At 36.4% G+C, this 57671-nt stretch carries 47 protein-coding genes and 6 pseudogenes (2 of these 53 running past the window's edge); all 53 read right to left on the bottom strand.

The genetic code is table 11. The annotated features are described in order from the left end of the window. Nucleotides 1-23, bottom strand: the beginning of a protein-coding gene (gene recA, locus H1D32_RS20970; RefSeq protein WP_261180149.1) for a recombinase RecA. It extends 1027 nt beyond the left edge of the window; 23 of the gene's 1050 nt are visible here — the first part of the coding sequence; it begins with the start codon at nt 21-23; its stop codon lies beyond the left edge, outside the window. A gap of 268 nt (nt 24-291) precedes the next feature. Next, nucleotides 292-1881, bottom strand: a complete 1590-nt coding sequence (locus H1D32_RS20965; protein ID WP_261180253.1) for a DEAD/DEAH box helicase — start codon at nt 1879-1881, stop codon at nt 292-294. Next, a complete protein-coding gene (locus H1D32_RS20960; protein ID WP_261180148.1) occupies nt 1868-3127 on the bottom strand; it encodes a competence/damage-inducible protein A in 1260 nt (419 codons plus the stop codon). The genes H1D32_RS20965 and H1D32_RS20960 overlap by 14 nt, the downstream gene beginning before the upstream one ends. 17 nt (nt 3128-3144) lie before the next feature. Then, a pseudogene (gene pgsA, locus H1D32_RS20955) lies at nt 3145-3721 on the bottom strand (CDP-diacylglycerol--glycerol-3-phosphate 3-phosphatidyltransferase). Nucleotides 3722-3829: 108 nt separating this feature from the next. Continuing rightward, entirely contained in the window at nt 3830-4324 is a 495-nt protein-coding gene (locus H1D32_RS20950) for a YajQ family cyclic di-GMP-binding protein (protein ID WP_261180147.1), read from the bottom strand. A 214-nt stretch (nt 4325-4538) separates the two neighbouring features. Continuing rightward, the gene (locus H1D32_RS20945; protein WP_261180146.1) at nt 4539-5408 is read right to left on the bottom strand and encodes a helix-turn-helix domain-containing protein; all 870 of its coding nucleotides are present in this window, start codon (nt 5406-5408) and stop codon (nt 4539-4541) included. Nucleotides 5409-5426: 18 nt separating this feature from the next. After that, nucleotides 5427-6200 (bottom strand): DUF3388 domain-containing protein, encoded by a 774-nt coding sequence (locus tag H1D32_RS20940; RefSeq protein WP_261180252.1) that lies wholly within the window; start codon nt 6198-6200, stop codon nt 5427-5429. Between the two features lie 203 nt (nt 6201-6403). After that, nucleotides 6404-6661 (bottom strand): DUF3243 domain-containing protein, encoded by a 258-nt coding sequence (locus tag H1D32_RS20935; protein ID WP_261180145.1) that lies wholly within the window; start codon nt 6659-6661, stop codon nt 6404-6406. Nucleotides 6662-6760: 99 nt separating this feature from the next. Next, the gene (gene ymfI, locus H1D32_RS20930; RefSeq protein WP_261180144.1) at nt 6761-7477 is read right to left on the bottom strand and encodes an elongation factor P 5-aminopentanone reductase; all 717 of its coding nucleotides are present in this window, start codon (nt 7475-7477) and stop codon (nt 6761-6763) included. 22 nt (nt 7478-7499) lie between these two features. After that, a complete protein-coding gene (gene yfmH / locus H1D32_RS20925; protein WP_261180143.1) occupies nt 7500-8783 on the bottom strand; it encodes an EF-P 5-aminopentanol modification-associated protein YfmH in 1284 nt (427 codons plus the stop codon). Then, nucleotides 8784-10070 (bottom strand): EF-P 5-aminopentanol modification-associated protein YfmF, encoded by a 1287-nt coding sequence (gene yfmF, locus H1D32_RS20920; RefSeq protein WP_261180142.1) that lies wholly within the window; start codon nt 10068-10070, stop codon nt 8784-8786. Between the two features lie 237 nt (nt 10071-10307). Further along, nucleotides 10308-11027 carry a GntR family transcriptional regulator gene (locus H1D32_RS20915; protein WP_261180141.1) on the bottom strand — a complete coding sequence of 240 codons (720 nt, stop codon included), beginning with the start codon at nt 11025-11027 and terminating at the stop codon, nt 10308-10310. An 88-nt stretch (nt 11028-11115) separates the two neighbouring features. Next, nucleotides 11116-13392, bottom strand: a complete 2277-nt coding sequence (locus H1D32_RS20910) for an FtsK/SpoIIIE family DNA translocase (RefSeq protein WP_261180251.1) — start codon at nt 13390-13392, stop codon at nt 11116-11118. 609 nt (nt 13393-14001) lie between these two features. Further along, complete coding sequence (locus H1D32_RS20905) at nt 14002-14211, bottom strand: YlzJ-like family protein (protein ID WP_261180140.1); 210 nt, start codon at nt 14209-14211, stop codon at nt 14002-14004. Continuing rightward, entirely contained in the window at nt 14208-14939 is a 732-nt protein-coding gene (locus H1D32_RS20900; RefSeq protein WP_261180139.1) for a ClpP family protease, read from the bottom strand. The genes H1D32_RS20905 and H1D32_RS20900 overlap by 4 nt, the downstream gene beginning before the upstream one ends. A gap of 247 nt (nt 14940-15186) precedes the next feature. Continuing rightward, nucleotides 15187-16848, bottom strand: coding sequence for a ribonuclease J (locus tag H1D32_RS20895; protein WP_314733476.1), 1662 nt, complete (start codon nt 16846-16848; stop codon nt 15187-15189). 372 nt (nt 16849-17220) lie between these two features. Then, nucleotides 17221-18084, bottom strand: a complete 864-nt coding sequence (dapA, locus tag H1D32_RS20890; protein WP_261180137.1) for a 4-hydroxy-tetrahydrodipicolinate synthase — start codon at nt 18082-18084, stop codon at nt 17221-17223. A 90-nt stretch (nt 18085-18174) separates the two neighbouring features. Further along, nucleotides 18175-19395: an aspartate kinase gene (gene dapG / locus H1D32_RS20885; protein ID WP_261180136.1), complete on the bottom strand. Its 1221-nt coding sequence runs from the start codon at nt 19393-19395 to the stop codon at nt 18175-18177. A 196-nt stretch (nt 19396-19591) separates the two neighbouring features. Beyond that, nucleotides 19592-20635, bottom strand: coding sequence for an aspartate-semialdehyde dehydrogenase (gene asd / locus H1D32_RS20880; RefSeq protein ID WP_396126276.1), 1044 nt, complete (start codon nt 20633-20635; stop codon nt 19592-19594). A gap of 356 nt (nt 20636-20991) precedes the next feature. Continuing rightward, the gene (locus tag H1D32_RS20875) at nt 20992-21585 is read right to left on the bottom strand and encodes a dipicolinate synthase subunit B (protein WP_261180134.1); all 594 of its coding nucleotides are present in this window, start codon (nt 21583-21585) and stop codon (nt 20992-20994) included. Next, the gene (gene dpaA / locus H1D32_RS20870; RefSeq protein ID WP_261180133.1) at nt 21582-22484 is read right to left on the bottom strand and encodes a dipicolinic acid synthetase subunit A; all 903 of its coding nucleotides are present in this window, start codon (nt 22482-22484) and stop codon (nt 21582-21584) included. The genes H1D32_RS20875 and dpaA overlap by 4 nt, the downstream gene beginning before the upstream one ends. Nucleotides 22485-22745: 261 nt before the next feature. Further along, the gene (locus H1D32_RS20865) at nt 22746-22985 is read right to left on the bottom strand and encodes a YlmC/YmxH family sporulation protein (RefSeq protein WP_261180132.1); all 240 of its coding nucleotides are present in this window, start codon (nt 22983-22985) and stop codon (nt 22746-22748) included. Between the two features lie 143 nt (nt 22986-23128). Continuing rightward, a pseudogene (locus H1D32_RS20860) lies at nt 23129-24366 on the bottom strand (M16 family metallopeptidase). A gap of 20 nt (nt 24367-24386) precedes the next feature. After that, nucleotides 24387-25373 (bottom strand): polysaccharide deacetylase family protein, encoded by a 987-nt coding sequence (locus H1D32_RS20855; protein WP_261180131.1) that lies wholly within the window; start codon nt 25371-25373, stop codon nt 24387-24389. A gap of 199 nt (nt 25374-25572) precedes the next feature. Then, the gene (locus tag H1D32_RS20850) at nt 25573-27675 is read right to left on the bottom strand and encodes a polyribonucleotide nucleotidyltransferase (protein ID WP_261180130.1); all 2103 of its coding nucleotides are present in this window, start codon (nt 27673-27675) and stop codon (nt 25573-25575) included. Between the two features lie 238 nt (nt 27676-27913). Further along, nucleotides 27914-28183, bottom strand: a complete 270-nt coding sequence (gene rpsO, locus H1D32_RS20845; protein ID WP_129079326.1) for a 30S ribosomal protein S15 — start codon at nt 28181-28183, stop codon at nt 27914-27916. Nucleotides 28184-28294: 111 nt separating this feature from the next. Beyond that, nucleotides 28295-29244: pseudogene (gene ribF, locus H1D32_RS20840) on the bottom strand (bifunctional riboflavin kinase/FAD synthetase). Nucleotides 29245-29302: 58 nt separating this feature from the next. Then, nucleotides 29303-30220 (bottom strand): tRNA pseudouridine(55) synthase TruB, encoded by a 918-nt coding sequence (gene truB, locus H1D32_RS20835; protein ID WP_261180250.1) that lies wholly within the window; start codon nt 30218-30220, stop codon nt 29303-29305. Between the two features lie 81 nt (nt 30221-30301). Continuing rightward, on the bottom strand, nt 30302-30649 hold the full coding sequence (rbfA, locus tag H1D32_RS20830; RefSeq protein ID WP_261180129.1) for a 30S ribosome-binding factor RbfA: 348 nt from the start codon (nt 30647-30649) through the stop codon (nt 30302-30304). Between the two features lie 66 nt (nt 30650-30715). After that, nucleotides 30716-30994 (bottom strand): DUF503 domain-containing protein, encoded by a 279-nt coding sequence (locus H1D32_RS20825; RefSeq protein ID WP_261180128.1) that lies wholly within the window; start codon nt 30992-30994, stop codon nt 30716-30718. Further along, a pseudogene (infB, locus tag H1D32_RS20820) lies at nt 30991-33116 on the bottom strand (translation initiation factor IF-2). Before infB ends, H1D32_RS20825 begins: the two are co-directional and overlap by 4 nt. Nucleotides 33117-33169: 53 nt before the next feature. Further along, the gene (locus H1D32_RS20815) at nt 33170-33469 is read right to left on the bottom strand and encodes a YlxQ family RNA-binding protein (protein ID WP_261180127.1); all 300 of its coding nucleotides are present in this window, start codon (nt 33467-33469) and stop codon (nt 33170-33172) included. Beyond that, nucleotides 33466-33741, bottom strand: a complete 276-nt coding sequence (gene rnpM / locus H1D32_RS20810; protein ID WP_261180126.1) for an RNase P modulator RnpM — start codon at nt 33739-33741, stop codon at nt 33466-33468. The genes H1D32_RS20815 and rnpM overlap by 4 nt, the downstream gene beginning before the upstream one ends. 18 nt (nt 33742-33759) lie before the next feature. Beyond that, nucleotides 33760-34890, bottom strand: coding sequence for a transcription termination factor NusA (gene nusA, locus H1D32_RS20805; protein WP_261180125.1), 1131 nt, complete (start codon nt 34888-34890; stop codon nt 33760-33762). A gap of 91 nt (nt 34891-34981) precedes the next feature. Then, on the bottom strand, nt 34982-35452 hold the full coding sequence (gene rimP / locus H1D32_RS20800; RefSeq protein ID WP_261180124.1) for a ribosome maturation factor RimP: 471 nt from the start codon (nt 35450-35452) through the stop codon (nt 34982-34984). Between the two features lie 325 nt (nt 35453-35777). Then, entirely contained in the window at nt 35778-39914 is a 4137-nt protein-coding gene (locus H1D32_RS20795) for a PolC-type DNA polymerase III (protein WP_396126275.1), read from the bottom strand. A gap of 361 nt (nt 39915-40275) precedes the next feature. Then, nucleotides 40276-41985 (bottom strand): proline--tRNA ligase, encoded by a 1710-nt coding sequence (locus tag H1D32_RS20790; protein ID WP_261180123.1) that lies wholly within the window; start codon nt 41983-41985, stop codon nt 40276-40278. Between the two features lie 232 nt (nt 41986-42217). Beyond that, nucleotides 42218-43473 (bottom strand): annotated as a pseudogene (gene rseP, locus H1D32_RS20785) (RIP metalloprotease RseP). Nucleotides 43474-43577: 104 nt separating this feature from the next. After that, nucleotides 43578-44730: pseudogene (locus tag H1D32_RS20780) on the bottom strand (1-deoxy-D-xylulose-5-phosphate reductoisomerase). 397 nt (nt 44731-45127) lie between these two features. After that, nucleotides 45128-45922, bottom strand: a complete 795-nt coding sequence (locus H1D32_RS20775) for a phosphatidate cytidylyltransferase (RefSeq protein ID WP_261180122.1) — start codon at nt 45920-45922, stop codon at nt 45128-45130. Nucleotides 45923-45935: 13 nt separating this feature from the next. Next, the gene (locus H1D32_RS20770; RefSeq protein ID WP_261180121.1) at nt 45936-46703 is read right to left on the bottom strand and encodes an undecaprenyl pyrophosphate synthase; all 768 of its coding nucleotides are present in this window, start codon (nt 46701-46703) and stop codon (nt 45936-45938) included. Nucleotides 46704-47382: 679 nt separating this feature from the next. Continuing rightward, the gene (frr, locus tag H1D32_RS20765; RefSeq protein ID WP_261180120.1) at nt 47383-47940 is read right to left on the bottom strand and encodes a ribosome recycling factor; all 558 of its coding nucleotides are present in this window, start codon (nt 47938-47940) and stop codon (nt 47383-47385) included. 1 nt (nt 47941) lies between these two features. Next, complete coding sequence (gene pyrH, locus H1D32_RS20760) at nt 47942-48664, bottom strand: UMP kinase (RefSeq protein ID WP_261180119.1); 723 nt, start codon at nt 48662-48664, stop codon at nt 47942-47944. 220 nt (nt 48665-48884) lie between these two features. Then, nucleotides 48885-49763 carry a translation elongation factor Ts gene (gene tsf, locus H1D32_RS20755; RefSeq protein WP_261180118.1) on the bottom strand — a complete coding sequence of 293 codons (879 nt, stop codon included), beginning with the start codon at nt 49761-49763 and terminating at the stop codon, nt 48885-48887. 199 nt (nt 49764-49962) lie between these two features. Further along, nucleotides 49963-50661 (bottom strand): 30S ribosomal protein S2, encoded by a 699-nt coding sequence (gene rpsB / locus H1D32_RS20750; RefSeq protein ID WP_261180117.1) that lies wholly within the window; start codon nt 50659-50661, stop codon nt 49963-49965. A gap of 162 nt (nt 50662-50823) precedes the next feature. Beyond that, nucleotides 50824-51321, bottom strand: a complete 498-nt coding sequence (locus H1D32_RS20745; RefSeq protein ID WP_261180116.1) for a DUF6115 domain-containing protein — start codon at nt 51319-51321, stop codon at nt 50824-50826. 431 nt (nt 51322-51752) lie between these two features. Then, entirely contained in the window at nt 51753-52076 is a 324-nt protein-coding gene (locus H1D32_RS20740) for a hypothetical protein (RefSeq protein ID WP_261180115.1), read from the bottom strand. Between the two features lie 30 nt (nt 52077-52106). Continuing rightward, entirely contained in the window at nt 52107-53483 is a 1377-nt protein-coding gene (locus H1D32_RS20735) for a flagellar assembly protein A (protein WP_261180114.1), read from the bottom strand. A 285-nt stretch (nt 53484-53768) separates the two neighbouring features. After that, nucleotides 53769-54539, bottom strand: coding sequence for a FliA/WhiG family RNA polymerase sigma factor (locus H1D32_RS20730; RefSeq protein ID WP_261180113.1), 771 nt, complete (start codon nt 54537-54539; stop codon nt 53769-53771). Between the two features lie 324 nt (nt 54540-54863). Continuing rightward, nucleotides 54864-55352 (bottom strand): chemotaxis protein CheD, encoded by a 489-nt coding sequence (locus H1D32_RS20725; RefSeq protein WP_261180112.1) that lies wholly within the window; start codon nt 55350-55352, stop codon nt 54864-54866. Next, complete coding sequence (locus H1D32_RS20720; protein ID WP_261180111.1) at nt 55345-55986, bottom strand: chemotaxis protein CheC; 642 nt, start codon at nt 55984-55986, stop codon at nt 55345-55347. The genes H1D32_RS20725 and H1D32_RS20720 overlap by 8 nt, the downstream gene beginning before the upstream one ends. After that, nucleotides 55987-56466 (bottom strand): chemotaxis protein CheW, encoded by a 480-nt coding sequence (locus tag H1D32_RS20715; RefSeq protein WP_261180110.1) that lies wholly within the window; start codon nt 56464-56466, stop codon nt 55987-55989. A 251-nt stretch (nt 56467-56717) separates the two neighbouring features. Beyond that, nucleotides 56718-57671, bottom strand: partial view of a chemotaxis protein CheA gene (locus H1D32_RS20710; protein WP_261180109.1) — the 3' portion only. It continues 1095 nt past the right edge of the window; only the last 954 of its 2049 coding nucleotides appear in the window; its start codon lies off the right edge, out of view — the gene reads right to left on this strand; it ends in the stop codon at nt 56718-56720.

Here is a 57671-nt window from a genome sequence, read left to right as displayed (position 1 = left end):
AATGCCGCCTTACGATCTCCCATTGTTTCATCTCTCCTTAAATATATATCTTGAATAATTTTTAATTTGTCTCAATTAAAACCGATATCAATATCATAACTTGTTTTTTGAGATTTGCCAATAGTTTTCCCGAACATTTATTCGTCTTTTTTTGGAAGTTATTCACTGAAAAAAAAAGAATAAGAGACTAACACCCTCTATGATCGTAAATTGTATGTAAAGCACAATCAATGTGTTATACAAACCAGTTACTTTTCTGAAGTAGTTAGTCTCATCTTGATTTAATTTTTCTTAAAATTTCTTTTCTCTTTTAGGTCTTGGTTTGGCTGGCTCAAGGTTTACACGAGCACCGTTTAGCCTAGAGTAACGTAGAGCCTCATAGACAAATGGTGCACTATCCTCTGGAACCTCAATAAAGGTAAAGTTTTCAAAAATATCAATTCGACCCATAGACTTTGAAGGAATCCCAACTAGCTCTGAGACCTCATCAATCACAATTTTTGGTGTTAATTGTACATTCCTACCGACATTGATGAAAAAGCGAACCATACCACTCGCAGCACCTGTATCACCAAAGTCATAGCTATCATCTTCCCCAGTAAATTCGCGATGGAAGGCTACCTTCATTAGCGCTGCAACTACTTTTTCAGATGGATATTCACCTAACATTTCGTTAACTAGTGGCTCAAAGAATGTAAGTTCCTCATCAGCTTCAATAATAGAAATTAACTGCTGTTTCCAAGATGCTTGTTGTTTTTCTACAACATCTTCAATCGATGGTATTTCTTCCGAAGGAATTGACATCTTGATTTCCGATTCAATTGAACGGAGGTGCTTCATTTCTCTTGGTGTTACTAAAGTTAACGCTAAACCTTTTCTACCTGCTCGACCCGTACGACCAATACGGTGCACATAACTCTCAGGGTCCTGTGGTATGTCATAGTTGATTACATGGGTTACATTATCAACATCAATTCCACGTGCTGCAACATCGGTAGCAATTAAGAATTCAATCGTCGAATCTCTGAATTTTTTCATGACACTATCTCGTTGCATTTGTGTTAAATCACCATGAAGGCCATCTGCCATGTAGCCTCGAGCTTGAAGAGCTTCCGTTAATTCAGCCACACCTTTTTTGGTTCGACAAAACAAAATTCCTAAATCAATTTCTTCACTATCAATGATTCTACATAGAGAATCTAATTTATTTCTTTCTAATACTTTATAATATACTTGATCGATAGACGGAGCTGTAACCTCGCCTTTATTAATAGAGATGACTTTTGGCTGCTTCATGTACCTTTTGGAAAGTTTCATAATCTCCTGTGGCATTGTCGCAGAAAAAAGCATCGTTTGACGGTCCTCATTTACTTCTTTAAGAATGGATTCAATATCCTCAACAAATCCCATATCTAACATTTCATCTGCTTCATCTAAGACAACGGTATGAACTCTATCTAATTTCAAGGTCTTACGACGAAGATGATCTAAAACACGCCCTGGCGTACCAATCACAACATGAACACCTTGCTTTAGGGCACGAATTTGATGACCAATCGATTGTCCACCGTAAATTGGTAACGTTCGTGTCCGTTTAAACTTCGATAATTTTTGTAACTCTCCTGCTACCTGGATTGCTAACTCTCTAGTCGGGGTTAATATAATCGATTGTACATACGGCGCACTAGAAACCTTATCTAACAAAGGAATTCCGAATGCAGCAGTTTTGCCTGTTCCGGTTTGCGCTTGTCCAATGACGTCACCACCTTCAAGAATAACAGGAATTACTTTTTCTTGAATTGGAGATGGTGCTTCAAAGCCCATTTCTTTTATCGCTTTTTTAATATCATTTGATATTTGAAAATCATCAAAATACATTATTTTTGCCACCTTTTTGAAATTGTTTCAACAAACAATACAAGCCATATTTCACTGACCTGCTCTGAATTTGTTCACGAGTTCCTGCTAGGCTGATTGGGTACACTTTAGTCTCTTTACCTACCTCTGAAACTCCTATAAAAACCGTCCCTATTTCTTTACCTTCGATTGGCATTGGTCCAGCTACTCCTGTAAAACTTATTCCTACATCAGTACTGAGCAAATCTCTTACGTTATCAGCAAGAGACTTAGCACACTCCCCGCTAACCGCACCAAATTGTTCAAGCACTTCATTTGGAACCTGAAGAAGCGTTTGTTTTAGTTCATTACTATAACAAACCACTCCACCTTTAAAGATTTCTGAAATTCCTGGCAGTGTAGTCAATTCACTTGAAAAGAGTCCACCGGTTATACTCTCAGCAGCTGCTATTGTGAGGTTTTGCTTCTTATAGAGAAGGGCAACTTCTTTTGTCAGAGTCGTTTCATCATAGCCATAAAAAAACGCGCCAACTCTTGACATAATCTTCGTTTCTAGTTCCTCAATCAATTTCATGCCTTCTGTTTTACTTTCATGTTTAACCGTTAATCGAATCGTCACTTCTCCATCTTTAGCTAAGGGGGCAATCGTAGGATTTGTTTGTGCCTCAATCAAATCAAGGAGTTCAGTTTCTAATTGCGATTCACCAATACCGTAAAAATTCAGTACTCTTGAGATGATTTGTTCTGATTTATCAAGCTGCGAAAAGAGAAACGGCAGGCCATAAGTTGTAAACATTGGTTGCATTTCTTTCGGCGGCCCTGGTAGAAGTAAATACTTAACCTCACCTTCCTGAAAAGCCATCCCTGGAGCCATCCCATGATCATTCGGAAGGACCATTGAGCCTTCAATCACAAGCGCTTGTTTTCGATTATTTTCAGTCATCACGCGATTTCGGCGTTTAAAATAAGCCTCAATATTTTCGAGTGCCTTATTGTCAATGACTAACGAACGCCCAACTGAATCTGCAATCGTTTCTTTCGTAAGATCATCTTTAGTTGGCCCTAATCCTCCAGTAAAAATAATTAAATTAGAGCGTTTTTGCGCATGTCCAATTGCTTCTGAAAGTCGTGCGCTATTGTCCCCAACAACTGTATGATAAAAAACATTGACACCGATATTAGCCAGCTGCCTTGAAATATATTGTGCATTTGTGTTCGTTATTTGTCCAAGTAAAAGCTCAGAACCTATAGCAATAATTTCAGCATTCAAAGGAAATATACCTCCAGTTACTTAGATTTCAGAATAATATGCTTATTTTTTACGAAATAATCCCATCCTGAAATAATCGTTAAAATTGTCGCAATCCAAAGGGTAATATCAGCAAAAGGAATTCCAATGATTTCAAAAGGAATATTATGTAACATTAATGCAGATACGGCAATAATTTGAAACACTGTTTTCCATTTCCCTAAATTACTAGCGGCTATTACTTGACCATCAGCTGCTGCTACTAGACGGATCCCTGTTACAGCAAATTCTCTACTAATAATGATAATGGCAATCCACGCAGGCAATAACATTAATTCTACAAGAGCAATCAGAGCTGCAGTCATTAATAGCTTATCGGCAAGTGGGTCTAAAAATTTCCCAAGGTTTGTAACTAAGTTATATTTTCTAGCATAAAAACCATCAAGCCAATCTGTACTTGCAGCAAGAATGAAAAGCAATGCACCGATAAAGTGCGCCCAAGGTAATCCATGCCCAAAGATTAATAATTCACCTAAATTAAATGGTGCTAGTAAAAAAGCATAAATAGGGGAATAAGAATAATTCTAGAAATGGTGATTTATTAGGTATGTTCACATGTACCCTCCCTATTAATAGAAGAGCATAAGCGCAAGTCTCAAGTGAAAACAGTTGCGCTTAACTCTTACTAAGTTATTAGTCGTAAACTAAACGATTATGTATTATTTATCTCATGTTGACAAATTGAACGGGAAACTCTAAATCCAATTGCTTTACTAACTGAATAACGGCTTGCAAATCGTCAATGTTTTTTGCAGTTACTCGAATTTGATCATTTTGGATTTGGGCCTTTACTTTTAGTTTTGAATCACGAATGGCTACTGTAACCTTTTTCGCTCGTTCTGAACTAATTCCAGCGACTAAAGAAATAACCTGTCTTACTGTTCCTCCAGAAGCCTTTTCAACCTTCCCAAAATCCATTACTTTTTGGGACAAACCACGCTTGATAAATTTCATTTGTAAGATGTCAATTACACTTTCTAATTTATAATCATCGTCTGAAATAATTGTAATTTGGTGTTCGCCAGTACGCTCAATACTACTTTTAGAACCTTTAAAATCATAACGTGTTTTTATTTCTTTCACTGCTTGCACAATTGCATTATCTACTTCCTGTAATTCTACTTCCGAAACAATGTCAAAAGAATGCTCTTTTGCCATATTCATCATCCTTTCATTAAGCATGAATATAATTTTACCATAATCCTTTGTCGATGTGTAATTTTAGCTTTTTTTGACGAATTCATTATAAAAGCTATTCCGTTCTATCTGAATTTGATGAAGGTAATTATGAACTTCACCCATTACACATCAATAGCATGTTCCTAGATCATACCATAAAAAGAGCCATCAAATGATGACTCGTTACTAATCGTTATTGTGTAGGATCTTGTTGAAAATGAAACGTTACCTTTTGATGAACGATGTCTTGAGGGAATTCAAAAGGTTCATCATTAATGAATAAGTTTACATTATTCGACGCTCCAAAATTAAACTGGATGGTCTCTTCTTCTGAAAAGTCAAAGTTTAACGATTTCCCACCATCTACATTAGCAGCATGGAAAGTCTTCCCCTTACGATTATCAATTCCTACATAGCTTTTTCCTTGGAGATCGATTTTGAACGTAAATTCAGTAGCATTTACCAAATTATAAATCGTTTCATTTCTTATTGTTTCTACTACAACTAGTTCTTGCTGCGGAACTTCTTCAACGGGGTCTTCTTCTACTTCTTCCTCGGTTACTGCTTCTTCGTCAGTTTCCTCTTCAACCGTTTTAAGGGCTTCTTCATCCCTACCACCCTCTACTGGAGATTGAAGTTGTTCCTTAGGAATCCCTTCATCGGCCGTGGAATTAGTCTGTAGAAAATACCAAACGCCAACTAAAATTGCCATGATAAAAACAACTGCGATTACAGAAGGCAACAAAGCTAAAAATCGTTGTGTTTTTTTTGTACCACCCGTTTTTCTTTTTTGAACTCGCGGTGGAATTTCCGCTTCCTTTTTATTTGAGGCTGGGAGTTCATTTGCATGCTCTTCAAATATTAAATCTGGATTAATTCCAACTGCTTCTGCGTAACTTTTCACAAAAGCACGAGCATAAAATTGCCCCGGGAGCATATCTAAATTACCCTCTTCAATCGCTAGTAAATAACGCTTTTGAATTTTTGTAATACTTTGAAGCTCCTCCAAGGTTAATTTTCTTTCTTCTCTTGCTTGCTTTAATCTACTTCCTAATTCTGACAACCTTACCACCTACCAACTTTAACTAATATCAAATGAAGAAAAACCGGAGTCGATTACTTCATAAGTAATGGTTTCATCATGATTGTTTCTTAGCTCTATTATGTAGTCAAAGTCATCTAACGTATACTCTGTTTCTCTAACAAAAATGTCAGGGTGTTCGATGACTTTTGTTGAGCTAAGCCGCATGACATCATTTACGAGCGTACGATGCTTCTCTGTTGCTCGCATCGTTGTTACAATTCCGTCTATTATATAGATGTTATTCTCAGATAACTCGTCATCTGCTAACTGACTGCGGATTGTTTGTCTAAGTAATGTTGACGAGATAAATGACCAACGCTTATTGGCACAAACACTTGCAGCTACAATTGATTCCGTTTTCCCAACTCGAGGCATACCACGAATCCCAATTAGTTTGTGGCCTTCCTTTTTAAATAACTCTGCCATAAAATCAACAAGAATACCTAATTCATCACGAACAAACCGAAAGATTTTTTTTTCATCACCATCTCGTTCAATAAAATGACCATGTCGAACAGCTAAACGGTCGCGAAGTTTCGGCTCCCTAACTTTTGTCACTGAAATATTGTCCATTGTGTTTAAAATCATCGTTAGGCGCTCGATTTGTTCATCATCTTCACTTAAAATTAGCATTCCCCGTCTCATGTGGTCAACACCATTAATCGTAATAATGTTTATTGATAACATACCAAGAAGGGATGCTATGTCACCTAATAAACCAGGTCTATTTTTATGTATTTGATATTCTAAATACCATTCCTTTTTCAGTATCGTTCAACTCCTTCTCACGATATACATTTATTACTACTTTACAAATACTCTTTTTTATATCATAATTCATTTTTTTCATGAATGAAAGTGATTTATACGATACTTGTGGACAATATACATTTTTTCTACCTTGAATGAAATGAAACATAGAGAACAACTCGAAAAAAAAACGGGTGTTGCCTATTGCAACACCCCAAACCCCACTACATACCTTGATTATTTTTAACTAATTTAACCATCATATTGGCTATAGCGTGTTGTTCCTCTTCAGAAGCAACTTTCCAAAGGTCTGCTAACACTCGTTCTTGTTCATTTTTAGGATCAACTTGTTGAGCTAAATACTCACCTACTTGATAAGCAACATCATTTACTACTTGTTGGTTCATACCTTCTTGCTCAGCTTGTTGTAGGCGATCACCTAGAAAGCCTTTCCATTGTTCCCAATTATCTAATACAGACATTGTTGTCCCTCCTTGAATTTTACTTCAAGGTTATTTTGTCAAAAGAAGATCAAAATTATTCATTCTTCACTAACTTGGTCCATGAAGAAACGTGCTCATTTAACAATACCAAGCACCATTGATGTTGATAATTTGACCATTAATATACGAAGCCTTGCTTGATATTAAAAACGACACGAGATCTGCAACTTCATGAGGCTTCCCTAACCTTCCCATCGGAATTTCTTCACATAGTGTATCGATATCCTCTGGTAAAAAATCTGCTAACATATTTGTCGCAATTGCTCCTGGGGCAACTGCGTTTACGTTAACACCACTAGGGGCAACTTCTTTAGCTAAAGCCTTCACGAAGGTATTAAGGCCACCTTTTAACGTTGAATATAAAACCTCACACGAAGCACCAGTTACTCCCCATATTGAAGATATTACCACAATTTTTCCTGATTTTTTTTTAATCATACCAGGTAATAACGATTTAGTTAATAAAAAGGTACTAGTCAAGTGAAGTTGAATCATATCTTCAACTTGATTTTCCTCCATATCAGTCATTAAACCGACATAACTACTCCCGCTATTTAGGATCAGCACATCAATTGGGGTTGTAATTTCAGCAATCAATTTAGATAAACCGTTTTTGGTGCTTAAGTCCGCTTGAACCTTCCAGGTACTGGTATTTGTCAATTGCTCTTGTAGAATGTCAACACTATTTTCATTTTGATGATAATGCAAGTAAAGACAATAGCCCTGACTAGCTAAGGCTTTGGCTATTTCACGTCCAATTCCGCCACTTGCACCTGTAATTAATGCATACTTCACGTTTCTCCTCAACCTTTTTGTTTTATTTAGGGAGCACTTGACAAACAGTAAACATTGTTGGATCAAAATGCTCTTTTGCTTTTTGTTCAAGTTCTTGCTTCGTTAATTCTTCTAGTGTTCCGACAACATCAAATAAGTTCATATCATTAAACTGATAACGGGTAAATTGATTGGCAATATACTCAGGCGAATTAACTGCCCTCATAAACGCTCCTATTTTCTTCTTAATCGCTCTCGCTACGGCTTTTTCATCTAGTGGCGTTTGAATGAATGAGCTAATCATTTGTTCAAGTGTTTCCACTAATCGATCAGGGTCTTTTGTATCGCCACCAATAATTGTGAAACCAAAACCTAATTCTGCTGAGTAATCAAAAGAAAATGAGTCATCAATTAATCCATCATTATACAGTTTTTCATAGTTTTTGGAACTTTGGCCAAGCATTAAATCTAACAGGACATTGATGCTTAACTCATGCTTCAATAGCTCTTTTCCCTGTTTCGTTTGTTGTTTTTCTTTAAATCCAACTAAACATTTCGGCGTGTGCACTGACATCCTTAGTACTTCTTTCTTTTTCGCTACAGCTGCTGGCTCTTCGTCAAATATCCGCTCAATCGTTCCCATTTCATTAAATGTTTTCTTGCTTTGATTTGCTTTTACGAGCTGCATAATTTCTTCAGGTTGTAGTGAGCCAATAATAAATAGAACCATATTTTTTGGATGGTAAAACGTTTCGTAACACTTATATAATAAGTCTTTTGTTATCTTATCGATTGAGGCAATCGTGCCCGCAATATCAATTTTTACAGGATGATTTTGATACATATTTTCAATTACACCAAAGTATACACGCCAGTCAGGATTATCATCATACATGGTAATTTCTTGACCAATAATCCCCTTTTCTTTTTCAACACTTTCTTCAGTGAAGTAAGGATGTTGAACAAAGTCTAGTAAGGTTTCTAGGTTTTTTTCAACTTCTGAGGTGCTTGAAAATAAGTAAGCAGTTCTCGTAAAGCTTGTAAATGCGTTTGCAGACGCACCTTGCTTACTAAAAAGTTGAAACACGTCACCCTCTTCGTCTTCAAACATTTTATGCTCTAAAAAGTGAGCAATCCCATCTGGAACTTTTAAAGATTCATTCTCTCCGATCGGGATAAAATGATTATCAACAGAGCCGTATTTAGTGGTAAACGTTGCATATGTTTTATTAAATCCTTGTTTTGGTAATATATATACTTCAAGTCCGTTTTCGAGAGTTTCATGATATAAAGTCTCGTTAAGCTGTTCAAATACAATTTGTTTCATTTACTTTTCCTCCTTTCCTTTTAAGAAATAGATGGTGTCTAACTGGATTTTTTGACCAACTTTAATAATGTCTTCCTTCGAAACCTTATCGATGCCCTCAAGCCAATCCTCGATTGTCAGAGATTTCGTTGCCACAGCATTATGATACAGTAATTCAACATATCCCTTAGCCACGTCAACAGTCTCTAATATTTGATTTTTTATGACTGCTCTTGTCTGTTCTATTTCACTGTCTGAAAAATCTCCGCTCTGCATACTTTTTAGTTGCTCTTTAATAATCGAAACTGCCTGATCATAGTTTTTAAACTCAATTCCTGACATGACCATTAATATGCCTTTATGACTTTCAAATCTTGATGAAGCATAGTAGGCTAAGCTAGCTTTTTCACGTACATTGATAAACAATTTAGAATGTGAAAATCCCCCAAATAAACCGTTGAACATTTGCATCGCAAAATAATCATCATCATTAAATGTTGTATGGGTTCTAAACCCAATATGGAGTTTCCCTTGTTTAATATCCTGTTCCTCGATTACTACATTTTCTTCGCTAATCGACTTCACTTCCTGTTTGTCTAAATTGTTCGTTGCTTGTTCTTTTCGTTGTTTTGGAAAAAGGAAGTATTTCTCAACTAACTGGAGAATATTTTTCGCAGAAACATCTCCAACAATGTATAAATCAATTTGATCATTTTCAAGCATCTTTTGGTACTGATTAAATAACTGATCGGTAGTCAATGAATCAATTTCCTTTTCATAGCCCCATACTGATAAACCATATGGCTCCTGTTTGCACATTTCTTCTGTTATACGCATATTCGCATAACGGATCTTATCATCAAAAATTGATTGAATACGTTGTTTTAAGTTTCTCTTTTCATTAGCAAGTGTTGCTGAGTGAAAAACACCAGCCTCTTTCACTGGGTTTAGTAAAATTTCTGCTAACAGCTTTAAGGCCTCTTCAAGTAATGGAGTCTTATCTTTGAGGAAATTTTCATTCGCAACATCCATTCGAAACGACAAAATTTGATGTTCACCTTTTTTGCTTACATCTACTGTAAGTGTTGACCCATATAATTCGTCTAAGTGGCTTCTTATTTCCAATCTTGTTGGATACGTCTGTGTACCACTTTGTAAGACGTAAGGCAGCAGAGCTCGTGCCGTTACTGTTTCTTTTTCAAGCGGTGCTTTAATATGTAATACAATTGTATTTGTTTTATATTTATTCGTTTCAATTGTATGAAGATTAATTCCGTTTACATTTACATCCTCTACTTTAATGCTCATTAGGTTCACTCCTTTTTTCCAATTTTGTGTAATCATACTTCTTATTATACCCTAACACATTTAATGAATTTCATAATTCAATTATTTTCGAATTATGTTCGATATGTAGGTGCGTAAAACCTTTCACAAGTACATATTCAATTGATATAGCTTAATTAAGGTAATTATGAAATTCACTCATATTAGAAAAACTTTACAAAAAAGAGACCCATTTAATTTGGATCTCTCTACTATAGTTTATACACGTTTTCGAAGTACATGAAACTTAAATTTGTCAGATCGGAAGTAATTTATGGAATAAAGAATTGGTCGTTCCCGATCATCATAATGCATTTGCTTTAATACTAATAATGAAGTTTCTGGATCACAGTGCAAAATATCCGATACTTTCTCATGATAGCCAATAGGTTCGATTTGGGTAATAGCATAGGAGATCGCTGCCCCTTCTTTCTCTAAGCTATCAAAAATAGATTGATCATTATGGGAGGTATAGTTTGGCAAATAAAGTTTTGGTATTTTATCCAAACAGTATACTACCGGTTCATCATCTGCAGTACGAACCCGTTCTACAACTATTAAATCATCAAATTCTTCTAGCTGAAACTTTTCCCAATCCTCACTCGTTGCCTCTTTGATATTAGAAGATAGAAAAATAGTCCCTGGCTTTTGATTTCCTCGTTTTATCATTTCAGTTACACTAAATAACTCCTCAATCCCTGATGAAAACAATGGTTTGCTACAAATAAATGTGCCAACTCCATGTCGTCTTGTTATGACACCTTCATCTTCAAGAATTCTAAGTGCTTCTCGAAGCGTTGCCCGACTAATTCCTAGTTGCTTTGAAAGTTCAAATTCTGAAGGCAGTCGCTCACCAGCTTCATAAATCCCCGTTTCAATATCCTGTTTTAATTTATCAATCACTTGTAAATATAGTGGTCGATGATCAGCTTTTATCACAACTTTTCCCCCTAAAACGTCATACACGTCAATATTTCTCTCGGCTTACTTATTGTTAGTGTAACAATTATTCATAAATATATGTTCATTATCCATTGGACACATCTTCTTCAACTTTCTTAGAAATGAGTACTTCTCTCGGTTTGCTCCCTTCATAAGGGCCAACAATTCCTCTTGCTTCCATTTCATCAATTAAACGAGCAGCTCTTGTATAGCCGATTCGAAATCTACGTTGGAGCATCGAAACAGATGCCGTATTCATTTCAATGACTAAATCAACAGCCGATTCGTACAACTCATCGGCTACTTCTCCAGTGACCTGTTCTTCATCTTTTGTCATCATTTCCTCTTGGTATTGAGCCTTTTGTTGTGCAATCACGTAGTTGACAACATTCTCTACTTCATCATCCGAAAGAAAAGCTCCTTGAACACGAACTGGTTTCGAAGCACCTACTGGCAGGAATAACATATCTCCTCGACCAAGTAATTTCTCCGCTCCACCCATGTCAAGAATTGTACGGGAGTCTGTTTGTGACGAAACACCAAAAGCAATCCTTGAAGGTATATTCGCTTTAATAACACCGGTAATTACATCTACTGACGGTCTTTGTGTAGCAATAATTAAATGAATTCCTGCTGCACGCGCCATTTGTGCTAGTCTTGTAATACTATCCTCAACATCGCTCGAGGCTACCATCATTAAATCTGCAAGCTCGTCCACGATGACTACAATATAAGGAAGTGTTGGTTGCTTCGCTTCATTTTTATCATTTTGATTTTTAATTAATGTATTATAACCCTCAATATTTCTTGTCCCAGTATGAGCAAAAAGCTCGTACCGTCGTTCCATTTCATTAACAACTTTTTTCAGTGCCTGTGAAGCTTTCTTCGGTTCAGTCACCACCGGAGCCAGCAAATGAGGGATGCCATTGTAAACATTAAGTTCAACCATTTTCGGGTCGATCATCATCAATTTAACTTCATGAGGTTTAGCTCTCATTAAGATACTAACAATAATTCCGTTGATACACACACTTTTTCCACTACCAGTTGCCCCTGCGACAAGTAAATGGGGCATTTTGTTTAATTCAGCTAAGATAGGATCTCCGGATATGTCTCTTCCAAGTCCAATTAACAGCTTTGAAGCATCAGGAAAGGAATTAGTTGCTTCTAATACCTCTTTTAACATAACAATCGCTACTTCTTGGTTTGGAACCTCGATACCAATCGCAGATTTACCAGGGATAGGCGCCTCGATGCGAATATCTTTGGCAGCTAATGCTAATGCTAAATCATCAGCTAAATTGACAATTTTACTGACCTTAACTCCAACATTTGGATATACTTCATATTTCGTTACCGCAGGGCCTAAATGAACCTTTGAAACTTTCGCTTTTACGCCAAAGCTTTCTAGAGTTTGTTCTAACTTTTTGGCATTTGCAGAGATATGTTGTCGTTCTTGAAATTGATTGTTCTTCTTTGGATTAGTTAATAGATCTAGCGTTGGTACTAGGTAGTTTTCATTCGCTTCAACTGCAACAATTCCAGCTGGCTCAATATTAATTTCAATAGTTTCTTCACTAATAACTTCTTGCTTTGGAGGTTGATTAGCCGTGCTGGGTTGATCATTCTCTTTTTCATATGCCTTACTTGTAAAGTCATAAATAATTGGTTCCGGGTGGTTCTTGGCCTCATTTTGAGTTGGGTCAACACCAGTTTCACCACCTACTATGACAACAGAACCCTTTTGTTTGCGATCTTGCTTTTTCTGTTCCCATTTAGTTCCAAATTGTTCTTTTACGCTAACAAAGTATTGAATCAAGCTATTATATAGGTTGCTAAAGAGATTTCCAATTTGAGTAATAAAACTTAAGATTAGATCTGTAAAAGACTTGCCTGTTATTAATATCATTGATGTAATAATTACAAATAAAGAAAAAACAACAGTACCACTAGAAGCAAATAGAAAGTGAGTAATGGCAAAGCCAACTGCACCAATCATCCCGCCTCCTAGATCATTAATCGCTGTATCTCCCTGAAGTTGAAGCCAGTACAACTCCCACGTATTTCGAATGACTGAACCGTCAATAAACTCTCCTTGTTTTGAAAATAAATCAAACAATCGAATATGACTCAATAAAACGATTGCAAATACGAGTAAATAAACCCCAATAAGTCTCCTCGAAAAAAAATCAGGAATTTGCCTTTTTATCATCAAATAAAGAGAAACAAAAAACAATCCAATGGTCAATGCAACATGCCATTCACCTAGAAAGAAGCGAAATAGATGCGTTAGACCTTGTCCAACGCTACCTAGTCTTGCAAAGGCGACCGAGGCTAGCACAATTAGAAAGAGACCGATCAGTTCAAAGCTAAGTTGTTTTTTCCATTCTACTTTTTTTGTTTTTTTCTTGTAGCCATTATTTCACCTCTACTACGCTTAGATTAAGTATAAATTTCATAAAAATTGTTGCTTTATGTACGGACAAAAAAATAAATACGATTAGCTTTTTCAGTTGTGCTGAGTGAAGCTTTTGAATTGAATGAATATGTCTATTATTGCTCACTTCTTCAAAAAGACGCCCAAAACCTGGATCCTGTATAAAAAATACTAAATAACTCTTATAAAATTAATCAAGAATGAAGAAGCAGCCGTAGAAGGAACGGCTGCTTCTATGTTTGTAATTTACTAGTCCTTCTTTGAGTATGCTTATTATACCATAATAGCAACTGCAAAAACTAGAAAAAACAAACCTATTGAAAAACTTATAAATCGTTTAAAATTAGAGGCTCTTTTCTAAAAGATTGTTGCTATTTGCTTTTAGGTCGCAACCAAGCGAATGCTAGGTTCTTCAAGCTTTGCGTGAAGCTTTTGAAATAAATAAAGCAATTGGGACAAATAAATTTGTCCCAAAAAGCTTATTTATTCTCAAAAGACGACCTAAAAGCAACAAGCCTTGAGAAAACAGCAGAATTAAAATAAAGAGATCATTCTTCCTGGTGAGTAATTTTCATTTAAATAAGCGTTCGGATCAGAACTAATTAAGCGCACTACTTTTAATTGTTGATTAGAAACTTGTTCTAAAATTAACTGTCCTTCCTTAATATCAACAACAATTTGATTTGTAGTGCTATTTTCGTGTGGAAAGATTAACTCCTCTGGGACAGTCGTATATAGGATCATTGCACTAGATTCCCACCTTTAGTAGATCTTCGCTCTTCAATCAATTCATTTAGTTTACTAATTGCTTTACCAATTCCACCAACTTCATTGATCATGCCATATTCAACAGCATCAGGGCCAACCACGTTTGTACCAATATCTCTTGTTAAATTCCCTTTTGAAAACATTAGTTCTTTGAATTTTTCTTCCGTAATAGCTGAATGTTTTGTTACAAATTTAATTACTCTTTCTTGCATCTTATCTAAATATTCAAATGTCTGTGGTACACCAATTACTAAGCCAGTTAAACGAACAGGATGGATCGTCATTGTTGCTGTTTCCGCTATGTAACTATAATCGGCGGCAACAGCTATTGGTACACCGATGGAATGCCCACCACCTAATACTAAGGTTACGGTCGGCTTTGACATTGAGGCAATCATCTCGGCGATCGCTAGACCTGCTTCGACATCTCCTCCTACTGTATTTAAAATAACAAGCATTCCTTCAAGCTTTTGGTTTTGTTCTGCCGCCACTAATTGCGGAATAATATGTTCATACTTTGTCGTTTTATTTTGTGGTGGCAATTGCATATGCCCTTCAATTTGTCCAATGATTGTAAATACATGTATATTCGATTGTTCCATTTGTGGTACATTCGTTTGACCTAATTGTTGTATTTTTTCAACAATGCTTGCTTGTTTCTCTTTTTGTTCTTCAGGGTGTGTCTCTGATTTTTGTAAATCCATAAATATCCTCCTCTTAATGTAAGCTATTAGTAGTATGAGGAGAGTTCATAGTAATTATGAATTTATCTTTGGCCTTTATTTGTAGAACACCATTTTTGGTTGATGGATCGGTGAGTTTAGCCCTGAGACTGAAGAATACATACTTCTACGCTACTAGATTTTACATTTATTTGGAAGCGTGGTCACATAACTGAAAACACGCTTATTAATATAAGCGTGTTTTCCATTACCTTTATTCGCTTGTCCATCACACTTCCATTATTATCGGCAAGATCATTGGTCTACGACGAGTTTTCTCAAAAAGGTATCGACTTAAGACATCTCGGATACTACTTTTTAGCGAAGACCATTCAATAACATTTTCTACCATACATTTTGTCAGTGTTTCTTTGACTAGAACACCAGCTTCCTCTAATAACTGTTCGCTCTCTCTAACATAAACAAATCCTCTTGAGATAATATCAGGACCTGAAACAATCGCATTGTTGGATTTGTTTAATGTTACGACGACAACTAAAATTCCATCTTTGGATAAAAGACGACGATCTCGAAGCACAATATTCCCAACATCTCCAACGCCAATTCCATCAATCAGAATATTGCCTGAATGAACCTTGCCACTTTGTTTACCTTCACCATTCGTGAATTCGATAACGTCACCCTTATCAATCATAAACAGGTGATCTTCCTTTACTCCGCAAGTTAAAGCAATTTTACTATGGACATGCTGCATCCGAAATTCTCCATGAATAGGGATGAAATATTTTGGTTTCATTAGGTTTAGCATCAACTTCAATTCTTCTTGACAACCATGCCCTGTCGTGTGAACATTCTTTTGTCCGAATATCACATCTGCACCAGTTCGGTAAAGTAAGTCAACAATTTTTGTCACTGACTTCTCATTACCAGGGATTGGTGTAGCTGAGATAATAATTGTATCTGTCGATTTAATTGTAATTTGCCTATGTGCTCCTTTTGCCATCCTTGAAAGGGCTGACATTGGTTCACCTTGACTACCAGTCGTTAAAATTGTAATTTCATTATCACTATATTTATCAATGTCTTCTACTCTAATTAACATTCCATCTTCAACATGTAAATAGCCTAATTCGATCGCAATTGATACAATCTTGACCATGCTACGTCCGGAAACGGTTACTTTACGATTCACTTCAGTAGCTGCATTAATCACTTGTTGAATACGGTGAATATTTGATGCAAATGTAGCCACGATTATTCTACCTTTTGCCTCATAGAATGCTTCCTTTATTCCTTGACCAACAACACTTTCCGACATCGAAACTCCAGGTCGCTCGGCATTGGTGCTATCGGATAATAAACATAAAACACCTTTCTCACCAATTGAAGCCATTTTTCCTATATCAGAAAAAATACCATCTACTGGATTTTGATCAAATTTAAAATCACCAGTATGAACAATTGAACCCTGTGAGGTTTCAATACATACGCCAACAGAATCTGGAATGCTGTGATTAGTCCTAAAGAAATTCACTGTTGTCGTACCAACGGTAATTTGTGATTTACAATCAATTAGTCTTAAATCGACACCTTCGATGGCACTTTCTGTTAACTTTGCTCTCACAATACCAAGCGTCAACTTCGTTCCATAAATCGGAACATTGAGCTTTCTAATTACATACGGAAGTGCCCCGATATGATCTTCATGACCGTGTGTTAGAATAATTCCCTTTACTCGCTCACGATTTTCCTCTAAATACGAAATATCAGGTATCACAATATCAACCCCAAGCATGTCATCGTCAGGAAACATTAAGCCTGAATCAATAACAATAAGGTCACTGTCTACCTCTATTACATACATGTTCTTCCCTATTTCCCCAACGCCGCCCAGGGCAAAAACACGTATTTTCTCTGAAATTTGTTTCATAAATGTCATTTGTTCCTCCCATATAAAATTTCAGTTTCATCCGTTTCACTGTTATATTTACCATTAGACCCGAACTAATCACTTGTTTGTAGTATAACTTATTTCTTAAATGAAGGACAAGAACATTTCTCTAAAATTGGAAAAATTAATTTGTTGACATAGTGTAGAGTGTAGAGTCGTAGCCAAGCTTCGCTTGGCTACGACTAAAAACAATAATAGCAATAATAAAACACCTTAGTCATTATTAGACTAAGGTGTTTTCTGTAAATTGATACGCTTCGAAAGCTCACTTTCTCTTATCAAGTTCGGGTAGCCTAAGATAAAATACATGCTTAATGGTGAAAGTGAACTTTCTTTGTGGTTGGCATTAGCTTATTTTAATACATCAGCCAATTGTTGTTTCTCTGTATCCGTTAGAGGTAACAACGGTAAGCGCACTCCACCTACGTCGAGACCTTGTAGTTGTAATGCTGCTTTGACAGGGCTTGGATTTGGTGCTGTAAACAAAGCCTTGATCGTTGGTAATAGCTTTTGATGCAGCTTTGCTGCTTCTTGATTTTTTCCTGCATGAAAAGCCGAGACCATTTGTTTCATTTCGTTCCCTACGATATGAGCTGCTACTGAAACAACGCCTTGACCGCCAACGGAAAGGACTGGTAACGTTAAGCCATCATCGCCACTATAAACGTAAAAATCATCCGCAGTCTCTGAAATGATTGCTGTTATTTGGTCAAGGTTACCACTCGCTTCTTTCATAGCAACAATATTTTTGATTTCTGAAAGCTCTTTGACCAATTCTACACTCATATTCACAGTTGAACGTCCAGGAATGTTATATAGCATCACTGGTAGGCTAGTTACCTCAGCAATCGCTTTAAAATGTTCATACATCCCATTTTTTGAAGGCTTATTGTAGTATGGTGCAACAAGCATTATACCATCAACACCAACGTTTTCTGCTGCCTTCGTTAATTCCATTGAGCCAGTGGTGTTATTACTTCCAGTTCCAGCAATTACAGGGATACGTCCTGCAACAACTTTCACGGTGTGTTCAAACAAGGCAATCTTTTCGTTTGTCGATAATGTCGGTGACTCACCAGTCGTCCCGGCAACCACTAATGCATCAGTTCCGTTTCTTAGTAGATGTTCAATCAACTCTGTCGTTTTCTCAAAATCAATTTGGCCATTTAGATCAAAAGGTGTTACCATCGCGGTAACCACTTGCCCAAAATTCACGTCTTTCACCCTTTCAATAACTCACTTACCATTAGTATATTTAAATAGCTTGGTTTTTGTTAATCGCAAGTTACTAATAAAATGTAATGATTAAATTTGGTCCAATTTAAAAATTTTGTGTAAAGCATTAACAGCTTTTACTTTGTCTTCTTCTTTTACTAATACCCAAATTGTTGTATGTGAATCAGCCGATTGTAAAATTCCAATATTCTCTTCAGCTAAACTTCCAACTATTTTGGCTGTTACCCCAGGAACACCCGTCATCCCTGCACCAATCGCTGATACTTTTGCGCAATTTCTTGTTACAATCGGGTCATAGCCCATTTCCTGTAATAGTTCAATTGCTCTATTTGTATTTTCATCAGCGATTGTGTAGACAACTCCCATCAGATTGATATTAATAAAATCAACACTAATGCCTTCTTTGGCCATCGCTTTAAAAACTTGGGCTTGGAGATTGTACTCCCCCTCTTTGGCCAAAACCTTTATTTGCGTAACATTTGATACATAAGCAATACCTGTAACTAATCTTTCTTCAACATCCATGCCCGCTTTTTTTCCAGGATTAGCTGTTACAAGTGTTCCTTCTAACTTAGAGAAGGTCGAGCGAATTTTAAGTGGTACTTTTGCATTCATCGCAATCTCTACTGCGCGAGGGTGAATAACCTTAGCACCTTGATAGGCCATGTTACAAACCTCATTATAAGTGAGTGTTGAGATGGACTTTGCGTCTGTAACAATTCGCGGATCTGCTGTCATCAGTCCTTCAACATCTGTAAAAATATCAACCCACTCTGCCTGAAGAGCTGCACCTAAAGCAGTCGCCGAAGTATCACTACCACCTCTTCCCAACGTTGTCAATTCACCATTTTCTGTTACACCTTGAAAGCCAGTCACCACGATCGCATCATGATTTTTTAAATTCTCTACTAAATAATCGCACTTCATTTCAACAATTTTTGAATTTGAAAAATCTTCATTTGTTCTGAAACCCGCTTGAGCTCCAGTCATCGCCATGGACTTAATATTTAGAGAACCAAGTAAATTGCAAAAAACTACCGAAGAGATTAACTCTCCGCAAGACATTAATAAATCAAGTTCACGCTTTGCGACATGGTTGTTTGCTGTTCCTCCCACTAAATTAAGAAGTGTATCCGTTGCATACGGATCTCCTTTTCTACCAATAGCGGAAACAACCACCACAACTTTATAACCTTCTTTTACTGCAGCTAAAACATGTTCAGCTGCCTGTGATCTTGATTCTTCATCCTTTAGTGAAGTTCCACCAAATTTTTGAACAATGATCTTCATACCACACCTCTTTTTATACACCTATATAGTCAATTTTTCATGAATATTGTTTTTTCTGGTTACCCTTAAAAAGCTCTAGATTTCTAGAGCTAAGGAATAGGCTGACAAAAAAGAACCTAGCTCCGAAAGATAAACAAGCGTTTATCTTTTTACTTCTGGGCTACCTACGCACTTTTCATGTCAGCCTTTCATCCTATTATTTTAATAATCCCAACTTCACTAAGCTTTCTGAGATTTGTACTGAATTCCAGGCTGCGCCTTTTAATAAATTATCAGAAACAACCCACATATGGAAACCAGTATTATTATCTAAATCTTGACGTATTCTACCTACAAATACATCATTTTTATTTACCGAATTAACAGCCATTGGATAAAGTTGCTGACTAATATCGTCTTCTAAGATAATACCTGGTGCCTCAGATAACATTGTTTTCATTTCTGTTACAGTTAAGCCAACTGACTCTGTCTCAAAGTAAACAGACTCCGAGTGGCCTGTTTCAACTGGGATACGGACGCAAGTTGCTGCGACTTGCAACTCTGGTAAATGCATAATCTTCTTTGTTTCGTTAATCATCTTCATTTCTTCAAATGTATAGCCATTTTCTTGAAATTTATCTATTTGTGGAATTGCATTAAAGGCAATTTGATAGTGTTTTTCATCTGAACCACAAGGTAAGATTTCAGGTGTAAATTCCTCGCCAGCTAGTATCGCAGCTGTTTGATCCTTCATTTCTTTAATCGCATTTGCACCTGCTCCACTTACTGCTTGATAAGTAGAAACTATTACTTTTTTAAGTCCATATTTTTTACGAATTGGCTCTAATGCCACTACCATTTGAATTGTTGAACAGTTAGGGTTAGCAATAATTCCATTATGTTTGTGTAAATCCTCTTCATTTACTTCCGGTACAACTAACGGTATATTAGAGTCCATTCTAAATGCACTTGTATTATCAACAACAATAGCCCCTCTTTTTACAGCTTCTGGTGCTAATGCTTTTGATACAGAACCGCCAGCACTAAATAAAGCCAACTGAACTCCTTCAAAGCTCCCAGGAGTAGCTTCTTGAATAACTACTTCTTCACCTTTAAAAGTTACTGTTTTTCCTGCAGAACGTTTAGATGATAGTAATGTAAGCTTCGAAATTGGGAAATTACGTTCCTCTAATGTTTTAAGCATTTGTTTTCCAACTGCACCTGTTGCACCAACTACCGCTACATGAAATCCTGTTTCCATTGCCATTGTGAAAATTCCCTCCTTATATTTAAAAATTTAGACATTTCTTCTGCCTAAATTTTCTTATACTATCATCTAATAAAGTAATAGATAGTATATAGATTGTTACCATTTCTCGTATAGAGTTGGCTAGTTTTATTTAATTATTAAAGCCCTTCGACGCATAGCGCCCACATCCTGTGGGCCACGTCAAAGTCTCTAAGACTCGTAAATTACGAGTAATAATTTTCATAAAACATTCAATGACCTGCTAACAATCGTAAGTTTTTATTTATGAAATATCCATACATATGGATAATATCTTATCACAATCTAAGGCAATTGAAAACGGCTTGTGTTTCTCGTAGCGAGAAAGATTAATCTTTATATCGTTCAACTAGAACAGGCTGAAACTGCTTACCTTCAATCGCCGCCTCGACAGTGTCTTGTAGCGCACTCATTCTCGCCACAAGTGAGTTTGGCTTTTTGAATGGATCGTCTTGCCCATAAGGGATGAAGTAAATGTTTTTTGTTGCCATTAACTTCATAATATTCATCCCGTTCAAGCCTAAAGCATCGTTCGTACTAATACCCAAAACTACTGGGTTTAAGTTTCGCAATGTCGCTTTAGCAGCCATTAATACAGGCGAATCAGTCAATGCATTGGCAAATTTACTAGCTGAGTTACCTGTAAGTGGGGCAATCACCATACAATCTAATGGAGTCTTTGGTCCAAATGGTTCAGCCTTCACAATTGAATCGACAATTTCCTCACTTGTGATTTCCTTTATTTGTCGTAACCAATCATCACTTTCACCGAATTTGGTATCTGTTGATTTGACCGTATGAGTGACAAATGGAGTAACTTTTGCGCCTGCATCAACCAATCTTTTCATTTCAGGCAAAACAGCACTATACGTACAGTGGGAACCTGTTAAGCCAAATCCAATATGTTTACCTTTTAATTTCATGATTGTTCCTCCTCAATGTTGTTTTGTTCTTCTAGCAGCAATTTGGAAAGAACATTTGCGATAATTTGCCCTGCTGTTTTCGGGGCAACAATCCCAGGTAATCCGGGAGCAAGCATTGCTTTTATTCCCCTTTTTTCTGCATAACGAAAATCTGTACCACCTGGTTTTGAAGCCAAGTCAATAATTAGGCAACGAGTAGGCATTTTTGCCAATACCGTAGCAGTTAGTACTCTAGCTGGAATCGTATTAATACAAACATCAGTATTTGAAACTTCGTTCGCTAGCTGATCCAACTCAATCGGTTGAAATCCCATTTCATAAACTCGGGCTAGTAGGTGATTTTCACGTGCCGCTACTTTTACATTGGCACCAAGGGCATGAAAAGCTCTCGCCACTGACATCCCCACTCTACCAAAACCTAAAATTACGATATTAGAACGATGAATGGTTATATCTGTGTTTTGTATGACCATCATTAGCGTTCCTTCCATAGTTGGAATAGAATTATAGATCGCTACATCATCTCGTTCAAATAATTCAACCAGCTTTCGCTTGGCAGCTTGCACGATCGTTTTTAGATATTCATTACTAATTCCTGAAAATACTGTACAATGCTTTGGAGTTGCTTTTAGGTGGTTTTCGTTTAAGATAATTTTTTCATTAGAAAAAATGGTTTCAATTTCGCCTTCTGAACTTGTTCCACTGACCGGTAACACAATTGCTTCTATCGTACTAAAATCAACCTGACTAAGCTGAACTTTAGTAGCCCCAACAAACCCTTCGTCTAGTTGGTCAAAGCCGATTAATGATATTTTTGCATCAAGCTCTATAAGTTTGCGGATTACTTCAAGTTGTCTTGCATCTCCACCAATAACTGCAACATGTTTCCCTGTTAACATTGTTCCTCCCCTTTCTCACTGTTGTTTCGTTGTAAAACGTTACACAGGGGAATACTCCTTATTAATTTCAAAATCATATTATGTATAAATGAACTAATCGGTGACAATTGCCTCTTTTAATAAATCGCTCTTTTACTAAAAGCCACAAAGTTTACAGGGCCTTTTACAAAAGAAAAAGTCATGCATCATGCATGACTTTTACTGTCCCTCAAGGTTCAATTTCAAACACCTAGACGTAACGTATTCAGTTAAAGTACAGCGTTATTCCTTATCAACATCGATAATAATCATATCTGCACCGATTTTAATGATTTGACGCCAATAAACAGTTACTTCTTTTTCTTTCTTTCCTAAACCAAACCATTTCATCGAGGGTATAATAAACGATTCGATTTTCCCTGTCTCTTCATCAATAACAAGGTCTGTCTGACCTAACATACCTAGCCGTTCGCCTTTATCATAATCGATGATTTCTTTGCCGCTAATTTCACTTAATCTCACGTACGTCCCCCCTTAATTCATAGCTTAGATTAATTTGAACTATTCACACCGCGGAGCTAGTTTGAGGATATAGCTCTAACTACTTCATTTTTATGTGGACAATAAAAAAAAATACCAACAAGAGTCGGTATTTTTTGAGAATTTTATTTCATGCTACTAAGAAGTTGTCCTTGTGGACTAATTAAGGCGATTGAAAACGGATGACTAAACAGTTCTGAACTTAATTTATTAACATTAGAAATCGAAACGCTATTGATCTCCTCAATCATTTCATCTAAAGAACGATGACGTTTTAAAAGCAGTTCATTTTTTCCATTTCGACTCATTCGACTGTTCGTACTTTCCAAACTTAACATTAAGTTACCTTTTAATTGCTCTTTCCCTTTTGTTAACTCTTTTTCAGTAATTCCCTGCTTAGAAATACTATTAAGTGTTGCCATAATCGTTTCGTATAGTTCATCAAGTTGATGAGGGGCCGTTCCACTATACACAGTTAACATCCCATTATCGTGATACGAAGAGTGATAGGAAAAGACGGAATAAGCAAGCCCTTTCTTTTCCCTAACATCTTGGAATAAGCGACTGCTCATACTTCCACCTAAAATATTATTGAGAAGAACAAGACTATATATATCTTCGTGGCCAATAGCAAGGCCATTAAAACCTAAACACAGATGTGCTTGCTCTGTTTCTTTTTTACGAACCATTTTTTCAGCTAAAAATGTAGGAGCAATATATTCACGCTTTGTTTCACTCTTTTTAACATCTTTAAAGATTGCCTCTATTTGTTTGACAAATTCTTCATCAACATTACCAGCTACGGATATTACTACATTTTCGGCAGTATACTGATCATTCATATAATCTCTTAACGTTTTCTCAGAGAATGAATTCAACGTTTCTTGAGTTCCTAAAATTGGATATCCTAAAGAATGAGATCCGTAGCTTGCTTGAGCTAACAAATCATGAACAATATCATCAGGAGCATCTTCATACATTTTAATTTCTTCAGAAACAACATTTTTTTCTTTTTCTAACTCTTTTGATTCGAATAGGGAGTGAAAAAACATATCTGATAAGACGTCAAGAGCGATCTCGGCATGATCATCCAAAACCTTAGCATAGTAACATGTGTACTCTTTAGATGTAAACGCATTTACCTGACCACCGATTCCATCAAAGGCTTCTGCAATTTCTTGTGCAGAACGCTTTTTTGTACCTTTAAAAAACATATGCTCTAAAAATGTGAGACCCCGTTTACTTCTGCAGTCTCAAAGCGAGAGCCTGTTCCGATCCAAATTCCGATAGAAACAGATCTTACCGTAGGGATTTTCTCTAACACGATTCTAAGACCGTTGGGAGTTTCGAACTTTTGTATCAATCTAATTTCCTCCTAATTGTTCAATATGACTCTAGAGTTTCACTTGGAACACTCGTTCTCTCCTCGCTAAGAAGATTCGTAACAGTGTTAATTTGATACCCCTTAGCCTTTAAGCCAGTTATAAGCTGTTCTAATCCTCCAACGCTACTTGCTGTTGGATGCATTAAAATCATCGCCCCTGGCTCTACCTTTTGTAGAACACGACCAGCCATAGCTGTAGGCTCCGGATTTCGCCAATCTACTGTATCAACCGTCCAGAGGATTGTATACATATCCATACTTCTCGCAATATCAACAACATCCTGTCGATAGCTTCCACTAGGTGGCGCAAACCATGTAGGTGTGACATCTAAAGTAGCTTTAATGACTTCATTTGTTTTTCTAATTTCTTCAGTAATACTCGAATTAGATAGTTTTTTCATATCAGGATGAGAATAAGCATGATTACCAATTTCATGTCCTTCATCAATAATCATTTTCGCCAAGGTTGGATTTTTCTTTGTCCAAGATCCATCAAGAAAAAAGGTTGATTTTACGTTATGTGCTTTCATTATTTTTAGCATCGACGGCAAATATTCATTTCCCCACGCGACATTTACAAGAAATGTAACCATTTGTTTTTCAGGGTTACCACGATAAATCGGTGAAGGTGGAAGGTCATGTAAATGAACTTCCGGCGGCACTTGTTTATATACTACCTTATTTTCTAAAATTTTCCCATCTTTACGCACTTTCTCATAGGATGCTTCGATATCAACCTCAAGACCATTAAGGCCAGGTACCGCTTTCCATACTCTATCCACTACTGCATTGATCGGCGGTTTGTTATGCTCTTTTGCATATTGTTTAAGTTCTATAAAAAGAGGATCATCGAAGGTAGTAACAGCAATACTCTCCCTTTTAATATCCTCTAAATAATTAGTAGTATATGGATTTTGAATTGTACCGATAGATAAAACAATTATAATAAAAAAAGTGCATACATGTAAAATAAACTTCTTCAACATTAACTGTCCCCCCTTGTACTAAAAATTATGCACAAGTTGGACGAGGTAGAACAAATTCAGTGTAGAGTTATGAGTTTTGAGTTTTGAGATTTAGTTATGTAAGGTAGGCTTCGACGCAAGCACTTGAAAAAACTCAACACTCAACCCTCTTCACTCAAAAACTAGAAAAAAAGAGACTGGTTAGCCCCAGCCTCTCCTTTTAATTTTCTTGCTTTTGTTCTTTTAGAACCGCTTTATGGGATAAATTCACTCGACCTTGGTTATCAACCTCAGTAACTTTAACTAAGATTTCGTCTCCAATTGCCACAACATCTTCAACTTTATTCACACGCTCTTCAGCTAATTGCGAGATATGAACAAGGCCATCTTTGCCTTTAAAGATCTCTACAAATGCACCAAATTTTTCGATACGCTTAACTGTACCAAGGTAAGTTTGACCAACCTCAACTTCTCGAACAATGTCTTCAATAATCTGTTTCGCTCTTGCATTCATTTCTTGGTTAGTTGATGCGATAAAGACCGTACCATCTTGTTCGATATCAATTTTAACACCAGTTTCTTCGATAATCTTATTAATAACTTTACCACTCGGGCCAATAACATCACGAATTTTATCTGGGTTAATTGATAGCATTAAGATTTTCGGTGCGTATTCAGAAAGTTCAGTTTTAGGCTCACTAATAGCTGAAAGCATATTATCTAGGATATGCAATCGACCTTGTCTAGCTTGCTCTAACGCTTCTTCTAAGATAGCGCGATTAATACCAGAAATTTTAATGTCCATTTGTAAAGCAGTTATCCCGTCTTTCGTACCTGCGACTTTAAAGTCCATGTCACCAAGGTGGTCTTCCATACCTTGAATATCAGTTAGTACTGTATAGTCTTCGCCTTCAGCAATAAGACCCATTGCTATACCAGCAACTGGTGCTTTAATTGGCACACCTGCAGCCATCATTGCAAGCGTACTAGCACAAATACTCGCTTGAGATGTAGAACCGTTTGATTCTAACACTTCTGATACTAATCGAATCGTGTATGGAAACGTTTTTTCGGATGGAATAATTGGCTCTAATGCACGCTCACCAAGTGCTCCATGACCAATTTCTCTTCGGCCTGGTCCACGAATCGGACCTGTTTCACCTACACTGAATAATGGGAAATTATAATGGTGCATGAATCGTTTTGATTCTTCAATTCCTAATCCATCAAGAATCTGAACATCACCTAATGCCCCAAGAGTACAAATACTTAATGCTTGTGTTTGTCCTCTCGTAAACAAACCAGAACCATGTGTTCTAGGTAAAATATCAACTTTTGAAGTAAGCGGACGAATTTCATCCTTAGCTCGTCCATCTGGACGTACTTTTTCTTTTGTAATTAAACGTCTTACTTCTTCTTTAACGATTATATGAAGAACTTCTTTTACTTCACCTAAATCAAGATCTTCAGTTTCTTCGAAATGCGCAACTGCTTTTTCCATGACAGCATCAATAGCAGCTTGCCTTGCGTGTTTCTCTGTAACTTGAACCGCTTGTCTTAACTCAAGGTCTGCAAATTCACGAACTGAAGCCTCTAGTTCTGCATCTACTTTATGAAGAATTATTTCTGTTTTTTCTATCGTTCCAAGTTTTGCGATAATTTCTTCTTGGAAAGCAACCAGGCGTTTAATTTCTTCATGACCAAACATAATAGCTTCTAACATAACTTCTTCAGATACTTCTTCACTACCTGCCTCAACCATGTTAATTCCATCTTTTGTACCTGCAACAACCAAATGAATATCACTTTTTTCTAATTGTTCTGTTGTCGGATTAATGATGAAATCTCCATCAATTCGACCTACGGTTACACCAGCTATCGGGCCATCAAATGGAATATCAGAAATAGATAATGCTAGCGATGATCCAACCATCGCGGCCATTTCTGGAGAACAATTTTGATCAATACTCATTACGATGCTAATAACTTGTACTTCGTTACGAAACCCTTCAGGGAAAAGGGGACGAATTGGTCTGTCGATTAATCTACTCGTTAAGATTGCATTTTCGCTCGGTCGGCCTTCCCGCTTAATAAAGCCACCAGGGATTTTCCCAGCTGCATATAAACGTTCTTCATAGTTTACAGTAAGAGGAAAGAAATTTAACGGCTTAGGAGATTTAGAAGCTGTTACTGTTGCAAGAACAGCGGTTTCTCCATATCTTACCATAACAGCGCCATTTGCTTGCTTCGCAAATTCACCGATTTCAAACGTTAACTCACGACCAGCCCAATCAATTGAAAACTTTTGTGTTTCATGTTTCATTATTAGGAGTACTCCTCTCGTCTACTTAAAATTTTGGCAACAACTTGCCAATTCATGCGTAGGTTTGTTTTACTATTCTTCATCTTAAAGTATAAGATGATTCATTAACTTCTATTATTTCCTTAAATATGTAAATTCAAAAGCATTTTATTCATGAATAAATACTGAATAATTATAAATATTTTCCAATAAAGAAATCTAACAAAAAAGCGGGAAGAATCCCGCTTTCATGTTCTCATTATCTACGTAAGCCAAGCTTATCAACTAGGTTACGATAACGTGTAACGTCTTTATTACGTAAGTAAGTAAGTAAGTTACGACGTTGTCCAACCATTTTCAAAAGACCACGACGTGAGTGATGATCCTTCTTGTGTGTACGTAAATGACCGTTTAACGTATTGATTTGCTCCGTTAGGATAGCGATCTGAACTTCTGGAGATCCAGTATCAGTATCGTGCACTTTAAACGTTTCAATGATTTCATTTTTACGCTCTTGAGTTAATGCCATCCTAATTCACCTCCTTTTCATAATCCCCTATTCCCTAGCAAACGTCGGTGAGTCGAAATTGCCAAGCAAAGGTTTTGTACAAACGTACAGTAATAAGAATACATTGTTTTGCTATGAATTGCAAGAACACATGGCTAATTTCTTTAAAATTTGTTTTGCTTTCTCTTTATCTAGCTTAATTTGTTCCACTAGATGTTGAATCGCAGCGAATTTTTGTTCACTTCTAATTCGACTAATCCATTGAATCCTTACTTCTTCATCATAGATTTGATCATTAAAATCAAATAAATGAATTTCAACAGACTTAACCGTTTTGTTATCACCGTGAAACGTAGGTTTGTAGCCAATATTACAAACGCCTTCATACATTTTGCCTTTTACTTCGAGATACACTGCGTACACTCCGGTTGTTGGAAGAAAAAAACGTCCAGTGTCAATATTGGCTGTTGGAAAGCCAATTTGCCTACCACGTTTTTCACCATGAACGACTTTTCCCTTTACCTCATAATACTTCCCTAGAAATTGTGGAATAGAATCAACATCACCCGTCGCTAAAAGGTTGCGGATATAAGAAGAACTAATTTTCTCCTGACCTTTTTCTACTTTCGATATCGTTGTTTGAGTAAAGAAGTTTCGTGAATGAAAAGGAAGTGTTTCCATTGTACCCTTACCTAACTTACCATAAGAGTAGTCAAATCCGGCAACTACATGCTTAACGTTTAAACCTATTAAATAATCGTCAACAAATTGCTGTGGAGTTAAATTAGCAAATTCTTTCGTAAATGTTACCACGTACAGAGTGTCGACCCCTAACTCGCCAATTAGCTTAATTTTCTCTAACAAGGGGCTTAAGTAGTGTAAAGTTTCAGTTTCTGTACGTAGCACTTCTTTAGGATGTGGGTTAAAAGTCATTACTGCACATTGCATGTTAAGTTTCTCAGCTTTTAGTTTTGCAGTTGAAATCACTTGCTGATGACCTAAATGAACACCATCAAAAAAACCTAAGGCGATGACAGTTTCTTTTACATTCTCTTTTTTAGCTGATGAGGATGTGACAGCATAATTATTTCCAACGTTACCACCTCAATTTTATCTAATGCTCATCTGATTGCTCAATCATTATCCTAATACATCATTTTTTAATATTTTCTCCGGTTTCATAAAACCAGCTTTACTTGGATGTTCCATGTAAATTGCTAAACATTCACCATGTTCATTATAAACTGTAAATCGCTTTTCATCTATACCTTTCGGCATAGGAAGTACCATTCCATTCATCACCTTTGCTGCGGTCACTTCATTGACAACAATCTTTTTGAAAAAAGCTAACGCTTCCTCTATTTTTAATAGTTCCCCTTGAAGTTCTCCGTTTTCCATCATATCTTCAATTTGTGTAAAGCTAAGACAGTCTTCAATTTTAAAAGGACCAGAAGCAATTCGAACTAGGGCAGACATATGTGCAGGGTACCCTAACTTTTTACCTATATCAACCGCTAACGTCCGGACATATGTCCCTTTACTACAATGAACACGGAAAGAAAATTTAGCTTTATTGCCATCAACCATTTCAGGGGCTGTTAGCAATGTTAATTCATGAATTATTACTTGCCGCTTCGGTCTTTCTACTTCTTTTCCAGCTCTAGCATATTCATATAATTTCTTTCCATTAACCTTTACTGCTGAATACATCGGGGGAATTTGGACAATCTCTCCCATAAAGGATTGTAGTACTTCTTCAATTTGTTGTCTAGAAAACAGCCCGTTAACTGCTTTTTCTTCGATAACTTCACCTGTGAAATCCTCAGTTGTTGTGGAAAAACCAATTGTAACTTCACCCTCATATGTCTTCGGGTAATCTGACATATATTGAGCTACTTTCGTTGCCCTTCCAATACAAATCGGAAGCACACCTGTAACCTCAGGGTCTAATGTTCCTGTATGACCTATCTTTCTTGTCCTTAGAATTCGTCTAAGCTTTGCGACACAATCATGAGAAGTCATTCCTTTAGGTTTATGTAAAGGCAAAATCCCTTGAATTTCCATTACTAATCACCACTTTTTTTTATCTACACAAGCAGAAAAGGAGATAGAATAAACTATCTCCTAGTTAAGACATTGCTAATCTTGTTGCCTGTTAAGCTCACCAAGAAGCATTGCAATTTTATTCCCATACTCAGTCGATTCGTCAAATTTAAAGAGTAACTCAGGAGTTTTTCTAAGTCTAATTCTTTTGCCAATTTCTGAGCGAATAAATCCAGTTGCTTTTGAAAGCCCCTGTAACGTAGACTCTTTTTGTTCTTCATTTCCAAGGACTGTAATAAAAACAGTCGCTTGCTGTAGGTCTCCAGTAACTTCAACACCAGTAACTGTGACAAATCCTATTCTTGGATCTTTTAATTCTCTTTGCAGTATGTCTGTCATTTCCTTTTTGATTTGTTCAGCAACACGATTTGCACGAACACTCATAATCTCACCTCGTTTGAAATGCGTAAGCGCCTGCTGGAGCTAATATATATGCTTCCTTAAAAAATTCTAAAACCATTCAAAATTTGTGATTGTTCGTTCAATTTCTGGAGTAGCATCAATCATTGCTAAAGCTTTATTTAATTCTTTTTCAGCAACTACCCGATCACTAGATACTGTAACGATTGAAATTTCTGTACGTTGCCAGAGATCTTGGTAGTCGGTTTCTGATACGGATATGTTTAGCTTTTGCTTTAAGCGAGTTATTATACTCTTCAGTACAGCTCGCTTCCCTTTTAATGATTGCGCATCATAAATGAAACACTCACAGGTTACCGAACCGATCATGTCCGTTTAATTTCCTCCATTACATACGCTTCAATAATATCGCCTTCTTTAATATCATTGAATTTTTCTAGCGTGATCCCACATTCATAGTTAGTTGCTACTTCTTTTGCATCATCTTTAAAACGTTTCAATGCGTCAATTTTCCCTTCATAAATAACGACGCCATCACGTATTAAACGAACTGTTGAGTCACGAGTGATTTTCCCTTCAGTTACATAACATCCAGCAATAGTTCCAACTTTTGAAACCTTAAATGTAGTTCTAACCTCAACTTGACCAATAACTTTTTCCTCAAATTCTGGGTCAAGCATACCTTTCATTGCTGCTTCAATTTCATCAATCGCATTATAAATAACACGATGTAGACGAATATCTACTTTTTCACTATCTGCCGTACGCTTAGCGTTTACGTCTGGACGTACATTAAATCCGATGACAATTGCATTTGATGCACTAGCTAAAATAATATCGGATTCAGTAATAGCCCCAACACCCGTATGGATGATATTTACTTTTACACCCTCGACATCAATTTTTTCAAGAGAACCTTTCATCGCTTCAACGGAACCTTGAACGTCCCCTTTAATAATGACATTAATCTCTTTAATTTCACCTTGCTGAATTCTGCTAAATAAATCCTCAAGACTTACTTTGCTATTTTCAGATCTTTCTGCTTCACGTTGCTTGATGGCACGTGCTTCACCAACTGAACGAGCCGTCTTTTCATCTTTAAATACTAAGAATTGATCTCCGGCCTGAGGAACATCACTAAGTCCAGTAATTTCTACAGGAGCAGAAGGGCCAGCGAGTTTAACACGACGACCTAAATCGTTCACCATGGCCCGAACGCGACCGAATGTGTTACCAACAACAATTGGATCACCAACATGTAAAGTACCCGATTGAACAAGTAGTGTTGCAACTGCACCGCGTCCCTTATCAAGTTCTGCTTCAACAACTGTTCCACGAGCATAAGCTTTAGGGTTTGCTTTATATTCTTCTACCTCAGAAACTAATAGGATCATTTCTAACAGGTCATCAATACCTTCACCTTTTAGAGCTGATACATGAACAAAAATGGTATCCCCGCCCCAAGCTTCAGATACTAAACCGTGCTCAGTTAACTCTTGCATCACACGATCAGGATTAGCACCTTCCTTATCCATTTTATTCACAGCAACAATAATTGGAACTTCCGCTGCTTTCGCATGGTTAATAGCTTCAACGGTTTGAGGCATTACCCCATCGTCTGCCGCAACAACTAAAATGGTAATATCGGTAACTTGGGCACCACGAGCTCGCATCGTTGTAAAAGCTGCGTGTCCAGGAGTATCTAAAAACGTGATTTTTTACCATTAACTTCTACTTGATAAGCACCAATATGCTGAGTAATCCCACCAGCTTCACCTGCTGTAACTTTCGTATGACGGATGGAGTCTAGAAGAGTCGTTTTCCCATGGTCAACGTGACCCATGATTGTCACAACTGGAGGTCTCTCTCTTAAATCTTTTGGATCGTCATCTTCTTCGTATCTCTCAAAATCAGTTGTCTCTAAAATGATTTCTTCTTCAACTTCTACACCGTAATCATTTGCAATTAATTCGATTGAATCTTTATCCAACTCTTGATTAATTGTTGCCATTACACCTAAGAACAATAACTTTTTAATTAGTTCTGAAGGCTCCTTATAAAGCAACTTCGCTAGTTCTCCTACTGTTAGGGAACCTGAATAAGTGATTTTCGTTGGTGTTTTCATAGGTTCTTTCTTCTCTTCTACCTGTGGCTTATGGTTTTGATTATTTTTCTTATTGCGATTTTTATCATTGTTTTTCTTGAAGTTGTTGTTCTTAGCATTATTGTTACTTTGATTGCCTTTATTGCCTGGCTTTTGTTCAGGTTTCTTTTTCTGAACTGGAGCAGCTTCATTATTCGTGTTGTTCTTTTTAGGTGTTTCTTTTTTCGGCTCCTCTTTTTTCGGACCCTCTAATTGTTTCATAGCATCTTCACTGATGACTGACATATGGTTAGTTACCTCGATATTTAGTGACTTTAGTTTTTCGATAATTTCTTTACTAGAAATATTTTTTTCTTTAGCATATTCATATACTCGCATCTTCCTCATTTGCTTTCCTCCCTTGTGAACGTGGTCTTGTTCATCCAGCATTTTCGCTATTTTTAAAGAATTGAAAGGAGCTTTTGAGCAAATCCCTCGTCAATAACACCAACAACAACTCGTTCATGTTTACCAATTGCTGAGCCTAGCTGATCTCGGTCCGCTGCAAAGATTAACGTCACGTTGTAAAAGTTGCATTTATCTTGTAGCTTTTTCTTCGTTGCATCTGAGGCATCATTTGCAACGATTACAAGAGATACATCTTTCTTACGGATACTTTTAATTACGAGCTCTTCCCCAGTAACAAGCTTCCTAGCCCTAGCAGCAAGACCTAAGAGTGAGAACCATTGTGGCTGCTTCATGATAAGTCTCCTTTTGTTCGATCCTTAATAAGTTGGTCATAAATTTCTGAACTTACTTTAACATTTAAGTGACGAGAAAATACATCCTTCTTTTTCGCTTCTTCAAAACATTCTTTGCTGTTGCTAACATATGCACCTCTTCCAGACTTCTTCCCGGTAAAGTCAATAACGACTTCTCCTTCAGGGGTGCGGACAATACGAATTAAATCTTTTTTTGGTTTCATTTCATTTGTGACTACACATTTACGAAGTGGAACTTTACGGTTTTTCATTTTTGCTCCAACTCCTTATTACTCTAGTTCATCTTGACCTTCTTGATCACTATAGTCAGTAACCTGGTCTTCGTACTCATCAGAAATGACTTCATTAGGATCATATAAACCTAGGCTTTCAGCTTCTGATTGACTTTTGATATCAATTTTCCAGCCAGTAAGTTTTGCTGCAAGTCGTGCATTTTGACCACGTTTTCCAATCGCTAACGATAACTGATAATCAGGAACAATAACTTGAGTCATTTTTTCAACTTCGTTTACTTTAACCTGAACAACCTTAGCTGGACTTAACGCATTTGCGACATATTCAACTGGATCTTCCGACCAACGAACGATGTCAATTTTTTCACCTTTTAGCTCATTTACGATCGTTTGAACACGCTGACCTTTAGGGCCAACACATGAGCCTACTGGATCAACTTCTGGGTTCTCTGCATGGACTGCAATTTTTGATCGATCACCTGCTTCACGAGCGACTGATTTCAACTCAACAGTACCATCAAATATTTCTGGGACCTCTAATTCAAACAATCTTTTTAATAACCCAGGGTGCGTTCTAGAAATTAGGATTTGAGGACCTTTTGTCGTTTTTTCTACTTTTGTTATGTAGGCTTTAATTCGATCATTATGCTTATATGTCTCATTAGGCATTTGTTCGCTAAGAGGTAAAAGAGCTTCAACTTTCCCTAAGTCTACATAAATAAAACGACTATCTTGTCGTTGGACGATACCTGTCATAATATCCTCTTCACGATCGATAAAGTCAGCGTAAATAATTCCTCTCTCAGCTTCACGAACTCGTTGTGTGACAACTTGTTTTGCTGTTTGAGCAGCAATTCGTCCAAAATCTTTTGGAGTTACTTCAATTTCGACAATGTCGTCAACCTCATATTGTGGGTTAATTGCCTTTGAAGCTTCCTCAGAAATTTCCAGTCTTGCGTCAAAAACTTCTTCCACCACTTGCTTTCTAGCAAATACACGAATACTACCATTATCTCGGTTAATATCAACACGCACATTTTGCGCTTGATTAAAATTACGCTTATAACCAGAAATTAAAGCAGCCTCGATCGCCTCAATAATAATTTCTTTGCTAATCCCTTTTTCTTTTTCTAACGTATTTAATGCATCCATAAAATCGCTATTCATGGAGCTTTTCTCCCCCTTTCGATTTAGAAGAGCAAACGTAGTTACATGAAAAGTAAAACTACTTTGCTCATTTAAAGTTAATTTATTTCACTTAAAAAACTACTGCAAGTCTTGCACTGGCAACTTTTTCATAAGGAATAACAACTTCAATGACACGTGTTTTTTGTTTAGTGGCAATTGTCAATTCCACTCCGTCAAAAGCTATTAATTTTCCTTCATAAGATTTCTCACCGTTAATTGGTTCGTATAAAGTAACGTAAATATTTTTTCCGACCGCTTTCTCCACATCAGCAGATTTCTTTAATGGTCTTTCAGCTCCTGGTGAAGAGACCTCTAAAAAGTAGGCTTGCGGTATTGGATCTTTTTCATCTAACAGTTCGCTCAATCGTTCACTTACAGTACCACAATCTTCAATGTCGACTCCAGACTCTGAATCAATATACACTCGTAGAAACCAGTTTTTACCTTCTTTTTTAAATTCAACATCAACAAGTTCTAGCTGCATCTCACTAACAATAGGTGTGACTAGTTGTTCTACAATGGTGGTCACCTTATCACTCACTAATTTATCCCTCCTTAACAAACATAACTTGTACATATAACCTTCATAATTCACATCTTGATACTATTTAGTATGAAACGAGTTAATTACTTGTATGTAAGTTCTAGTAAATAGTTAAATGCCTATTAACTGAAACCTAAGCCTCGATAGGTATAGCATGAAAATCGTTTTCACACTTCCATTTATCTTGGAATAGGCTTTTTGAGTAAAACGAAAGAGTGGGTTTCCCCACTCTTTTTGTGTACACCTATGCTTAGTATTACCTCAAAAATATAACATAATCCCTAAATATATGCAAGTTCAGTAGTGATACAGAGGATGTTCACTAAAAAAGGGACAACTGATTCGAATCTGGCATTCCCGCTAAACAGCCGTGTTCATCTAAATTTTCTAGTACAGTTTTCGTGATTTTACTTTTTTGCTGCAAATCTTCTTTTGATAAGAATTCTCCTTGTTCCCGCGCCTTAACAATATTTATGGCCGCGTTTGTACCAACGCCTGTCATTGCATTAAAAGGTGGTAACAAAGAGTCTCCATCAACTATAAAATCCGTTGCGCTTGAACGGTATAAATCTACTTTTTTAAACGAGAACCCGCGTTCACACATTTCTAGCGCTAGTTCAAGGACGGTTAATAAGTTCTTTTCCTTCGGTGAGGCATCTAGCCCTTTCGATGATATTTCCTCAATTTTCGCCCGTATAGAAGCTGAGCCGCGAACCATTGTATCTAAGTCAAAGTCATCTGCCCTAACCGTAAAATACGCTGCATAAAATAAAATAGGATGATGTACTTTAAAATAAGCGATTCGGACTGCCATTAACACGTAAGCCGCAGCATGGGCTTTTGGAAACATGTATTTAATTTTTAAACATGAGCCGATATACCAATCAGGTACATTGTTTTTCTTCATTTCTTCAATCCATTCTTCTGGTAAGCCTTTACCTTTACGAACGTTCTCCATAATTTTAAAAGCTAAAGACGGCTCTAATCCCTTATAAATTAAATACACCATAATATCATCACGACAACCAATAACCTCTTTAAGAACACATGTACCATTGTAAATTAATTCATTGGCATTATTTAACCAAACATCCGTACCATGTGATAACCCAGATATTTGGACTAACTCACTAAACGACGACGGCTTCGTTTCTTCTAGCATTTGCCGTACGAACTTGGTCCCAAACTCTGGAATTCCATAGGTCCCAGTTTTACACATGATTTGTTCTTCTGTCACACCTAAAGCTTCTGTGCCACTAAATAATTTGAAAACTTCAGGGTCATCAGTTGGAATTGTTTTCGGGTCAATTCCACTTAGGTCTTGAAGCATTCTAATCACGGTAGGATCATCATGTCCAAGTATATCTAGTTTCAGCATGTTATCATGGATCGAATGGAAATCAAAATGAGTCGTTCTCCATTCTGCATTCTTATCATCGGCAGGATACTGAATTGGGCAGAAATCATAAATTTCCATGTAATCAGGAACAACGATAATCCCACCTGGATGCTGACCTGTGGTTCTTTTGACTCCAGTACATCCAGAAACAAGGCGATCTATTTCTGCGCCTCGCATTTGCAAATTAAAATCACTTTGATAACCTTTTACATAACCATAGGCTGTTTTTTCAGCTACTGTTCCAATGGTACCTGCTTTATAAACAAACTCTTCACCAAATAGTTCCTTGGTGTAGTTATGAGCTTTCGGTTGATAATCACCTGAGAAGTTAAGATCGATATCAGGCACCTTATCTCCTTTAAAGCCTAAAAACGTTTCGAACGGTATATCATGTCCATCTTTCACATATTTCGTTCCACATTCAGGACAATCTTTATCTGGCAAGTCAAAGCCAGACCCAACAGAACCATCATCAAAAAAGTGCGAATGATGACAATTTGGACAAACATAGTGTGGAGGCAATGGGTTAACTTCTGTAATTTCTGTCATCGTCGCTACAAAAGAAGAACCAACTGATCCACGGGAGCCAACTAGATAACCATCATCCAAAGATTTTTTCACAAGTTTATGAGAAATTAAATAAATTACGGCAAACCCATGACCAATAATACTCTTTAACTCTTTCTCAAGTCTCGCTTCTACAATTTCAGGAAGATTTTCACCGTAAATACTTCTTGCCCGCGTATAACTCATGTTTCGTATCTCTTCATCCGCGCCTTCAATTTTCGGGGTATAAAGATCATCAGGAATCGGTTTAATCTCTTCGAGTTCATCAGCAATTTTCTGAGTATTTGTAACAACTACTTCTTTTGCTTTTTCCTCACCTAAAAATGCAAAACACTCTAGCATTTCATCGGTCGTGCGAAAATGAACCTCTGGTAATTTCTGCTTATTTAACGGATTAGCCCCACCCTGACTAGCAATTAGGATCTTTCGGTAAATAGCGTCATTTTCAGTTAGATAGTGAACATTTCCGGTTGCAACCACTGGTTTTCCAAGTTTTTCACCGAGTGACACGATATTCGTTATGATCTCTCTTAGTGCCAATTCATCACGTACAATTTCTCTTTCTATTAAATGCTCGTAGTTAGACGGTGGTTGTACTTCTAAGTAATCATAGAATTTCGCAATTTGCTCTACCTCATCACTCGATTTTTGCATCATTGCTTCAAACACTTCACCTTTATCACAACCAGAGCCAACAATAATACCTTCACGATATTTTTGTAGCAGTGATCTTGGAATTCGCGGTGTTCGGAAAAAATATTCCAAATGTGAAAGTGAAACTAATTTATAGAGGTTTTTCAAACCGACTTGTGTTTTAGCTAACAATATACAATGGGATGGACGTAAGCGATGGAAATCACCTTTTCCCATATTGTCATTTAACTGATCATGAAATTCAATTTCGCGCTCGATAGACTCTTTTACTAACTTCCACAATAAATAGCCAGTTGCCTCAGCATCGTAGATTGCACGGTGATGGCTAACGAGCTCAATGTCAAATTTCTTACATAATGTGTTTAACCGATGATTTTTTAATTCTGGGTATAAAAACCTAGCAAGTTCCAATGTATCAATTACTGGATTTACACAATCGGAATAACCGATTTTACGAAATCCTGCATTAATAAAGCCCATATCAAAGCTAGCATTATGGGCAACCAACGTATCATCGCCAATCCACGTCTTAAAGTCTTTTAAAACATCTTCTATTTCAGGTGCATCCACTAGCATATCGTCGGTTATTCCAGTTAAATCGATGATTAAATTCGATAACTTTTCATGAGGATTAGCAAACGATTCAAAACGATCGATAACTTCACCATTTTTAATTTTAACAGCGGCTAACTCAATAATTGTATTATAAACAGCAGATAAACCCGTTGTCTCGACATCAAAAACAATATAGGTTTCCTCACTTAATTTACGATGTTGTGTATTATAGGCAATTGGGACGCCATCATCAACCAAATTCGCTTCGAGTCCATACAATATTTTCACGCCATGCTTTTTACCAGCTCCATACGCTTCAGGAAAAGATTGGACGATCCCGTGGTCGGTAATTGCGATTGCTTTATGGCCCCATTTTCCTGCTTGTTCGATAATCCTACTACAAGGAGTTACAGCATCCATTTGACTCATTGGTGTATGCAGATGTAATTCTACACGCTTTTCATTTTCAGGAGCCAAATCTTTCTTTTCAACAGGTTTAATTTCATTTATGTCTTTAGCAATCATAACTAAATCACGAACAAATGTATCGTGTTGAACACCACCACGAACTTTTAGCCACATTCCCTTTTTTATCGCTTGTAACATCGGGACATCTTCTTTATCATTGGAAAATATCTTTACTAATATAGAATCGGTATAGTCTGTAATTTTGAACGTTAAAAGTGTTCTGCCACTTCTTAGTTCCCTTGTCTCTGAGTCGAACACGTATCCTTGAATAGCGATTTTCTTCTCTTCGTCTTGGATTGTATCAATCGTGACAATCTCGTCTTTAATTTGATAGCCAATTGTTAAGGCCTCACCAGACTGCGCTAGTTTATCGGCTCTTTTTTCAACTTTTTGTTTTTCAATCATCGCTGCAACCATTTTCGAATGATCTTCTTGCTCTTTTTGCTCAATAAACTGTTGAAACTCTTGTTTTGATTCTTTTACAGTTGTTTCTACTTGATAGTTTTGAAAGCCTAATTTTAAAAATGAAGATTTTAATGGTTCCTTTAACTTTCTACTAAGTGCAGTAGCTTCAGTTTCATTTCTGACTGTTAGGATTAACTTTTGCCCTTGAATAACAGGTGTTTGCCCTTTTAAGTAATGCAGAATTGACGGCGAAAAACCTTCTAAACTATCTATTAAAAACGGCCAATATTCAACAATTAATGACTCATTAAGATCAGACTTTACATATCGAAGTGTAAAGGAAACCTTAGCGATATGTCCGAATGCTTGTCCTAATCTTTGCTGAAAAATCTCAAAGACTGGAAATGGTATAGCTGTTTCAAGTTGAAAGTCAAACTCCCATTTTTTTTCATTTTTATAGATTGTAAGTTTTCAATTAGTGCGTCTTTAAAAAACTTATCTGAAAGATCAGTAGGAAACAAAATCTGTTGGAGGAGTAGTTGAAATCGTTCTTGGCGTATTCGTTTTCTTCACTCATATAAAAAAATCCTCCTTTATCTATCATTCGTCTTCATCTATACTATCACGTTTCACCATTTTGTTCGTATAGTAATATTTATCAGTTTACAGAAAAGTGAACTCCCCTGCTTAATTTCTAACGAAAATTTGAAGTGGGGCCTTCTGGCTAAAATGATAAATGGTACCCTAATCGGAAAGGTACCATTATCAACTATTATTTTAATGTTGCTAATATATCAGATATCGTAGAAGTTAACTGATCAATCGTTACTTCGAAAACTTCTGTCGTTTTACGATTTTTCACTTCAACAATACCTTCATTTGCTTTTTTACCGATCGTTATTCTAATAGGTAATCCAATTAGATCTGCATCTGTAAATTTCACTCCTGGTCTTTCATTGCGATCATCAAAAAGAACATCATAACCGTTTTTCTTTAATTGGCTATAGAGAGTTTCAGCGAGGTCTTTTTGATCACTATCTTTTAAATTTACTGCAATTAAATGAATATCAAAAGGCGCTACTTCTTTTGGCCAGACAATCCCTTTATCATCATGGTGTTGCTCGATGACAGCTGCAACGGTTCTCGTTACACCAATTCCGTAACAACCCATGATCATTGGTTGAGTCTTCCCGTTTTCATCAAGGAATTGTGCCCCCATCGATTCACTATACCTTGTCCCTAATTTAAAAACATGACCAACTTCAATGCCCTCAGCAAAACGGATTGTTCCTTGCCCATCCGGCGATAAATCACCTTCTATAATAAAGCGAAGGTCTATAAAGGCCTTAACCGAGAAATCTCGGTTTGGATTAACGTTTTTAAAATGCATATCCTTCTCATTCGCACCACATATACCGTTTACGACAGCTTCAATGGCCTTATCGGCGATTACTTCTACTACAGGAGTTACTTTAATTGGTCCAATAAATCCTGGTTCACAATTCATAAATTCTAAAGTTTGTTCTCTAGAAGCAAGCTCCACTACTTTTGCCTCATAATAATGCTTGATTTTCACGTCATTAACATCATGATCGCCACGAACTAATGCTAAAACTGGCTTTTCATCAACGATAAATAGGACAGCTTTGATTAACTTTTCTTTACTAATCGCTAATGATTCTGTTAGCTCATCAATTGTTTTGAGCTCAGGCGTAGAAAACTTTTCTAGCTCCAGCAATTCTTCATTACTTTTTTCATAATTAGCAATAACAGGCGCAATCTCAACATTAGCTGCGTAGTTACTTGTATCTGAATAAGCAATTGTATCCTCACCAATACTTGAAAGTACCATAAATTCATGAGTGTCTTTTCCACCCATTGCTCCAGAATCGGCAACTACTGCACGAAAGTCTAGGTCACAACGCGTAAATACATTCGTATATGCATCGTACATCTTGTCGTAGCTTTCATCTAAGCCTGCTTGATTCGTATCGAATGAATAGGCATCTTTCATAATAAACTCGCGAGATCTAAGGACACCAAAACGTGGTCTTCTTTCATCGCGAAACTTTGTTTGAATTTGGTATAAAGTCATTGGTAGTTTTTTATAAGATTTCACATCGTCTCTTACTAATGTAGTGATGACTTCTTCATGCGTTGGCCCAAGGGCAAATTCACGATTATGACGGTCATTAAAACGCATTAGCTCAGGACCATAAGCCTGCCAACGACCACTTTCTTGCCAAAGTTCAGCAGGTTGAATTGCTGGCATTAGAACTTCTTGAGCTCCAGCTTGATCCATTTCATCTCTAACGATATTTTCAACTTTTTTTAAGGCACGTAGTCCAAGCGGTAAAAAAGAATAAACTCCCGATGCTGTTTGTCTAATAAGTCCTGCTCGTAGCATTAACTGATGACTTGTTACTTCTGCATCGGATGGTACATCGCGAAGGGTAGGACTCAAAAAATGATTTTGACGCATTCTAAACACCTCTATTTATTTTTCTTAGACTCTTTTCAAAGAATGTTTGTTTTTTCTTAACTTTTTGGACGTAGCCCGAGCAAAAGCTAGACTACGTCCAAAAAACACCATTAGTTATGAAAACAGCCTTCAATTAAATTACAACGAATTACTACGACTAATGTACGAATGATAATAAAGGAGCTTCGAAGCAAATCCGACAATAACCACCTTCTACATCAATTCTTACATTTTAAAGAAAGAATTTGTTAATATCGTTCCAAGTTACCACTAGCATCAACACCATTAAAAGTGCAAATCCAACAAAATGGACGATTCCTTCTTTCTGAGGGTCGATGGCTTTCCTCGAACCGCCTCTAACCCAATAAATATTAACCTTCCTCCATCTAGAGCCGGGAGTGGCAATAGGTTAATAATTCCTAAATTAATACTTAGTATAGCGGCCCATTGCATTAATACAAATATCCCCATTTGAGCTGCTTGCCCTGTGTAATTGTATATACCTACTGGTCCAGATAAATGATCTAATGTGAATTGGCCAGTTACTAACATTCCTAAGCTCTCAATAATCAGGACAATGTACTCCCAAGTTTGAGAAAAACCGAAGATAATTGATCCAACAAGTGCAAATTCAGTTGGAGGGTATATCCCGATAAAGCCATCAGTTTGTTCATTGGGGCCCGTTCGTACATCTGGAACAATGGCTACATCAAACTCTTGTCCATCACGATTAATTCTAAAAAGAAGTTCTTTATTAGGACTTCGTTGAATCACACTTGTTAAATCTCCCCAAGTTTCTAACGGGTTTCCATCGATTGCAAACAACATAATCACCTTTTTGTAAGCCAACTTCAATTGCTACACCATCTTCAATAACATCACCAACAATAGGTTTATTAACAGGCATGCCCTGAATCAAAGCGACGTTATTAAGATTACTGCAGCTAATGCAAAGTTCATAAACGGTCCAGCAAAGATCGCAATTGCTCTTTGCGCAATTGTTTTTGAACCAAACTGACGGTTGTAAGGAGCTATTTGAGTTCGTTGTTCATCATAAATATAATCTGCTTTAGGGTCTACATGATAGGTTTGCAGTTCATCATTTTCATCATAGCCCTGGATATAAAGCTGATGTTCAAGATCTATTTTCTCAACAGTAATAACTTTAGCATCAGGATGCTTTGATTTATTATTTATGACGATATCTTTTACCATACCATTTCTAGCAAAACCTAGGCCAATTTGAAAACCAGGTTTAATCTCGATCATCTCTGGATCTTCTCCAGCCATTCTTACAAATCCACCTAAAGGGAGTAGCCGGATTGTATAGACTGTTTCATCTTTCTTATAGGAAAAAAGCTTAGGTCCAAATCCAATCGCAAATTCTCGACATAAAATTCCAGCTCGCTTCGCAAAAATCAAATGTCCGAGCTCATGGATGAATACGAGCAATCCAAATATGATGATGATAGAAATAAATGTATTCACCAAATCCCACCTTTTCAAATTATTTTTGTCAGAAAATACAACCACATCGTTTATCTAGTAATAATGAAGATCCGCTATGTACTTCTCTTAGTTAGATATAAGGATTATTTCTTTACCATTGTTTTCTTAACGAAGTTCCTCGTTTCCTTATCAATCTGTTGAATCACTTCTAGGGTAGGTGAAACTATATTTTCATGCTCATTTAAAGCGCGTTCAATAGCTTCTTCAATTTCTAAGAACGAAATTGTCCCATTTAAAAATAGGGATACTGCTTCTTCGTTAGCTGCATTTAAAACCGTAGGCATTGTCCCACCACTTCTACCAGCCTCAAAAGCAAAACGTAGACAACGATAACGTTCAAATGAAGGTTTAGAAAAATGTAACTTTCCAATTTCCCATAAGTTTAGACGTTTTTTCTTTGCTAATTGTAACCGTTTTGGATAAGTCAACGCAAATTGGATCGGCACCTTCATGTCAGGTGTTCCTAACTGGGCAATAACACTACCATCAATAAATTCAACCATAGAATGAATAATACTTTCTTGGTGTAACAATACTTCTATTTGTTCATAAGGCATCTTAAAAGCCAATGAGCTTCAATAACTTCAAGGCCCTTATTCATCATAGTTGCAGAATCTATTGTTATTTTTGCACCCATTGACCAATTTGGATGATTTAGGGCATCTTGAACAGTGACAGTTTCTAACTGAGATCGCTCAAGATTTCGAAAAACTTCCTCAGAAGCTGTTAAGATTAATTTTTCGACTTCCTGTATCCTTTCTCCTTGCAAACATTGAAAGATTGCAGAATGTTCACTATCAACCGGAAGGAGCGCGACGTTAGCCTTTTCAGCTTCTGCCGTTACAATATGGCCTGCCGTTACGAGAGTTTCTTTATTAGCGATAGCAATAGTTTTCCCCGCACGGATAGCCGAGAGCGTTGGTTTAAGCCCAACGCTACCCAATACCGCATTAACTAAAATGTCAGCGGCATTATTAGCAGCTACTTCTTCTAACCCATCTTCACCATAAAAAAGTCTTACACCTTCAGGAATTTCATTTATCAGTTTATCATAATCTTCCTTTAATTGTACTGAAACAAGTTTCGGTTATACTCAATTATTTGTTGTAAGCCAAGGTCAGTATTTCTTCCAATCGAAATTGCTTCAAGACTAAACTTGTCCGGATGACTTTTAATCACTTCTAAAGTTTGAGTCCCTATAGACCCTGTAGCCCCTAACAAACTTATTTTTTTCATAAATAAAACTCCTCATAACATTGTAATAGCCTTTCTATTATATAGGCTGTTTTGCATAGATTGTTATTTTTCAATTAGAGAGGTATATAATTGAAACACTAAGGTCTCTGGGCATCTTTTCTAACTTATGATTTGTATAACGGGAAAATACTTATGTTTATGCAACCAATTTTTTTTAATAGCAACAAAGATTTTGCGCTTTACTAGAAGATTGTTGCTAATAGCTTTTGGGTGGAAACCAAGAGAATGCTTGGTTCTTCACGCTTTGCGTGAAGCTTTTTAGAATAAATAAGCCATTGGGACAAATAAATTTGTCCCAATTTAAGCTTATTTATTCTAAAAAGACGACCTAAAAGCAACAAAGTTTACGAAAAGAGCCATTAAATATGTATACTTGTTAAATAAAATGTAATAAGTATAGAACAGGCAAGACGAAAATCAGGCTATCAAATCGATCCAATATTCCTCCATGCCCTGGCAAAATGCTCCCTGAATCTTTCACAGCATAATGTCGCTTTAGGGCTGATTCCACAAGATCTCCAAGTTGTCCAACAACAGAAACTGCGACAATGATCATCACTAAGTAACTTAAGGAGTCTGAAATTGGGACAAAATAATGATAGATAAGACCAATTACAAGAGCAGTTAAAACCCCACCTAGCGAACCTTCAATTGTTTTATTAGGGCTAATTTCAGGCCATAGCTTTCGTTTTCCGAAAGCTCTACCTGTAAAATATGCGCCACTATCTGTACCCCATATTAAAAATAGAATAAAAAATAATAGTGCTAAGCCGTTTTCAAGTAATCTTGTTTCAATTAAAAAATGAAATCCTAGACCAACATAAGCAGAAGCAAGAATGATAAACCCAATATGGTCAAAAGTAATTGAATTTTTACTTAATACAGTAATTGCTAAAAATAACAAAATGAAGCCGATTAGTAAGTCTGCCCTGTTTAAATTAGACAGAATACCTACCTCAAACCATTCTTTTGGCAGAAGAATCGTCCATAAAAAAAACATACTCAAAATACCTATTAATGACCTTGGTGCTACTTTTTTCATTTTTAACAATTCAAATAAGGCGATTGTTGCTAGAAGAATAATACCAATTGTAAACGGTAGCTTACCGATTACAATTAATAAAATAAAAACAATACCAGCAATTACTCCTGTAATGATTCGCTCTTTCATACATTACTCCTTTCTAAATACCCCCATAGCGACGTGTTCGCTGTTGATATACATTTATTGCCTCTAAAAAGTGTTGTTCAGTAAAATCTGGCCAAAGTACATCTGTGAACCAAAACTCAGTATAAGCAAGCTGCCAGAGCATAAAATTACTCAAGCGAATTTCACCACTTGTGCGAATTAAAAGATCAGGATCACGTAGTTCATTCGTCATTAAATATTGATCGACTAAGGTATCATTAATCTCATCAGCGGTTAATTTCCCTGCACTTACTTCTTTGGCAATATTTTGGACAGCCAGAACAATTTCATCACGACTCCCATAATTTAAGGCGAAGTTTAGAACTAAACCAGTATTTTGTTTTGTCTTCTCAATGGCATTATCTACAGCTGCAATGGTATGAGCAGGAAGACTGTCCTTACTACCCATTAAACGTACCTTTACATTCTCTTCAATTAATTTTGGTAATTCAACACTTAAATACCGCTCAGGTAATCTCATTAAAAAATCAACTTCATTCTTCGGTCTCTTCCAATTTTCCGTCGAAAAAGCATAAAGTGTAAGCACTTCAATCCCTAGTGAATTAGCCTGTTTTACGATCTTATTAATAACACTCATACCTTCACGATGCCCTGCAATCCTTGGCAAGCCGCGTTTTTTCGCCCACCGACCATTCCCATCCATAATAATTGCAACGTGCTTTGGAACATTTTCTATTGTCACATCTTCTACTTTTCTTTCTTGCTCATTCTTCGAAATCCAATTTGAGAACTTTTCAAGCATTTTCATGTCCCCCATAATAAAACTTTGTTTGCCTCTTTGTTTTAGATAAACATCATTGATTTACATTTGGCATTCATTACGACAGTACAACTACACACTTCAATAATTGTATATGATAACTACTTACATAACAACGATTATTAGAAAATCACAGTTTTTTAAGGCTGTTTTCGAAAACATTCTTAAAAAGAATGTAGAAAAGATGCTCCTGAGACCTCTATATATTCCTTCTATCAGCAATTTTAAAAGTAACAATTTTTGTAAAAAAGTTCTATTTAAAAAAGCTGTTTTCGCGAAGTTTGTTGCTTAAGTAAATACTAAGATTTCACAATTTATTTAGTAGGTAGCGCTCTTTTCTTACTCAATTTATTAGGTGATATCTTCATCTAAGGAATTTTTCCAATTATTTTAGGTTATGAAGTAACAATGTTTTAGAAAAGAGCGATTTAAAAAGACTCAGTTTTCACCAAGGATATTTTACATTAGAAATGATTTATTACCATTGTAGGAATAAACGATTAAAAATATAATGCCTTCTATAAAAAAATCAATAAGATATAGTCATTAATCTAAGGTTTTTCCCCTTAGTTCAACCTAAGTTATGTTTTTATCGTATAAAAAAACCCCCTTAAAATGTACAGAGGGTTCTATTCATTATTCTATTTTACCTTGAAAAGAATTACACTTCCATGATTTCTTTTTCTTTTGTAGCAGCAACTTCATCTACTTTAACGATTTCTTTGTCAGTTAACTTTTGAACATCATCTGTGCTACGGCGTAACTCATCTTCTGTAAGTTCCCCGTCTTTTTGCAATTTCTTTAGTTCATCATTTGCATCACGACGAATGTTACGAACTGCCACCTTTGCTTCTTCTGCATATTTTTTAACTAACTTAACAAGATCACGACGTCTTTCTTCAGTTAAAGGTGGGATCATAATTCTCAGAACTGTCCCATCATTCGATGGGCTTAGGCCTAAATCAGACTTTTGAATTGCACGATCAATATCACTTAGTGATGTTTTATCATATGGCTGAATTACTAAAAGTCTTGCTTCTGGGACAGTAATTGAAGCTAATTGATTTAACGGAGTTAATGCGCCATAATATTCAACTTGAATTTTGTCTAAAATTGCAGGGTTTGCTCTTCCAGCACGTAAAGTTACAAGCTCGCGTTTAAGTGCATCGATTGCTTTATTCATTTTTTCTTCTGTTACTTTAATAACTTCTTTACTCATCTTAATTCCCCCTAACAATTGTGCCAATATTTTCGCCTAGGACGGCTCGTTTAATGTTTCCTTCTTCCATAATTGAAAATACAATAAGTGGGATATCATTGTCCATACATAATGACGATGCTGTAGAATCCATCACAGCTAAACCTTCTTTTAACACATCTAAATAAGTAAGTGTTTCGTATTTTTTTGCATTTGCATCAATAGAAGGATCTGCAGTATAAACACCGTCAACCTTATTTTTAGCCATTAAAATGACCTCTGCTTCAATTTCAGCTGCTCGTAGTGCCGCTGTCGTATCTGTAGAGAAATAAGGATTACCTGTACCCCCCGCAAAAATAACAACACGGTTTTTCTCTAGATGACGAATCGCTTTTCTTCTTATGTACGGTTCTGCTACTTGTCTCATTTCAATAGACGTTTGGACTCTCGTTGGAACTTCTATATTTTCAAGGCTATCTTGCAATGCTAAAGAATTCATTACAGTTGCCAACATTCCCATGTAGTCAGCGGTTGCACGGTCCATTCCTTTAGCACTCCCAGCCATTCCACGCCAAATATTGCCTCCACCAACAATGATTGCAACTTCTACATCTAGAGCAACAATCTCTTTGATTTGTTGAGCAATTGATTGAATGACGATCGGATCAATTCCATATCCTTGTTCACCGGCTAGTGCTTCACCACTTAGTTTAAGGACGATTCTTTTATATTTAGGCTTTTCCATGTTAACCTCCATTGATTGATTGTTTACCATTTGGCTATTTGGAAAAAGGGACACTGAGTGCCCCTAAAATTTTCAAACAATGTATAGACAACTAATGAGTTGCCTAGCTTCAGCGCCTAGCTCCTGAGGTCAAATGTTCATTAAGAAAAAAGATTTCACTTTTTCTTAATGAACATTTGCTTGTGGTCGCTTATCTGGCGCTTTCGCTTTTCCAATAGCTTTACTTTTTAACTTGAGACATTACTTCTTCTGCAAAGTTATCTTCACGCTTTTCCATACCTTCGCCTACTTCATAACGAGTAAATGAAACCACAGAAGCACCTTTATTGCTTACATACTTGCCAACTTTTTGATCGCCATCTTTTACGAATGGTTGATCTAGTAAACAAATATCTTCGAAATATTTGCTTAAACGGCCTTCTACCATTTTAGCAACGATGTTTTCAGGTTTCCCTTCGTTTAATGCTTGTTGTGTTAATACTTCACGTTCGCGAGCCACTTCTTCCTGAGAAACTTCGTCACGTGAAACGTATTTTGGATTAATAGCAGCGATATGCATTGCAACATCTTTCGCAAGCTCTTCATCATTTGTACCAGCAAGAACTGTTAATACACCAATTCTTCCACCCATGTGTAAGTAAGCACCAAACGCATCAGCATCCGTTTTTTCAACAATTTCAAAACGGCGTAATGAAAGTTTTTCACCAATTTTTGCGATTTGAGTGTTGATGTAATCTGCAAGAGTAGCTTCTTCATAGCTAACAGCTAAAGCAGCATCAACATCAGCTGGAGTATTAGCTAGTACACTATTAGCAACGTTTGCTACTAGGTTTTTAAAGTTTTCGTTTTTAGAAACAAAGTCTGTTTCTGAATTGATTTCAACGATAACTGCTTTATTTCCTTCTACAGCAACATAAGTTAATCCTTCTGCTGCAATACGGTCCGCTTTCTTAGCAGCTTTCGCAATTCCCTTCTCACGAAGAAGATCAATTGCTTTTTCCATATCACCGTCTGTTTCTGTTAAAGCTTTTTTACAATCCATCATTCCTGCACCTGTACGCTCGCGCAGTTCTTTTACCATACTTGCTGAAATTGCCATTTTATTTCCTCCTTCAATTATGTACAAATAATCAATCTAAGCTATTTTATTCCATTTGCCTAGTATTGACAATTTTAAACTATTTTAAATTACGAACTTTAAACTAATTACTCATCATATTACTCTTGTCTAGTTAATAGTATAAAAAAGGTGATAAAGGGTAAAACCCTTTACCACCCTTTTTTAGAGCTTTATCCTATTAAGCAGATGTTTCTTCGCCTTGGTTAGCTTCGATAATTGCATCTGCCATTTTAGCAGTAAGAAGTTTAACCGCACGAATTGCATCGTCATTTCCTGGAATTACGTAGTCAATTTCATCCGGGTCACAGTTTGTATCTACAATTGCAACAATCGGAATATTTAATTTACGTGCTTCAGCGATAGCAATACGCTCTTTACGTGGGTCGATGATGAATAGAGCATCAGGGACACCCTTCATATCTTTAATACCACCTAAGAATTTTTCAAGACGATCCATTTCTTTTTTAAGAATGATAACTTCTTTCTTAGGAAGAACATCGAATGTTCCATCTTCTTGCATTTGCTCTAATTGTTTTAAACGAGAAATACGCTTTTGGATTGTTTCAAAGTTTGTTAACGTACCACCTAACCAACGTTGGTTAATGAAATACATTCCAGAACGTATTGCTTCTTCTTTCACAGAGTCTTGTGCTTGCTTCTTAGTACCAACAAATAGTACTTTTCCGCCTTGTGCAGCTAAGTCTCTTACGAAATAGTAAGCTTCCTCAACTTTCTTGACCGTCTTTTGAAGATCAATAATATAAATTCCGTTTCTTTCAGTGAAGATGTAGCGATCCATTTTAGGATTCCAACGACGAGTTTGGTGACCGAAGTGTACCCCAGCTTCTAATAATTGTTTCATGGAGATTACGCCCATTCTTCACACCTCCTTTAAAATTGGTTTTTTTTATCCTCCGCTCGCATCCTCTTTAAATAAGACTACATAGTAGCACCTTTATTTAAATTAACGAACGTGTGTGATTTAACACCGAGATTTACTATACCATATCGATTTTTTTATGGCAAGTAGTTGACTGAGTTATTTATGAAATTTCAATAATAATTCCACTTCCCCTGCTCCCATTCCGAGACGTTTAGCAATGTCATTTGTAGAAAAACCTTGATTAGCTAGGGAAAGGACCTGCGCAGTGGCAGATTGTTCGATGATATCTTCCGTTTGTTCAAAGATTGGTGGTGCAAAGGTATCTTCTATATTTACCATTTGTATCGGTCTATCTTGAGTTCTTATCGGTGTTTTTATAGTTTGCTCTTCTTGCTTGGCATTTAATTTAATTTGGCTTGATTGATCCTTCTCCTTAATTTTCTGTTTTAAGACAAGCTTATTTACAAGCTTTTCATTTTCTTCTTTCATTTCAATTGTATAGGCAACTAATAAATCTTCTATTTCTTTTTTTAGCTTTTCTTGTTCATTCGCGCCACCTAATACACTTTTCGCATTTATTTTTTGTACTAAGACAATAATGATAAAAAAAGTAATGAAGTGCAGTAGAAAGCTAATTGTAATAAAATATGCCATAAAAACCTCCTAAATAAAACAGCTTGATCGCATATACATTCTTTTACCCAAAATTAAAACTCTTGAATATATATTTTTAACAAAAGGATGTTACTTAAACTACTTGGATGAGAATTCACTCTGTAAAACTTTCTAAGTCGCAGGCCATTCTTATACTCTGCTCAGTAGTAACTAATAAGAAAAGCGCAAGCGCCCATTTTAGCCCCGACATGCAAATGTTCTTCGAGAAAAAAGTGTGCTCTTTCACTTTTATTCTAGGAAAAAGGAAGTTCACTTTTTCTCTCGAAGGTTAATTGACCTCGAGGGGCTGGGCGGTGGAGCTAGACATCAAGTACTAAAAATTCTTATACTTAACTAACTAGAAATAAAACCAAAGGAATTGACCTCTAGCGGGCAATTCCTGTTAAATGATATAAAGCAATATTAGTTTACTACCCTGAATAATCGACATAATTCCCTTTATAGGGGTGTTTCGCAACATTAGGCTTTTGCTTCAACCCTTGTCTTTGACCTGTATTTTGCCCTTGATTATTAGAGTTATCTTGGCTCTGGCCCTCGTCATCATTATTTAAACGCTTTTTCTCTGTTTCCGAAGTTTTTAACACTTGCTTTCGTTGCTTTTCATCAGTTTTTTGCTGTTCCATACCAAGATAGTCCTGAACAACTTGACCTCTTTGCTGAAGCTGATCTTGAATTTTCCCAACGTTTTGGGTACGGGGTAAAGCCACTTGTAGCTCAATTGCTTTTAAACTCATACAAACCCTCCAAAAACTTTTTTGAGCATGTCACATCTTTGAGATGACTATTTCACTATGTTCTAAATGGATTTTGACCCGTTGATGTGGTGCGATTATTTTCTGTTGATACTTACCAAAATGTACATCCACATTTGGATAGATTTGTTTTTCAACTATTACGGTTGATTTTCCAAATTGGCCTATAACCTCTTGGAGTTCCTCCATTTTTTCTTTCGCTTCCATTAAAGCATCTATCGTTACTTCAAGGGAATTGCGAACTTTTAACTTAATGATTTTTTCGTTAGTTGTTAGGGGCGATATCTTCTCTTTTTCATTTAGTTTTTGTAAGAGTGTATTAAGTTTCGTTAAATCATCTTCAGCCCGCTTAAGCTTTTCACTGAAAGCATGTTCTTTATCCATTAGGTTTTGGTTTGCCCCTAAATAAAGAAATGTACGAGTATTGTGTGAGTTACCAACTTCTCTCGCTATAATGCTTTTTCCAGCAGAAATAGAGCCACCAACGATATTGCCAATACCTTTATGACAATATACAGTACCATCTGCCTGGACTGTACTATGTAGTATTGATTGAGTACAATTGACATCACCTTCAACTTCAATAATACCTTGGTTGATAAAGGTTGTATGAAGGTTTCCTTTAGCCTTTATTAATCCCTTTCCTTGACCAACGATGCCAGTTGATACATAAATAGACCCACCAGAAATCAATACTGCCCCCTCGACAGTGCCATGTATTCGTATATCACCTTTAGAGTGAATTTCGAATCCTGCCGGCACATTGCCTCTAATATTGACGGTGCCAACAAAGGAAATATTACCGGTTTTTAAATCTAAGTCACCGTTAACCTCAAACACAGGGAATATATGGATAATCTTCCCTTCCACTGACATTTGCCCATCGATCATTGCATATAACATTAAGCCATTATCATCGACTCTAGTATTTTTTCCCGGTCGAAGTGAAAAATCTTTACCAGATTTCGCTAAAACTTCCTCTCCGAAAACATTTTTACCAGAACTTCCTTTTGTTGCTGTGATTTTTTGGCCAATTAATTGTCCATGGGTAACCGATGGGATATTAATCACTTGTTTCAAGTCAACATTTTTAATGTCGTCTATTTGATTACTTGTTGATAGGCTTGGATATATCACTTTTAAAGTTGCATCCACTCCATTGACAGGCTCTTGTCCTTCGGCAATAATGACCGGTAGAGCAATTTCACCTGTAAGAACCTTTTGTACGATTATCTCTTTTATCCCGTATATGATTCCATACTGATTAAATAATATTTTCATATCTTCCATGGTGTAAATCGTTTCGTTTTCCGCTCGTACTTTCTGGATAAGTGTTGCTTGCATTTTACTCTTATCAACTTGTATTTCATAAACATCGTCAACTAACAACACATCAACTCTCCTCTCCAAGGACAATGACAAGGTGCTATTTTTTAAATGGCTCTTTTCGTATAAAATGTTGTTATTAATTTATTCAACTACTAATAATAATCTTTAGATAAGGCTGTTTTCTCAAGGATTGTTTTTAAAATAGCTCGCAATTGGCAAGATATATCAAGATATCAAGCCATCTTTTCTAACATTCAAAGGTTGTAAACACAGAAATATGCCATATTTTAGTAAATTATTGTCCGCAAAGCCACAATGTTTTCGAAAAAAGCCTTAGATAAAAGCTTAATCATTTGCCTTTTCCTTCATAAACACCTGTTTTAAACGAAAAAGTGCTTTTGAATGTATTTGCGATATTCTCGAGGTTGTAAGCCCCATTATTTGACCAATCTCTGTTAAAGTTAATTCTTCAAAGTAAAATAAACTGACGACGAGCTGTTCTTTTTCATTTAAGTTTTCGATAACTCGAACAAGATCCTCATTATTGTTCTTCGTCAGCAAATGTTCTTCTGGATTTAATGTACATTTATCGACCAACGAATTTTTAAAAGTCTCGTCTCGTATTGAATCTTTTGTTTTCTCGTCTATTGATAATAAATTGGCCCCAAAGGTTTCCCCCATCACTTGAAGAACTTCATCTTCTGTTAGTTCCAATTTTTCAGCAACCTCTTTCGCTGTTACAAAGCGGCCGTATTGCTGCTCTAACCTTTCAGTCATTGCCTCAATTTTTTTTGAGCGCTCTCTTAAGGTTCTAGGTAACCAGTCTTCTTGCCTCAGCCCATCAATGATTGATCCTCTAATCCGAAATGAAGCATACGTATCGAATTTAAGCTCTCTAGAGTAATCAAATTTTTCTAGTGCATCATAAAGCCCCATTAGAGCATGACTTTTCAAATCTTCTTTGTTAATATTACGCGGTAGTCCAACAGCAATTCGTTGAACATGATAATCTACTAAAGGTAGATAAATTCGGATTAGTTCATCACAGGCTTGAATATCCCGTTGTTCTATCCATTTTTTCCAGACTTGTTTTTCAATTTCTTTTGTCTGAGGCATTTTTATCCTCCTTGGTATATTTATCAGATCTGTGAAGTACTGTTGAATTACTTTTCAGGAATTACCTTCTTCTATATCGGCTTCCTTCTCTGTCTCAAAGACAGACAAATAAGATAATGATTTTCATATTTCTTTGTTTTGCTATTAAATTCTATATACGTAAAATCATTTTTAACTACTACATATAGTTTGATACAGATTATTTAGGGAATTAAGAAATACACTCAAATAAAAATGTTATTAAATAATTAAATTTAGGCTGTTTTCGTAAACTTTGTTGCTTTTAGAAAAGAGCGTAAATTTATTAATAAATAAATGATAATATTAGATCTCTGTAACCCCTTGACTCACCGTACGAATTGAGAGTTTACTAGTATTTGGATCGAACTCAATCGTTCTTCCACTGCTACCACCAACATCCTCAGCAACAATACGGATGTTTAGTTCTTTTAGCTTGTCTTTTACAGCCTCGACATTTCTAGGACCAATTCTCATCATATCGCTGGAAGTTGAAAATTTGAACATTTGTGCTCCACCAGCAAGCTTTGCTTTTAACTGTACTTTCTTCGCACCTAACTGATTAAGTCGGCCTAACAATACATCTAATGCGGTATCGGCGTACTTAGCCTTATTTATTAATTCTGACTTCACTAAAGAAGAGCTTGGTAACATGACATGTGCCATTCCAGAGACTTTTGTTATTTCATCATAAATAACTACACCAACACAAGAACCTAATCCTGATGTACGAAGTTTTTGTGGTGATTTTGCGACATTTAACTCAGCCATCCCAACTTTAATGATTTCATCCATTGATAGAAACTCCTAGTGATTGAAAGATTATCTCATAAGAATCTGGATCAGGAAGTAAGAAGAAGTGTCCCCTCGTATTTTGGGAATATTCATCTATCTTCTCTAGAATTTCAGTTTCTATGACAATTGCATAATCTCCTACTTGAGATAGCTCTAATAGGCCATAACTTAAGATGGCATTGGCCATATCAACACTTAATGCAGGAACGGAAGGCTGCATATTTAAGTTTGTAAAATCGGAAAATGCCGATAAATAAGCACCTCCTAAAATATTACCGACTTCTTGTAAAGCAGATATGCCTATGTCTGAATAGGGAGGTAAATTCAAATCAAAATCGGACTCCCCGGTTAAATATCGGATTAGACCAGTAGCCTCTTCTAACGGTAAAATGAAGAACATATTCCCTGGCGCTTCGCCTTCTATCCTTAGAAAAATCGCTGCCACGACATTTTCTGATCCACCAACTAATTCTGTGATCTCATTAAATGATACAACACGAACTGCGGGTACCTTCATATCAATTGTTTTGTTTAAAAGCTTAGATAATGAAGTTGCAGCATGTCCAGCACCAATATTACCGACTTCCTTTAAAATATCTAAATGGTAGGATTGTATCTGGTTAAGAAAATACATTTAAACTTTTTCCCTGGTGGAATTCATTTCGTTAAAATCTTGAGCAGCTAATACTTTATCTAAATTTAATAATATAAGTAACCGTTTAGCCAGTTTCGCAACACCACGTAAGTAATCCGCTTCAACTCCACCAACAACTTGCGGAGGTGGTTCTATTGCTTCAATAGGAATATCGATCACATCGTTAGCTGCATCAACTATTAGACCTACCTCCATGTGATCAACAGCAACAATAATCATTCTCGTACTATCGGTTGTTTCTAGATCCTCAAGCCCGAACCTGTTTCTTAAATCAATAATAGGAGTAACAACCCCTCGTAAATTGATAACACCTTTAACAAAATCAGGTGTTTTAGGTACTCTAGTAATATGTTGAACTCTTTCAATCGAACGAACGTATTCGACCTCTATTCCGTATTCTTCATCCTGCAACTGAAAAACGATGACTTTCATTTCTGCCACATTATTTGCTTCAACCATGTTGTACCTCCCAAACTTATCTGTCTTAGCACAAGGCGCTCTTTTCGTAAACTTTGCTCCCGAAGTTACTCGTCGGACGAGTAAACATGTTTTTTTAAAAGAAAATTGAGTGTTAAATAGTCATTCAATATTTCTCTTACCTAAAAGTTAAAGTTAGAAAGACACCCTGAGTTTTTATTATTTCAAGTTTATTTTACTTACTTTTACAACAACAATTTTCCCCAAGCAGACTTACTACATTGGAAATTTAGTTATTTAATAAGTGAGTTGCAATCAACAATTAAAGCAACTTGACCGTCACCTAAAATTGTTGCACCAGAAATGGCAACGACATTTGTCAAGTAGTTCCCTAATGATTTAAGTACAATTTCCTGTTGTCCGATAAAGGAATTAACAACTAAAGCTGCCATCTTCTCTCCTTTACGGATAATAACAATTGAATGATACGAATTTTCTTGCCTTGTCTTTGGCACATCAAAGAAATCTGTTAAATTCATAAGAGGAACTACACTGCCTCTAAAGTCAATCACCTTTTGATTATGTGCAGATAATATCTCCTCGTCTTTTACGATTGCCGTTTCAATAATTGAAGAAAGCGGAATCGCATACTTTTCATTTTGCACTTCAACTAGCATCACTGATATGATTGATAATGTTAATGGTAATTGAATAGAAAAAGTTGTACCCTCGCCTAAGACAGAATCTACGGTTACACTACCACCTAAAGATTCAATTTTATTTTTTACGACGTCTAAGCCGACACCTCGTCCGGAAACATCAGTAATTTTGTCAGCAGTACTTAATCCAGAAGAAAACAATAATTCATAAACTTGTTTATCTGTTAATTTATTCTCATTTTCCTTTGAAACAACACCTGTGGCAATTGCCTTCTTTAGGACTTTGTCACGGTTAATCCCTGATCCATCGTCAGATACCTCTATAAATACATGGTTTCCACTATGATACGCCCTCAGAGTAATATTACCTTCATCGCTCTTGTTTACATTTAAGCGGTTTTCTGGAGTTTCTATGCCATGGTCGAGCGAATTTCTCAGCAAATGAACAAGTGGATCACCAATTTCATCGATTACCGTTCTGTCTAATTCTGTGTCTGCACCAATGATTTCTAAGTTTACTTTTTTCCCTAAGTCTTTTGCTAAGCCTCTGACCATTCTCGGAAAGCGGTTAAATACTTGTTCGACCGG

The sequence above is a fragment of the Anaerobacillus sp. CMMVII genome (assembly GCF_025377685.1).
GTDB lineage: Bacteria > Bacillota > Bacilli > Bacillales > Anaerobacillaceae > Anaerobacillus.
Note: the sequence above shows the minus strand (reverse complement) of the source record. Positions and strands in the feature narration are given on the sequence as shown.

Excerpts from the sequence above, each read along its gene's own strand:
- H1D32_RS20720 (WP_261180111.1), bottom strand. The coding sequence starts at position 55,986 with ATGTATTTTCTTAACCAGATACAATCCTACCATTTAGATATTTTAAAG.
- tsf (WP_261180118.1), bottom strand. The coding sequence starts at position 49,763 with ATGGCAATTTCAGCAAGTATGGTAAAAGAACTGCGCGAGCGTACAGGT.
- rbfA (WP_261180129.1), bottom strand. The coding sequence starts at position 30,649 with ATGAGTGTTCGTGCAAATCGTGTTGCTGAACAAATCAAAAAGGAAATG.
- H1D32_RS20740 (WP_261180115.1), bottom strand. The coding sequence starts at position 52,076 with ATGAGTTTAAAAGCAATTGAGCTACAAGTGGCTTTACCCCGTACCCAA.
- H1D32_RS20730 (WP_261180113.1), bottom strand. The coding sequence starts at position 54,539 with ATGCCTCAGACAAAAGAAATTGAAAAACAAGTCTGGAAAAAATGGATA.
- H1D32_RS20905 (WP_261180140.1), bottom strand. The coding sequence starts at position 14,211 with ATGATCCTATATACGACTGTCCCAGAGGAGTTAATCTTTCCACACGAA.
- H1D32_RS20770 (WP_261180121.1), bottom strand. The coding sequence starts at position 46,703 with ATGCTTGAAAAGTTCTCAAATTGGATTTCGAAGAATGAGCAAGAAAGA.
- rnpM (WP_261180126.1), bottom strand. The coding sequence starts at position 33,741 with ATGAAAAACCGTAAAGTTCCACTTCGTAAATGTGTAGTCACAAATGAA.
- H1D32_RS20825 (WP_261180128.1), bottom strand. The coding sequence starts at position 30,994 with ATGATCGGTTCGGTAACCTGTGAGTGTTTCATTTATGATGCGCAATCA.
- frr (WP_261180120.1), bottom strand. The coding sequence starts at position 47,940 with ATGAGTAAAGAAGTTATTAAAGTAACAGAAGAAAAAATGAATAAAGCA.
- H1D32_RS20715 (WP_261180110.1), bottom strand. The coding sequence starts at position 56,466 with ATGGTTGAAGCAAATAATGTGGCAGAAATGAAAGTCATCGTTTTTCAG.
- H1D32_RS20900 (WP_261180139.1), bottom strand. The coding sequence starts at position 14,939 with ATGGATTTACAAAAATCAGAGACACACCCTGAAGAACAAAAAGAGAAA.
- yfmF (WP_261180142.1), bottom strand. The coding sequence starts at position 10,070 with ATGAGCATTAAAGTAGAGGATGTAAATGTAAACGGAATTAATCTTCAT.
- dpaA (WP_261180133.1), bottom strand. The coding sequence starts at position 22,484 with ATGTTAACAGGGAAACATGTTGCAGTTATTGGTGGAGATGCAAGACAA.
- dapG (WP_261180136.1), bottom strand. The coding sequence starts at position 19,395 with ATGAAGATCATTGTTCAAAAATTTGGTGGAACTTCACTAAAGGATGAA.
- H1D32_RS20875 (WP_261180134.1), bottom strand. The coding sequence starts at position 21,585 with ATGAAATTAAAAGGTAAACATATTGGATTTGGCTTAACAGGTTCCCAC.
- H1D32_RS20745 (WP_261180116.1), bottom strand. The coding sequence starts at position 51,321 with ATGGCATATTTTATTACAATTAGCTTTCTACTGCACTTCATTACTTTT.
- nusA (WP_261180125.1), bottom strand. The coding sequence starts at position 34,890 with ATGAATAGCGATTTTATGGATGCATTAAATACGTTAGAAAAAGAAAAA.
- yfmH (WP_261180143.1), bottom strand. The coding sequence starts at position 8,783 with ATGAAACAAATTGTATTTGAACAGCTTAACGAGACTTTATATCATGAA.
- rpsO (WP_129079326.1), bottom strand. The coding sequence starts at position 28,183 with ATGGCATTAACTCAAGAGCGTAAAAATGAAATCATTGAAACGTTTAAA.
- H1D32_RS20725 (WP_261180112.1), bottom strand. The coding sequence starts at position 55,352 with ATGGATGAAATCATTAAAGTTGGGATGGCTGAGTTAAATGTCGCAAAA.
- H1D32_RS20790 (WP_261180123.1), bottom strand. The coding sequence starts at position 41,985 with ATGCGTCAAAATCATTTTTTGAGTCCTACCCTTCGCGATGTACCATCC.
- H1D32_RS20950 (WP_261180147.1), bottom strand. The coding sequence starts at position 4,324 with ATGGCAAAAGAGCATTCTTTTGACATTGTTTCGGAAGTAGAATTACAG.
- pyrH (WP_261180119.1), bottom strand. The coding sequence starts at position 48,664 with ATGGAAAAGCCTAAATATAAAAGAATCGTCCTTAAACTAAGTGGTGAA.
- H1D32_RS20895 (WP_314733476.1), bottom strand. The coding sequence starts at position 16,848 with ATGAAACAAATTTCAGAGAAAATACGTGTTTTTGCCCTGGGCGGCGTT.
- rpsB (WP_261180117.1), bottom strand. The coding sequence starts at position 50,661 with ATGGGCGTAATCTCCATGAAACAATTATTAGAAGCTGGGGTACACTTC.
- asd (WP_396126276.1), bottom strand. The coding sequence starts at position 20,635 with ATGGAAACAGGATTTCATGTAGCGGTAGTTGGTGCAACAGGTGCAGTT.
- H1D32_RS20935 (WP_261180145.1), bottom strand. The coding sequence starts at position 6,661 with ATGTCTGTATTAGATAATTGGGAACAATGGAAAGGCTTTCTAGGTGAT.
- H1D32_RS20815 (WP_261180127.1), bottom strand. The coding sequence starts at position 33,469 with ATGAAGCAGCCACAATGGTTCTCACTCTTAGGTCTTGCTGCTAGGGCT.
- H1D32_RS20850 (WP_261180130.1), bottom strand. The coding sequence starts at position 27,675 with ATGAAACATGAAACACAAAAGTTTTCAATTGATTGGGCTGGTCGTGAG.
- H1D32_RS20855 (WP_261180131.1), bottom strand. The coding sequence starts at position 25,373 with ATGTTGAAGAAGTTTATTTTACATGTATGCACTTTTTTTATTATAATT.
- H1D32_RS20775 (WP_261180122.1), bottom strand. The coding sequence starts at position 45,922 with ATGAAAGAGCGAATCATTACAGGAGTAATTGCTGGTATTGTTTTTATT.